At 38.5% G+C, this 57671-nt stretch carries 45 protein-coding genes (2 of these 45 cut by a window edge); 7 read left to right on the top strand and 38 right to left on the bottom strand.

Annotated elements, in window-relative coordinates; all coding sequences use genetic code 11:
- On the bottom strand, nucleotides 1–1209 hold the 5' portion of the coding sequence (locus tag CWR45_RS05795; protein WP_245975346.1) for a Mur ligase family protein. It extends 204 nt beyond the left edge of the window; the window shows 1209 of its 1413 coding nt (coding positions 1–1209); the start codon lies at nucleotides 1207–1209; the stop codon falls past the left edge of the window.
- An 18-nt stretch (nucleotides 1210–1227) separates the two neighbouring features.
- The gene (locus CWR45_RS05790) at nucleotides 1228–3837 is read right to left on the bottom strand and encodes a putative amidoligase domain-containing protein (RefSeq protein WP_245975357.1); all 2610 of its coding nucleotides are present in this window, start codon (nucleotides 3835–3837) and stop codon (nucleotides 1228–1230) included.
- Between the two features lie 629 nt (nucleotides 3838–4466).
- Here CWR45_RS05790 and CWR45_RS05785 point away from each other — a divergent pair.
- Nucleotides 4467–5150 (top strand): hypothetical protein, encoded by a 684-nt coding sequence (locus CWR45_RS05785; RefSeq protein WP_115748878.1) that lies wholly within the window; start codon nucleotides 4467–4469, stop codon nucleotides 5148–5150.
- Between the two features lie 362 nt (nucleotides 5151–5512).
- Here the strand turns inward: CWR45_RS05785 and speE are convergent, their stop codons facing one another.
- The 6 genes from speE to CWR45_RS05755 all read right to left on the bottom strand — a co-directional run bounded on the left by speE (nucleotide 5513) and on the right by CWR45_RS05755 (nucleotide 12409).
- Complete coding sequence (speE, locus tag CWR45_RS05780; RefSeq protein ID WP_245975345.1) at nucleotides 5513–6385, bottom strand: polyamine aminopropyltransferase; 873 nt, start codon at nucleotides 6383–6385, stop codon at nucleotides 5513–5515.
- 173 nt (nucleotides 6386–6558) lie between these two features.
- Nucleotides 6559–7575, bottom strand: a complete 1017-nt coding sequence (locus tag CWR45_RS05775; protein WP_115748875.1) for a Gfo/Idh/MocA family protein — start codon at nucleotides 7573–7575, stop codon at nucleotides 6559–6561.
- Nucleotides 7576–7724: 149 nt separating this feature from the next.
- The gene (locus CWR45_RS05770) at nucleotides 7725–8546 is read right to left on the bottom strand and encodes a carbohydrate ABC transporter permease (RefSeq protein ID WP_115748873.1); all 822 of its coding nucleotides are present in this window, start codon (nucleotides 8544–8546) and stop codon (nucleotides 7725–7727) included.
- Nucleotides 8547–8559: 13 nt separating this feature from the next.
- Complete coding sequence (locus CWR45_RS05765) at nucleotides 8560–9888, bottom strand: carbohydrate ABC transporter permease (RefSeq protein ID WP_115748871.1); 1329 nt, start codon at nucleotides 9886–9888, stop codon at nucleotides 8560–8562.
- 101 nt (nucleotides 9889–9989) lie between these two features.
- The gene (locus CWR45_RS05760) at nucleotides 9990–11345 is read right to left on the bottom strand and encodes an ABC transporter substrate-binding protein (RefSeq protein ID WP_115748869.1); all 1356 of its coding nucleotides are present in this window, start codon (nucleotides 11343–11345) and stop codon (nucleotides 9990–9992) included.
- Between the two features lie 308 nt (nucleotides 11346–11653).
- The gene (locus tag CWR45_RS05755; RefSeq protein ID WP_115748986.1) at nucleotides 11654–12409 is read right to left on the bottom strand and encodes an SDR family oxidoreductase; all 756 of its coding nucleotides are present in this window, start codon (nucleotides 12407–12409) and stop codon (nucleotides 11654–11656) included.
- Nucleotides 12410–12723: 314 nt separating this feature from the next.
- Here CWR45_RS05755 and manA point away from each other — a divergent pair, with 314 nt between their 5' ends.
- Entirely contained in the window at nucleotides 12724–13680 is a 957-nt protein-coding gene (manA, locus tag CWR45_RS05750) for a mannose-6-phosphate isomerase, class I (RefSeq protein WP_115748867.1), read from the top strand.
- 74 nt (nucleotides 13681–13754) lie between these two features.
- On the opposite strand, the gene CWR45_RS05745 is transcribed toward manA, so the two are convergent.
- The 7 genes from CWR45_RS05745 to CWR45_RS05715 form a co-directional block, all read right to left on the bottom strand.
- Nucleotides 13755–14609 carry an ROK family protein gene (locus CWR45_RS05745; RefSeq protein WP_115748865.1) on the bottom strand — a complete coding sequence of 285 codons (855 nt, stop codon included), beginning with the start codon at nucleotides 14607–14609 and terminating at the stop codon, nucleotides 13755–13757.
- A gap of 137 nt (nucleotides 14610–14746) precedes the next feature.
- Nucleotides 14747–15499, bottom strand: coding sequence for a carbohydrate ABC transporter permease (locus CWR45_RS05740; RefSeq protein WP_425453598.1), 753 nt, complete (start codon nucleotides 15497–15499; stop codon nucleotides 14747–14749).
- Nucleotides 15500–15567: 68 nt separating this feature from the next.
- A complete protein-coding gene (locus CWR45_RS05735; RefSeq protein ID WP_115748861.1) occupies nucleotides 15568–16506 on the bottom strand; it encodes a carbohydrate ABC transporter permease in 939 nt (312 codons plus the stop codon).
- A gap of 75 nt (nucleotides 16507–16581) precedes the next feature.
- Nucleotides 16582–17937 (bottom strand): ABC transporter substrate-binding protein, encoded by a 1356-nt coding sequence (locus CWR45_RS05730; RefSeq protein WP_211315936.1) that lies wholly within the window; start codon nucleotides 17935–17937, stop codon nucleotides 16582–16584.
- Between the two features lie 59 nt (nucleotides 17938–17996).
- Entirely contained in the window at nucleotides 17997–19427 is a 1431-nt protein-coding gene (locus CWR45_RS05725; protein ID WP_170138800.1) for a response regulator transcription factor, read from the bottom strand.
- On the bottom strand, nucleotides 19408–20850 hold the full coding sequence (locus CWR45_RS05720) for a sensor histidine kinase (RefSeq protein ID WP_115748857.1): 1443 nt from the start codon (nucleotides 20848–20850) through the stop codon (nucleotides 19408–19410). The genes CWR45_RS05725 and CWR45_RS05720 overlap by 20 nt, the downstream gene beginning before the upstream one ends.
- Nucleotides 20847–21833, bottom strand: a complete 987-nt coding sequence (locus tag CWR45_RS05715) for a sugar-binding protein (RefSeq protein ID WP_115748855.1) — start codon at nucleotides 21831–21833, stop codon at nucleotides 20847–20849. Before CWR45_RS05715 ends, CWR45_RS05720 begins: the two co-directional genes overlap by 4 nt.
- A gap of 227 nt (nucleotides 21834–22060) precedes the next feature.
- On the opposite strand from CWR45_RS05715, the gene yidA reads away from it, so the two are divergent.
- Nucleotides 22061–22885, top strand: coding sequence for a sugar-phosphatase (yidA, locus tag CWR45_RS05710; RefSeq protein WP_115748854.1), 825 nt, complete (start codon nucleotides 22061–22063; stop codon nucleotides 22883–22885).
- A gap of 287 nt (nucleotides 22886–23172) precedes the next feature.
- Here the strand turns inward: yidA and melA are convergent, their stop codons facing one another.
- From melA to lacZ, 5 genes are all read right to left on the bottom strand, one after another.
- Nucleotides 23173–24474, bottom strand: a complete 1302-nt coding sequence (melA, locus tag CWR45_RS05705; protein ID WP_115748852.1) for an alpha-glucosidase/alpha-galactosidase — start codon at nucleotides 24472–24474, stop codon at nucleotides 23173–23175.
- A gap of 14 nt (nucleotides 24475–24488) precedes the next feature.
- On the bottom strand, nucleotides 24489–25313 hold the full coding sequence (locus CWR45_RS05700) for a carbohydrate ABC transporter permease (protein WP_115748850.1): 825 nt from the start codon (nucleotides 25311–25313) through the stop codon (nucleotides 24489–24491).
- A complete protein-coding gene (locus CWR45_RS05695) occupies nucleotides 25310–26230 on the bottom strand; it encodes a carbohydrate ABC transporter permease (protein ID WP_425453596.1) in 921 nt (306 codons plus the stop codon). Before CWR45_RS05695 ends, CWR45_RS05700 begins: the two co-directional genes overlap by 4 nt.
- Before the next feature lie 180 nt (nucleotides 26231–26410).
- Nucleotides 26411–27709, bottom strand: coding sequence for an ABC transporter substrate-binding protein (locus CWR45_RS05690; RefSeq protein WP_115748848.1), 1299 nt, complete (start codon nucleotides 27707–27709; stop codon nucleotides 26411–26413).
- A 148-nt stretch (nucleotides 27710–27857) separates the two neighbouring features.
- Nucleotides 27858–31013, bottom strand: a complete 3156-nt coding sequence (lacZ, locus tag CWR45_RS05685) for a beta-galactosidase, LacZ type (RefSeq protein ID WP_115748846.1) — start codon at nucleotides 31011–31013, stop codon at nucleotides 27858–27860.
- Between the two features lie 213 nt (nucleotides 31014–31226).
- Between lacZ and CWR45_RS05680 the strand changes: the two genes are divergently transcribed.
- Genes CWR45_RS05680 through CWR45_RS05665 form a run of 4 tightly spaced genes read left to right on the top strand, consistent with a single transcriptional unit; the run spans nucleotide 31227 to nucleotide 35938 of the window.
- On the top strand, nucleotides 31227–32411 hold the full coding sequence (locus CWR45_RS05680; protein ID WP_115748844.1) for a galactokinase: 1185 nt from the start codon (nucleotides 31227–31229) through the stop codon (nucleotides 32409–32411).
- Entirely contained in the window at nucleotides 32408–33409 is a 1002-nt protein-coding gene (gene galE, locus CWR45_RS05675) for a UDP-glucose 4-epimerase GalE (protein ID WP_115748843.1), read from the top strand. The genes CWR45_RS05680 and galE overlap by 4 nt, the downstream gene beginning before the upstream one ends.
- A complete protein-coding gene (gene galT / locus CWR45_RS05670) occupies nucleotides 33406–34890 on the top strand; it encodes a UDP-glucose--hexose-1-phosphate uridylyltransferase (protein ID WP_115748841.1) in 1485 nt (494 codons plus the stop codon). The genes galE and galT overlap by 4 nt, the downstream gene beginning before the upstream one ends.
- Before the next feature lie 13 nt (nucleotides 34891–34903).
- Nucleotides 34904–35938: an aldose epimerase family protein gene (locus tag CWR45_RS05665; protein WP_115748840.1), complete on the top strand. Its 1035-nt coding sequence runs from the start codon at nucleotides 34904–34906 to the stop codon at nucleotides 35936–35938.
- Between the two features lie 44 nt (nucleotides 35939–35982).
- Here the strand turns inward: CWR45_RS05665 and CWR45_RS05660 are convergent, their stop codons facing one another.
- The 18 genes from CWR45_RS05660 to CWR45_RS05575 all read right to left on the bottom strand — a co-directional run.
- The gene (locus CWR45_RS05660) at nucleotides 35983–37152 is read right to left on the bottom strand and encodes an ROK family transcriptional regulator (RefSeq protein ID WP_115748838.1); all 1170 of its coding nucleotides are present in this window, start codon (nucleotides 37150–37152) and stop codon (nucleotides 35983–35985) included.
- A gap of 156 nt (nucleotides 37153–37308) precedes the next feature.
- A complete protein-coding gene (gene chbG / locus CWR45_RS05655) occupies nucleotides 37309–38043 on the bottom strand; it encodes a chitin disaccharide deacetylase (protein WP_115748836.1) in 735 nt (244 codons plus the stop codon).
- Nucleotides 38044–38090: 47 nt separating this feature from the next.
- Entirely contained in the window at nucleotides 38091–39416 is a 1326-nt protein-coding gene (locus CWR45_RS05650) for a 6-phospho-beta-glucosidase (RefSeq protein ID WP_115748834.1), read from the bottom strand.
- A 15-nt stretch (nucleotides 39417–39431) separates the two neighbouring features.
- On the bottom strand, nucleotides 39432–39761 hold the full coding sequence (locus CWR45_RS05645; RefSeq protein ID WP_115748832.1) for a PTS sugar transporter subunit IIA: 330 nt from the start codon (nucleotides 39759–39761) through the stop codon (nucleotides 39432–39434).
- A 67-nt stretch (nucleotides 39762–39828) separates the two neighbouring features.
- Complete coding sequence (gene celB / locus CWR45_RS05640) at nucleotides 39829–41157, bottom strand: PTS cellobiose transporter subunit IIC (protein ID WP_115748830.1); 1329 nt, start codon at nucleotides 41155–41157, stop codon at nucleotides 39829–39831.
- A 19-nt stretch (nucleotides 41158–41176) separates the two neighbouring features.
- Nucleotides 41177–41482: a PTS sugar transporter subunit IIB gene (locus tag CWR45_RS05635; protein WP_115748828.1), complete on the bottom strand. Its 306-nt coding sequence runs from the start codon at nucleotides 41480–41482 to the stop codon at nucleotides 41177–41179.
- A gap of 273 nt (nucleotides 41483–41755) precedes the next feature.
- A complete protein-coding gene (locus CWR45_RS05630; protein WP_115748826.1) occupies nucleotides 41756–42712 on the bottom strand; it encodes an ATP-dependent 6-phosphofructokinase in 957 nt (318 codons plus the stop codon).
- Between the two features lie 378 nt (nucleotides 42713–43090).
- Nucleotides 43091–44200 (bottom strand): GntR family transcriptional regulator, encoded by a 1110-nt coding sequence (locus tag CWR45_RS05625; RefSeq protein ID WP_115748824.1) that lies wholly within the window; start codon nucleotides 44198–44200, stop codon nucleotides 43091–43093.
- Between the two features lie 271 nt (nucleotides 44201–44471).
- Nucleotides 44472–45629, bottom strand: a complete 1158-nt coding sequence (gene mmsB / locus CWR45_RS05620; protein WP_115748823.1) for a multiple monosaccharide ABC transporter permease — start codon at nucleotides 45627–45629, stop codon at nucleotides 44472–44474.
- A gap of 3 nt (nucleotides 45630–45632) precedes the next feature.
- Complete coding sequence (gene mmsA, locus CWR45_RS05615; protein WP_115748821.1) at nucleotides 45633–47159, bottom strand: multiple monosaccharide ABC transporter ATP-binding protein; 1527 nt, start codon at nucleotides 47157–47159, stop codon at nucleotides 45633–45635.
- Between the two features lie 79 nt (nucleotides 47160–47238).
- Nucleotides 47239–48315 carry a multiple monosaccharide ABC transporter substrate-binding protein gene (gene chvE / locus CWR45_RS05610; protein ID WP_115748820.1) on the bottom strand — a complete coding sequence of 359 codons (1077 nt, stop codon included), beginning with the start codon at nucleotides 48313–48315 and terminating at the stop codon, nucleotides 47239–47241.
- A gap of 416 nt (nucleotides 48316–48731) precedes the next feature.
- Entirely contained in the window at nucleotides 48732–50216 is a 1485-nt protein-coding gene (gene araA / locus CWR45_RS05605) for an L-arabinose isomerase (protein WP_115748818.1), read from the bottom strand.
- Nucleotides 50203–51912: a ribulokinase gene (locus CWR45_RS05600; RefSeq protein ID WP_115748816.1), complete on the bottom strand. Its 1710-nt coding sequence runs from the start codon at nucleotides 51910–51912 to the stop codon at nucleotides 50203–50205. The genes araA and CWR45_RS05600 overlap by 14 nt, the downstream gene beginning before the upstream one ends.
- A 12-nt stretch (nucleotides 51913–51924) precedes the next feature.
- The gene (gene araD, locus CWR45_RS05595) at nucleotides 51925–52617 is read right to left on the bottom strand and encodes an L-ribulose-5-phosphate 4-epimerase (RefSeq protein ID WP_115748814.1); all 693 of its coding nucleotides are present in this window, start codon (nucleotides 52615–52617) and stop codon (nucleotides 51925–51927) included.
- Nucleotides 52618–53004: 387 nt separating this feature from the next.
- Complete coding sequence (gene lpdA, locus CWR45_RS05590) at nucleotides 53005–54384, bottom strand: dihydrolipoyl dehydrogenase (protein ID WP_115748812.1); 1380 nt, start codon at nucleotides 54382–54384, stop codon at nucleotides 53005–53007.
- Nucleotides 54385–54396: 12 nt separating this feature from the next.
- On the bottom strand, nucleotides 54397–55725 hold the full coding sequence (locus tag CWR45_RS05585; protein ID WP_115748810.1) for a dihydrolipoamide acetyltransferase family protein: 1329 nt from the start codon (nucleotides 55723–55725) through the stop codon (nucleotides 54397–54399).
- 13 nt (nucleotides 55726–55738) lie between these two features.
- Complete coding sequence (locus tag CWR45_RS05580; protein WP_115748808.1) at nucleotides 55739–56719, bottom strand: alpha-ketoacid dehydrogenase subunit beta; 981 nt, start codon at nucleotides 56717–56719, stop codon at nucleotides 55739–55741.
- Nucleotides 56720–56734: 15 nt separating this feature from the next.
- Nucleotides 56735–57671, bottom strand: the 3' portion of a protein-coding gene (locus tag CWR45_RS05575) for a thiamine pyrophosphate-dependent dehydrogenase E1 component subunit alpha (RefSeq protein ID WP_115748806.1). 56 nt of this gene lie beyond the right edge of the window; only the last 937 of its 993 coding nucleotides appear in the window; its start codon lies off the right edge, out of view — the gene reads right to left on this strand; it ends in the stop codon at nucleotides 56735–56737.

Below are 57671 nucleotides of genomic sequence, written 5' to 3'. Positions count from 1 at the left end.
CGCCTTTTCTCCAACGATAACGAGCATATCTAGATTTGCCTTTGCCGCTTTCTTTCCCATTTTTTCATATTGTTCGGATGCATACTTTCCTTTCCCAAGTTGTGGCATATATCCGAGCAAGGCAATCGACTTCTTATTCTTAGAGAGCGCTGTTAACACTTTCAACCCGGTTTCCATTGAAAGTGGCGCAGCGTTCCACGTATCATCCAAAACAGTACATCCATCGACACCTTTTTTAATTTCTAAATGTTCTTTTACCTGTTTAAAGGATGAAAGCACATCAATGGCCCGACCTATATCCACTCCGACAAAGGATACCGATGCTATTGCTGCAAGTGCATTGTATACATTGTGTTCGCCAAACCCCGGTACGAAAGCTTCATATGTTTTTCCTTCATGTACCAGATCGAACTTCATCCCAGCCTCTGTGTAATGAATATTCGTTGCTCTAAAATGGCAATGTTCACTTTTTCCAACGTAAATTACCCGTTTTAAATGACGGATGTCTACTACTTTTCTAATGTTTTCGTCATCGGCATTTAGGATTAGCACGTCTTTGTCTGGATCCATTCCAGAGATAATTTCTGCTTTAGCTAGCATATAATCTTCTGGTGAATTAAATCCTGTAAGGTGATGGACATCAATATTTAGCAGGACTCGTATTTGCGGCTTGAAGTAATCACAAGCAACTTTTAGATACCCTGGATATGCAACAGGCATTTCATAAACAGCTACCTCTGTTTCCTTTTCTAGTTTCATTAAATATCTTAAATTTACTGACATGGAGTTCATACTCATCCATGTTCCTTTTACATGAAAATCTTTCTTTAGTATTTGCCGTATCATTTCTTTTGTTGTGGTTTTCCCACATGTACCAGTTACACCGATTACGGGGATATCAAAGAGTCCCCGGTAATAGGAGATAAACTTCCAGTAAACATCTTCCAAATGATTGCACGTAATAAGCGTGATAGAGTCGCCAAGATTCTTACACCGATCAGGGCGATTTGTAATGAGGATAATTGCCTTATTTTTCCTCCAGTACTTTCCATTAATTTTCTCACCGTCCATATGAAACACTAACGTATTATTATCAATGGATCGCTTCGATACATTCATTACGTAGTGAATCATCGGATCGTTACTCTCTTGCAGAAGTTCATCCTCACCGATTGCTTTTAGAATCGTACTCAATCGTATTGGTATCACATTTGTTCACTTCCCTTTTCATCTTTCTTCGTTACGATATTCCGTTAGCGATGCAGCATAATCAAGCAAACGATTAGCCGCTATTGTTCGCAACTTATATGCTTTGATTTGGGAAAATAGATTATCAGGTTTCGCATTTACTTCTAATAGTTTGATAGACTCATATTGATCAATACAAAGATCGACAGCTATCTCACCAAATTCTCCAATTTCTTGTTCAACTGTCAGCACGATTGCTTTTGCCGCTTTAGCCAACTCATTTGTCCGATAACGACGCTTATTTGCATTAGGATACAAGACTTCCATTACCTTACTCAATCGAACATTCTCTTCAAACTCTTCGTTCATCACTTCTTCTTTAGTCAAACGAGTAACCATCCCTGTTCTGAGCCAGTTTTTCTTTTGGCTTTTTTGCATATAGACACGAATCTCAATGTTTTTACCGTCGATTCTTTTTCTTCTAATCCCTTCTTGGACGAGATATGGTGTCTTTTGGATGAGAGAGGAGGTGAATAAAATCAAATCATCCATCTGTTTAAACTCCTGCACTGTACTGGAATTAAATTCATAAAGACTAATCCCGGAAGGCTTCCGAATAACTCGAATTAACCCTTTACTTAATGAGCCGTCCAATGGTTTTAAATACACTTCGCCATAGAGATTCAGCATTTCTATTAAGTTATTCGCCCCCGTTAGAAGTCGTGTCTCCGGTAAATATGCTTCATGTTCTTTTGATAGTAATTGGAATGTTGACCATTTATTACCTGTTAATTGGAATAATGCCGGTGGATTGATAAAAGGAATGTGGTGGATGGTTTGCAGCTTTACTCTTATTTCGTCAATACTATAACCAAGTTTCTTTTTACCACGAAATAAAAAACGATCATATATGACAGCTGGAAATGGAAACGTCCCTTCGCCATCTAGTGTTGTACCCCGAATGACTTGTTTATCCCAGTCAATATCCAAGGGCTCAAAAACATAGACGAACATTTGCTTTTCCTTTGCAAGTTTAAATAAATGTTGAAAATAAGTTGTTTGCCTGTCGAACGGTTTTTTCGCCAATATCCCGATAATCGGCCCTAATGTAATTACACTACCTCGTGCTGTTAGTTTTGGAATCCAATTATTCGGAAGGTTTAATTCTGACCGTAACGATTTAGACAGCTGAATCGTATCCGCATTTCGAAATGCGAATGGATATGCATGAATCGTTGCAGGAGAGATATTCTTACCCGCACTGACAAACGTCTGCTCCCCTTCTTTTAAGTGAAACTTCTCCCTCATTTTCTTTGGAATGTTAATAATAAGACCTGTATCATAGGAAGCATTTGGAACGGTGATGTCCCAATTTTTACGAATATCACTGGACTCTTCAATTTCCCTTCCATGTTCAATCATCTCAATTAAATAATCGATTTCCTCCTTAAACTTCAAGTAACTGGAGGTCGCTAGAAGTTTTGATTTTATTTCTTGCCATAGCTTTTTTAATACAGGGATATTCGCATGATAATATGCGCGTTGAATATTTGGATGAAACAAGAAATCGGCTTGCAATTCATGATGATGCCGAGCTACCAAATAGGCTAAACAAAGAATTGACTTGGTAAGCTTTGACTCCAGAATCATCGAACTAAGGGAAATATATTCAAATCCATATGACTTCACACGAAAACGTCCGATTCCCCCGTGGGTTGTTCGTCTTCTCTTCTTTGCCGTTCTTGGTTCCTCAATCATCGCAATCGGAATTGCAAGATAGTGATCTAATGCTCGTAACAAAGATAACGATGGGGCTAATCCAAAATGAAGATGCCCACCACATTGGTAACCATTAAATGGCATACTTCCTGAACGAAATTCAATATTTTGATATGGGACCATTGTTGATGCCTTTTCAATTAGCTGTTTTATATGATGATGAAGTTCATCAGGTGAATCCGCCTTTTCCGGTCTTATTTCCACTAAAGCATATTCTCCACTATCCTTTTCAATCTGCCGATCATCACAGCCTATATCTCCTTCGATCGGAAAAAATGTGGAGGCAGGAAGCAGTTCTTGATCGCAGCTCAGCATAAACTCAATATCCGCACCAATCGTAAATGGGATCTTTGGCTCCTCTGTATCATCAACATTTTCCATGCTTACAGGATTTATATCTACAACGATCGCACGTTCATTTGCCAGAATGCCTAATTTTACATACCCTTTTGTATACCCTGTAACATAAAGGGCACGAATTGCTACCATATGCCATTCTAATGGTACTTGGTCACCATCAACCTCTTCCCACTCCCATCCATAGGCTGCTGTTCGAATTGAAATTTCTTCAAATATTGCCTGCTGAGCAACAGCTCGTTCTATTTTTTTTATTGACAGGCCATCTACATATAGTCTGTATTCCTTGTCAATGGAATACAGTTTTGTATAAAAGTCATGCTCACTTTCAAGCGTTTGTTCCATTAGATGGATGACAGAAATATCTTTTCCATTATGGTTACCGAACCTACGCCCTACTATTGGATATACACATGTTCTCGGATCCATTACTTCAATAACGGGAACATTATTTAATTTTAGGATTTGTAACATTAACTCTTTATCAGATTCAATCCAGAATCTCTCCTTCATCAAATCCACAAAAAAACCTCCAATACAAAAGATCCATCTCACTTCTTTATTTAATAATATTCCTGCACTCCCTAAGGCTTTAAGAAGAAAGTGCATATTTAATGCAGGAGTAATCATAACTTTTATATAATATGCCTATCTACAAAACTTTCTACCTTGTTTATTCCATATTTCCCGCCCATTTTCTAAAATGTAAATTTAGCCTAGAATATGCAGGGTTAAAATCTAATTTCGTAATGTAAAAATTGACTTCTAGACACAGGAGGTTTGATGAGTAGTTTATCTTATGCTGTAATTCAAATAGAGACACAAATGTTGTTAGGTTATTGTTTTCGAAGATCAGTGTTCGAGTGAACAAGCTTCTGTGATATACATTAGACATAGGAAAAGTGTTAATGTTCCAGGATGTTAGCTGAACGAATTGGATATTTCATTTGGTACTCAACAATCTTCCTAGGATTGATACGGTGGAATTTTAAAGTGAATCTGGAATGGGAGCAGTTCGTTAGGTGATTGACGATTTTTATGAAACAAAGATGAATAAATCAAGCAACATTTCATTATTCTGCATTAGTTAATATAGAGTAATAGATGGACCAGCATATGTAACACAAGGAGCTGATGCGGCAATGAAATATATTCAAAGAGACTATATAAAATATAATCTAGGCAATGGATATATGTGCTCCCTTGTCGAAGCCTTACATGCCACACCACCAGCAGCAGATATATTTACAAAGCAAATTGTAGAGGAGATCATGGAATCTACCGGTTGCGCAGGTATTATTAGTACTGTGTCAAGAAAGCTTGTTGATCTAAACCGGATTCCGAATGAAGATAATGCCAAAGCGATTATGGAGCATCGAAATGTACTAAAGGAAACATTGGAGTTTCTAAATATTTTAAAGCCTATTCAAAATCAACTCAACCATCCATTTTTACACCTGTCATTCCATGGAATGAAGGATGAACATTATGGTCCATTTGCGATAGAAATCGGAACGGTTAAAGGCGAATCCTGTTCACCAGAAATTAGTGATTGGGTCGAGGATACATTAACAAGGAAGACAAAAGAAGTTTTACCAAACATTAGCTTTATTTTTAATCGAAAATTTATTGGTAATCCATCCATTTCCTTTCATCGAGTAGGAGATAAAAAGGATTATCAAGGATATGGTTCTAATTTTAATACAATCCAAATTGAAATATCTAAAACCATCCGTAAAGAATATCGCTTTCAAATAATAAAAATATTTACAGAAACAATCAAAGAATTTCAAGAAAAATTTGTAAACCCATCGAGAAGCAATTGAAAAGCTGATTGTTCGTTTGGTGACGGCATGGAGAGAACTGAAGCATCTGGACATAAGGCTAGGTCCAATAGGATGTTAGTGCTTAGTGGACCTAGCTGTATAATTCGGATGGAGTTGCAAAAATTTCAATACAAAATGCTGAGACAAAATAAAACATTAAACTATGGAAGCGAAGAATATACTAATTTAGCGTAGGGAAGATACTCCTACGGGAGAAAAGGCCTGGATGAGACTACGTAGTGCGATAGCACGGAGGAGGCTCAACAGCCGCCCGTGGAAAGCGAAGTATATCCCCGGAGCGGCTTAGCTTCCTAACAATCAAATTAAACTTTTGTTAAACCACTTATGCCCCAGCCACTTGGTTATGATTCTAAAATTTCCTTTACATAATTCGGCAAAGCAAAGGATGAAAGAAATAATTCTTTATTAATATATTTTGTATCTTCATCCTGAAGTCTTGATAAATCAGCATCGAGAGGGTCATATTTCTTAGAAGCAATTATTAAACTCCAAATACCTGAAGGGAAGAGTGGAATGGTAATTAAATACGTACGAACAATTGGAAATAATTCTTTTAAAGACCGATATGTTTTCCGCAATGTTGAAGTATTATAAAATGGAGATCCCGACTGAAAGACCACTATACCATCATCGGTAAGTCCATCATAAACGTCTTTGTAAAATTCAGATTTAAATAGATTTTTAGCTTGGCCAACAGGATCTGGACGATCGATAATTAATACATCGTACTCCCGATTTTCTTTAATCCACTCAATACCATCTTGATGTACGACACGAAATCGACTATCCTTATCGTAATATGAGTCTGGTGTTAACCATGTTCTGCAGACGCTTGTAACTTGAGGATCAAGTTCAACTACAGTAATTTCTTCAATAGAGGCATATTTCATCGCCTCCCTTGCCTGACCACTGTCGCCCCCACCTATTGCTGCCACTTTTTTAGGATTCGGATGTGTAATAATTGGAATATGACTAATCATTTCATTATAGATAAATCCTTCACCAGTAGAAATCTGTGGTACACCGTCAAGTACTAGCAATCTTCCAAAACCCTTCGTCTCAACAACACTAATCTCTTGGATAGGAGATACTTCGTAATGAAGTAAGGATTTTACTTTATATTCGGTTTTCATTCTTGCATTTACAACATAATTTGAAATCCACAATTGATCATGGATTTTTTTATAATGCTTTAACTCCCTTTCTTCAACCACTTTCATCACCTCGTGAATATGCTATGCTAGGACAGGGGGACAGGTTCCTTGTCCTAGTGGTTGATGGTGTGGTTAGTGACTGGAGTTGGATGATTTATATGAAAAAGAGATGAGATCCTTTTTCCAATTTTCCCATCTCATTTTCTATTTATCCAGTGGTAGTTTGCCAGATTTTAACTTAACTCTCCAACAATCTCTTTCACTTCAATCCGACGACCCTCTTCATGCGACAAAGCTGCCACTTCATTAATCAATGTTAAATTCACTATATCTTCTTTCGTAATAAAAGACTTGACTCCTGTGTTAATTGCATTAGCCCATTGTTCCATCGGCATGGGTACAGTCGGCAGCTGTTCTTCTAGAGTCACCCACTGATTATCTGCTACATGAATACTTTTTAGCTGAATTTGATCTTTGTTAATTAGCAGCGTTCCTTCCGTCCCATATAACTCTAGCTGAAACTGGCTTCCGTGTGATAAGAAACTTGTTTCAATAATGCCGAGCGCTCCTGATTCGTACTCGACCATAACTGCACTACTATCATCCACATCTACACTTGTTTGGGATTGCAGACGTGCATAGATTGCCTGTACAGGTCCTGCTAAACGATTTGTAAGATAGATTGGGTGTGCCCCGAGATCAATTAATGCCCCGCCACCCGATTGTTGTTTATTAAAAAATCTCTCAGGCAACCAGCCACTGGGATTTTCTTTGCTTACTACTGCTCCATTATGTGCCGTTCGACAGCGAATCATTGTTAAATCGCCAAGCCAGCCATCTTTTATCGACTTTTCCGCGTATAAATAATTATTATCGGTTAATCGTGGCAAGGACACCATTAACTCAACTTTATATGCTTCGACAGTGCTAATAATCTCTTTACAATCTTCGAGAGAAAAAGCCAAGACCTTTTCAGTAAAGATATGCTTTTTCTGTTTTGCAGCTTCAATGATAATTTCTTTATGCAAGTTAGTAGGTGTTGCTACAATAACGGCATCGATATTTGGATTCGATAAAACCGATTGTAAGTTTGCTTCAAATGGAACACCTAATTCATCTGCCCATTTTTCGCCGCGTTCATGATCTTCATCCCACACAAGTTGAATGGAGATTTGCTCATTATTTTTAGCTTCTCGAGCATAATCATCAGCATGTACATGCCACCTACTTAATAGCGCAACCTGAATCATTACTTATCGCTCCTAATTATTCCATTAGAAAACTTTGCATTTCCTTTACTGCAAATATAACATTTTCCACGTTTTGGCACAGTCATAGGCTTCCTCAAATTTCCATTTTTTCCTAATCGATATTACTCCGCTTCTTGACCACGATGACACTACTCCTTCACAGATCCAGACGTCAACCCAGACACAATCCTCCTCTGGAACAGCAATACAAGCACGACAATTGGAATCGTCACAATCACAGTCGCAGCAGATATATCTCCCCATGGAACGGAGAATTCACTTTGGAACATCGATATTCCAACTGGGACTGTTCGCCACACATCATCACTATTAATCGTAAGGGCGAATAAATATTCATTCCAAGCTGCAATAAATACTAGAATTCCAGTTGTAAATACACCTGGTGCTGCAAGCGGGAAGATGATTTTTCGAAACGTTTGAAACGGTGTTGCCCCATCGAGTTTTGCCGACTCTTCCAATTCAAATGGAATTTTTTGAAAGAATGTCGATAAAATCCAGATTGATAATGGCAGACTGATTGTGATATATGGGATGACCAGTCCTAGATAGCTGTTGCGCAGGCCAAGATCAGTTACTAAATTAAACATCGGCGAAATAATTGCGATTTGCGGAAACATCGATGATGCCAGGACGATACCAAGGATGAGTCCTTTTCCTTTAATCGGCAATCTTGTGACCGCATAGGCTGTGAGCGATGCAAATGCTAAAGAAAGAATCGTTGTTATACCAGAAACGACGAAGCTATTTAGCATATAGCGCAATAACGGGCGATTGGTTAGTGCAGCTTCGTACGAGTCAAGCGATGGATTAGTAGTAAACCATCTAAAAGTCGAGAATATTTCACTCTGCGGCTTAATTGATGTTAGGAACACCCAGATAAACGGGAACATCACTAAAAATACGAATAAGACTAAAAATAGGTAGAAACCGATACCTGCTCGTTTATTCATTTCGTAATCCTCCTCATTTTGTCCGACCTGCGAATAAATCCGAACCAATGAATTTTACATAAATAAAACTAATGATTGCGACACATAGGAATACGATTACAGACAGAACGGAACCTTCGCCGAAATTTTGCTGTGCGAACAATGTTTTATATGCGTACACAGAAATCGATTCTGTCGCATTTGCCGGTCCCCCGCCTGTCAATACATAGATAAGGTCGAACACACGGAATGCATCTAACGTTCTAAATAATAAAGCAACCAAAATCGATGATTTCAGAAGTGGCAGTGTAATGCTCCAAAACTGCTGAAATTTATTCGCACCGTCTACATCTGATGCTTCATATAAGGATTGCGGGATTGTTTGTAATCCAGCTAACAATAAGAGTGCCATGTATGGCGTTGTCTTCCAAACGTCCGCTAAAATAATCGAGAACATCGAGCCTTCTGATGTTGACAATAACCATGATGCATTCGGTATGATATTCCATGCTTCTAAGTAATGACCGACAATTCCTGACTGCCCATCATAAAGGAATCCCCACATCATCGCGGCAACTGCTGTAGGTATTGCCCAAGGAATAAGTACCGATGCTCGGATAATTCCCCTGCCTTTAAACGCACGGTTAATCAATAAGGCAATTGCCAAACCGATTACTAATTCAAGTGCGACAGATATTACGGTAAAAAATGCAGTATTGCCGATTGATTGCCACATACGCTGATCCTTAAAGTACTTCCCGTAATTGGCAAAACCGATGAAGTTAGATTTTAAGATCGTTTTCCCTGTTGCGCCGAGCAAGTCTGCAGTTTGCATGAATTTCATACTGTTTGCTTCATCATCAATAGATTCAGAGATTGTCGACAAGCTCTGCTGATACGATTCGAGCGCCCCGCGATAATCGGCTGCGAAGTCATTATCAACTTCTGAATACTTCAATTCGGAATCAGTAATCGGGGTAAAATTCATCAGAAGCTCATCAATTTTTTCTACCTTGCCTTTAATCTCCTCGTCGCTAATCAAGGTTGCATGATAGGATTCAACCCCATGCTTTATCTCCGCAATTGTCTCCTTTGCTTCCTCACTGTCAGTTATCGTCGCCAAATCATCGAGCTGTCTATCGATATAAAAATGATTATCAACATAGCGTTCGAGGTCAATGTTTGCATTCATCATTAACTGCGAACGAGCTGGATCATTTAACCGATAATCAAACATACTATTCCAGAAAGATTGGGCAACCGGCCACAGAACAACAATAAATACGAGAATAAGAGATGGCAGCACCATTGCATATCCGAGCTGTTTTTCGCTTAATTGAAATCCCCGCTTCTTCTTTTTCATCTTTACACCCCTCTTGCGTTTATGTACTGGGAAATATTTTTAAGGAAAAACAAGATGGGAGTTCTCACCCATCTTGTCCTCACAAACTATGTTTCAACCAATTATTCATTCATTGCTGCTTCAATTTTCGTTTGCATATTAGTTGCTGCTTCTTGCGCTGATTGGTCACCAGTCAGTACTTTTGAAATTTCAATTTGCATAATATCAGAAACTTCCGGATAAATTGGTGATACTGGTCGTGATACTGCACTGTCCAATACAGCAATAAAATCTGGGTTTGCGAATAACTCACTCGCATCTTTTACTTCTTGATCATCATAAAGTGCCTTCAATGTTGGCGCACGTCCACCGTTTACCGCAGTGATTTTTTGCCCTTCTTCGCCAGAAATAAATTTAACAAATTCCCAAGCTTCTTCTGGATGCTCAGAATAACGATTAATCATCGTCATCCAGCCACCAAGTGCAGCTGCATTCCCTGCATCCCCAGCTGGAAGTGTTGTCATAGCAACTTTTCCTGCAATTTTTGATTTTTCCTCATCATTGGAAGAAGACTGCATATATGGCCAGTTACGTGCAAACACAGATTTACCTTCTATAAATGCATTTTCCGTATCAATCTCTTGGAAATTAAGGATATTTCCTGGAACGAAGTCCGATCCAACAACTTCCTTCATTTTTTCAATTGCCTTCACCGTCTCAGGACTGTCAACAACGACATTATTCTCTTCGTCGATTACTTGTCCACCATATGAAGCGATGAATTCAATCGCATTCGTAATTAGCCCTTCATACTGTGCGGCCTGCATAATATACCCAAACTCTGTGCCCTCTTGCCCTTTCAAGGCGTTCGCCTGTTCAATTAATTCGTCCCATGTCGTTGGCGGCTCTTCTATAATATCTGTCCGATAATAGAACACACCTGCGTCTGTATATTGCGGCATTGCCCACTGCTTCCCATTAAAATTAGCAGCAGCAACTGTGCCCGGGAAATATGCATCCATATCAATCCCGTCTCGTTCAATGAGACGATCTAGCTCTAATGCATAGTTTGCTTGTGCAAACTCCGCCGGCCAAATAACATCTGCGTTAAACACATCAATTTCCGTACTTTGTGAACTAAAGGCAGTTACATATTGATCATGAGATTGCCCTGTATCTGCTGGCATTTCACGAGATTCTATTTTAATATGTGGAAATTTCTTCTCAAATGCTTCAATCACCATGTCCGTCCCGGGAGTAGTATCCACACCACGTGCATAGACGATTGTAACCTGCTCCTTCTCTTCCCCTTCATCTGTCGCTTCATCTGAAGTGCTACCTTGCTCTTCTGCTGCCGTGTCTGTATCATCCTTCTTATCTTCCTCTGTTGATGATGGACTATCACTCGAACATGCAACTAAAAATAGTGCCAAAGCAATTAAAAATAAACTACACAGTGCATTTCTCCACAACTTCATTTCATTGCCCCCTTTGTCATATCGTGTTCATTTTCCTGTTCTATGAAAATATGAAAACGATTACATTTTCTATTTTATTATACGATAAATATAATTGTTGTCAATACAATTAAAATATTCAGTTTTATAAATCTCTGTTACTTCCTGTTTTTTATCGAATGATGTCGTTGTGCGAATGGTCTTGGAGTGGAGCGCTTAGTGCCTTGAGTGGAGCTCTCACCCTAGATATGGAGCTCTCAATGCCTCGGATGGAGCTCTCTTCCTAAAAATAGAGCTGCCAGAGACATTCTCGGAGCACTCCCTGCACCTTATCTTCTCAGAAACCCACCTTCTGAATTTATCACTTGTCCAGTAATCCATTGAGCCTCACTACTTGCTAAAAATGCAACGAGTCGTGCGGCATCATCTGGAACACCGATTCGTCCCATTAAAAATCTCGGCAATAACGCTTGCTTGATTTCCTCAGACATCCATCCCGAATCAGTCGGTCCCGGATTCACTGCATTAACCGTAATCCCGAGCGGTGCGAGCTCTGCAGATAATGATAGTGTGAATGCAGAAATAGCACCCTTTGTAGCAACATAGGCTAATTCTCCAATCATCGGGCCTTGCGCCTGTCCAGATGTCAAATTAATAATTCTGCCCGAAACCTTATCTGATTTCTTGAATCGTTTTGCAAATTCAACGCTAAGTAGAATCGTTGCCCTCATATTTACTGCATAATGATCGTCTAGCAGCTTAGCATCTAGATTCATATAGCCATCACTTAGCGAATGTGCGGCATTATTTATTAATATTGTCGGCTGTCCTAATTGAGATTCTGCAGCATCTAGTATTTTCATAGGGGAGTCTGGATCAGATAAGTCAATTTCCAAATACTTGGATTGAACCCCTAACGCAACTAATTCTTTCTGAAATTGTACCGGCCAATTTGGGTCAGCCTGCCAATATGTGAAAAAGATATTCACACCCTCTGATGCTAGTTTTCGGCAAATTGCAGCGCCAATGCCTTTATGATGGCTTACTCCAGTGACTATTGCTGCTTGATTTAATAGTTGGCTAATTTTGAACACCTTCCTTTGATTGTAAACGATTACAATTATAGTATTGGTTTGTGGAGCCGTTGTCAAGAGAATGGCGGCTGAAGGGCCTGCCGCTCGATTTTGGACGGGCGTCGCTCGATTTCGATGATTGACGCTCGTTTTTGGACGTGCGTCGCTCGATTCCAAGCGTATGCCGCTCGATTAGGACGTTTAGAGAGTGCCTGTCACTCCCCGTGTTTTGTCGAATGATAGCATTTAGGCTCTTTTCCCTTTATGTAAGAAGTGATAGAATAGTATTATACATAACTTAATGTCAAAAGGAATGGAGGAGTAAAATGTACAGTGAACCTATCTTTTTACAACCTGTCTTCCAAGAACGAATTTGGGGTGGACAAAAGTTAAAGAAGGAATATAACTACGATATCCCATTTGAAAAGACTGGGGAAGCTTGGGTAATTTCAGCACATCCACATGGACCAAGCGTCATTATGAATGGACCTTTAAAGGGGAAAACCTTGGCTGATGTTTGGCAGAATTATGGAGAACTTTTTAATAAAGAAGCAGGTAACAAGGAGGAATATCCATTATTAATAAAAATAATAGATGCTGTGGATGATTTGTCCGTTCAAGTCCATCCAGATGACGAATTTGCTCGAAAAATGGAAGCGATCCCATTCGGTAAGACGGAATGCTGGTACATCTTAAGCGCGGAGCCTGATGCAGAAATTATCTTAGGTCACCATGCCAATTCCCGCGCGGAGCTGGAACAATTGATCGACAATGGCGAATGGGGGACTCTATTAAATCGAGTCAAAGTCAGTGCTGGAGATTTTTTCTATGTTCCAAGTGGGACGATTCATGCGATTGGCAAAGGAATTGTAATTCTGGAAACGCAGCAAAATTCCGACATAACCTACCGTGTTTACGATTATGACCGGACCGATGCTAATGGTGTTAATCGAGAATTACATTTAGAGCGCGCGAAAATGGTGACAACGGTCCCATACCAAGCTGTTGCATTCAATCAAAGCAGGGGAACAGTCGGAGATTTAAAGTTCAAGAGATTGGTAGAGGAAAAGTACTTCACCGTTGACCATTGGCATTTGAATGGAAACGTTTCACTAGAGTTAGATAAAGATTTCTTGCAAGTAAGTGTAATTGCGGGAAATGCGGTCATCACGGTTAACGAAAAATCTTTTGCTATTAAAAAGGGAAGTAATTTCATCTTGCCTCATACTATAGATAAATATGAGCTTTCTGGTGAAGCTGAATTTGTAGTTTCTACCGTTTGATAATATAGGCGGAGTCGGATCCTTTTAAACAGATATTTAATAGGATCCTTTCCGCAGTTTGGGTAAATAAATTGCTAATCATTCACCGCCAATAAAATAGCACCCTTCACGCCCTGTTCGTCATCGAGCTCAGGGGCGACAATTAAATCATCTACATTGTCAATCTTCAAATAGCCATTCATTTGCTTTGTAAATTCCTCGCGGATCATCGGATACAGCTTCTCCTGCTTCATCACTCCGCCACCGAGGATAATTTTCTCCGGTGATAGAATCACATAGTAATTCACAATTGCTTGTGCTAGATAATAGGCTGCCAGTTCCCATACCGCTTTATTATCTATAAGCTCTATCCCCTTTTTCCCGTAGCGCTGTTCGATTGCCGGACCGGAAACGAGACCCTCAATACAAGCACCGTGACTTGGACAACTTCCTGCAAAAGAATCATCCACATGCTTCTGAACAAAAATATGTCCCATTTCTGAATGGTTTTTACCTTGGAATAGCTTTCCATTTTGTACGAGCCCTGCCCCAATTCCTGTGCCCACCGTAATATAAAGGCAGCTATTCACATTGCGACCTGCGCCATATTTGTACTCACCAAGACAAGCTGCATTGACATCCGTATCCAAATAAACTGGAATCGAATATTCATTCTGAAGCCTTGATAGTAAAGGAAAATTCCGCCACTTCACCTTAGGAGTATGTAATACCTGGCCATAGGTACCGCTCTGTTTATCCAAATCAACAGGTCCAAACGAACCTACCCCAAGCGCCTCAATCGAATATTTATCAAAAAACTGCTTTGCTTCCGAAAGTGTATCATCTGGATCCTTATTCGGGAAAATTACCTTATCGAATATTTCCCCTGATTCATCGCCTACAGCACATACAAACTTCGTGCCGCCAGCTTCAATTCCACCAATTAACATATGCGTGCCCCCTTATGTTTATATTCTTTAGAAAGGAAAGCTTGTAAACATTTGCAAGTTTCCCTTCCTAGTAAACTATTATCAATTTTGGACTTTAAATGACTAGATTTACTGGAGAGCACACACACCACAGAATCCTAGCCCTTCACAGACCCAGCCAACAATCCCCTCACAAAATACTTCCCTAAGAAAATATAAACAAGCATCGTTGGCAAGGCTGCGAGCATGGCTCCTGCCATTTGCACATTCCATTGGACAATCTGGCTTCCGGATAGATTTTGTAATGCTACCATAATTGGTTGGTTATCGGACGTTGTGATCGTCACGGCGAATAGAAACTCATTCCATATGTTCGTAAACTGCCAGATAGCGACGACAACAAAACCAGTAATCGATAATGGAACAATCAGATGCCTAAATATCGCGAGAAAATTCGCACCATCTATTTTAGCTGCTTCAATCATTTCATCGGGGATATTTGCATAAAAATTCCGGAACATCAACGTTGTGATTGGCAACCCGTAAACGACATGAACGAGAATTAAGCCTGGAATCGTATTGTACATTTCAATATTACGTAAAAACTGAATCAATGGGATTAGAATACTTTGATACGGAATAAACATACCAAATAAGATAAAGAGAAACAGCGTGTTAGCCCCTCTGAAACGCCATTTCGACAAGACATAGCCATTCATCGCCCCTAATAATGCAGATAAAATTGTTGCTGGGACGACCAAATAAATGCTATTAAGAAAATTCGGTGCGAGTTTCGCAAATGCCTCTGAGTACGAGCTAAAATCGATTGTCGATGGTAATGCCCACATATTTTCCAGCGACACCTCGTCAAGCGGCTTAATACTTGTGACAATAATGACGTAAATCGGCATGATGAAGAGGACCGCAAATAAGATTAAAATAAAGTATTTGATGAACTTCCCAATTGGAAATGACGCCATTATTGATCACCCTTTCGACTGCTCCATAAATATGGAACAATAAATACTGCAACAAGGAGCAGCATAATAATCGCGATTGCAGCACCGTTTGCGTAATAGTTTCCTCTAAACGTCGTTTCAAACATATACACGCCGGGAACGTCGGTAACAAAGTTTGCCCCGGAACCTGTCATCGCATAGATTAAATCAAATATTTTAAGTGAAATATGTGCCATAATAATGATGACACTTATCGTAATCGGCGCGAGCATAGGAAGTACGACCTTCCAGTACACCTGAAATTCAGTTGCTCCATCCATTCGAGCCGCTTCCCTTAATTCATCGGGAATTCCTCTGAGTCCAGCTAAATACATCGCTAACGAGAAGCCAGTCATCTGCCAAACCGCTGCGATAACTACGGAAATAATTGCAACTGGCAAGCCGAATTCGATGCTTCCCCATTCAAAGCCTGCAAGGATGTTTGTGTCGGTATACCATTTCGGCTGAATGCCAAAAACACTTAAGAACTGATTAAATCCTGTTGACGGATTTAACAGCCACTGCCAGACGACCCCTGTTACAACAAACGATAGTGCCATCGGGAATAAGAAAATATTTCGGAAAATGCTTTCGCCTTTGAGCTTTTGATCAATTAAAATCGCTAGGCCCATGCCGATCACAATGACAGCGCCAATGAATAATATTGTGAAAAATAGTGTGTTTCGTAAATCCGCTTGGAAACGGAAATCCTGAAATAGGTAAAGATAGTTTTTCAATCCTGCAAAAGAAAAGTCTGGAATAAGGGAATTATAATTACTTAAGGAAACATATCCTGTCCAGCCAATAAATCCATATACAAATACGATAATTAAGATAATCGATGGAATCAGGAATGCAATTGCTGTCCACTGATCCTTGGAAATTTTTCGTTTTGTTTTTAACTGTACGTCACTCGCCATCGTAATCCCTCCATCTGAGGTACATCCATAATATGAATAGGCTGCCTGACATGAGGCAGCCTATTTCCTAAAGCCCTACATTTCTGGTGCTGCACTTACCAATGCTTGAATGAAATTATCTACGTCTCGTTGCGTCACGAAAATATTGACTGCCTGATTCGCTTTCGTTAAAAATCCTTCCGATGCTGCAGAACCGTGTGCAAGGCTCGGCACTAATCTCGAATTCTTGAAATCTTCCATTGTATCCTTCCCGTACTGATCATATTTTTCCGGGTCTGCATCGATTCGTGCAGGGATAGAACCTTTCAATGGATTAAATGCATCCTGGCCCTCTACAGAAGCAAGCACTTTTAGGAACTCCTTCACATCATCCGGATTATCGACTCCTTTTGGTAAGCCAAATGTATCGGTAATAACTTGGAATTCACCATCTGTATCTGGGAATGCAAAGTAACCGAAGTCTACATTCGTTTCCAAATCTAAGTCATTAGCAAAATATCCTTTTGCCCAGTCTCCCATGTTCAGCATCGCTGCTTCGCCATTTGCAACAAGCTGTGCTGAATCCTGCCAGTTACGAGAAGCATGGTCCTCATTTACATAGTCGAGGATTTTGCCGAATTGCTCTGCCGCTTCTGCAACTCGTGGATCATCAAAGCCAATTTCGCCAGCAAATAGCTTCTTATAATCATCCGGACCTAATTTTCCTAATAACACATTTTCAAAAATTTGTGTCGCTGTCCATGACTCTTTATCCCCAAGAGCAACTGGAATAGTTCCCGCTTCCTGTAACTTATCAGCAGCAGCGAAGAATTCATCCATCGTCGTTGGTACCTCGATTCCATTATCCTCAAACACTTGAATATTATAGAAGAAAACATTTCCTCGGTGAATATTTACTGGTATCGAATAAATATTGCCGTCACTGCTTACAAGATCAATTAACTCCTCTGGGAACTTATCCATCCATTCATTTTCTTCATAAAAATCGTTCAAAGGCTCCATCTTATCCGCGGCAACCCAGCTCTTATTCAGCTCTTCACCACCATGAACCTGGAATGTTGACGGTGGATCATTCCCTTGCATTCTTGTCGCTAGAACTGCTTTCGCGTTTGTTCCAGCACCACCTGATACTGCTGCATTATCAATTGCAATATCTGGATTCTTCTCCTCGAATAATTCAATCAATGCGAGTAGGCCATCCTCTTCCCCAGCACCTGTCCACCAGCTGAAGATTTCCACTTCCCCTTTTGAATCTGAACCGCCTTCGCTATTATCCTTCCCTGCATCATCCGTTTTCCCATCTGCATCTCCAGATGACTCCGAACTACAAGCTGCGATAAATAGCGCTAGTACAACGAATATAAAAAGTCCAAATATTTTCTTCTTCACTACATCTTCCCCCTTTTGTTTGATACCGCTTTCATAATCCATTATAAAGGACTTAACACCTACTTATCCGCAGTATCTCCTGTAATTTTTTACGTTTTCCTTCACTTTCTTAAGATTGCTTGCTGAAACTGCTTCGGCGATTCCTTATAATATTTTTTAAATACACGACTAAAATAATTCGGGTCCTTATAGCCAACCATGAAACTGATTTCTTTTAATGAATAAACATTTTCCTCAATCAATCCCTTTGCCTTCTGCATTCGAATCATTGTCAAATACTCGATAAAATTCATCCCAAACTCTTGCTTAAACACATTAGAAAAATAACTCGCACTTAAATTCACAGATGCCGCAGCATTTTCCAATGTAATCGCCTCTTGAGAATGTGTATGAATAAATTTCTTCGCTTGCTCCATAAACGACTTCGACTGATAATATTCCCTCATTTTGCTAGAGCATAAATGGAGGTATGTGTACCAATCTTGATTCGCTTTAATCGAAGAAAAGGAAATAGCTGGAGGGGCAATATTACGTGATATAAGTCCATTTTTTAACCGTATATACAAATCCTCTTTATCGGCTGATGTGAGCTTGTCCTGATACTTTTGAAACAATCGGCTTGTCTCTTCCTGCTGTCCTTTTTCAACAATTGCTTCGATTCTGGTGATGACATCTTCGTCACTTTGCTGGAATTTCCCCTTAGTCAAAAATCCGTACTGGCGCTTGCCATCTGCCGCAAGCTGCATACATGCTTCATATGCTTCCTCATAGGATTTCGGCATCTCCACAAAAAGTGCCGTTGGTGAGCCAATGCCAACATAGACAGCATCCCCTAATTTTTGCTGTAATCTTCTTGCAACCTGCGATATATCTGAGCGCTGAAGTATTGTAGATGCTAGAAAACAGACTACAATAATATCTTCAACTTGATGAGTAATAAATTGGGAGTCTGTTTCTTTTTCAAAGCTTTGCAGGCTATTTTCTACTGCCAATTTTGCCCCATGCTTCACGACAAAAAAACAGCCGCTTTGTATTTTAGGGAATAAATCTTTTTGCATCATTAAAGTCGACTCCTGAAGTGGCGCATGCATAAGCTCGGTAATAAATCGTTCATTCCTTAAGCCGAGTGCTTGGATTCTTTCTTGCTGCTGCATTTTCTCTGCTTCGATTTCTTTTTGCACACGCAATATAGCCTTAACGATTTCCTCCTTCCTCCCTGGTTTTAAAATATAATCCTTGATACCAAAACGCATCGCTTCTTTTGCATAATCGAAGGAATCATAAGCGGATACTAGGATAAACTTGATTGCAGGATTTTCCGTGTTAATTTTTTCAATTGCCTCCAATCCATTGATTCCTGGCATCCTGATATCCATGAACATAACGTCTGGGCTTTTTTTCGCAGCTAATTCAATTGCTTTCCTGCCATTTTCTGCTTCTGCAACCACCTCGATGTCCGGAAAATTTTCCTCGATAAATTTTCGCATTGCTTTTCGCTCAATTAATTCATCTTCAGCTAACAGGATTCGCATCGGTATCCCTCCTTTTCGGTATTCGTAAGCGGATAGTCGTTCCTTCATTGGGTGCAGACTCAATTTCGACTATTTCCTGCAGATGATAGTGGAGCTGGAGCCGGCGGATGACATTCGTAAGTCCAATTCCGGTTGAATGGCCGACATGTGCTTCCTCTTTAGTAGATAGAGATAATAAGCTTGCGACCCTTTCCTGCTCCATTCCAACGCCATCATCCTGCACTTCGATAATGACCTCTTGTTCTGTTTGATAGATTTCTAATATAATCGTCCCACCGTCTTCCTTTTCTTCGATTCCATGGATAAAGGCATTTTCAACTAGTGGCTGCAAGGTTAAACGTGGAATTTCGATATCCAAACAGGATGCATCAATCTTAAGATTAAATTGAATCCTCTCAGAAAAACGCACTTTTTGAATATGAAAATAATCCTTCACAATTGAGACCTCTTCTTTTAGTGGTACAAGCTTATCAATCTGTCCCAAGCTGTGACGAAGCAGCATCGCAACCGAATCAATTAATCCTGATGTCGTCTTCGCATCCTCTAAGTACGCCATTTTCGAGATAGTGTTTAGCGTATTAAATAGGAAATGCGGGTTGATTTGATTTTGCAAATGCTTCAATTCCATATCCTTCAATAGTTGGTCAAGCTCCGACTGGTCCTTGATTTCACTCACCAGCTCATGAATGCTTGTCCGCATATTATTAAACGTATCTCCAAGCAATTTCAATTCATCATTTGACTTAATTTCAATCTGCTTTCCAAGCAGGTCACCATTCGAAACCTCCTGTGCCGCATGGGATAACTTAGCAATTGGCTTCGTAATCCCTTTCGAAAACCATAATGCAAAGAAAATCGCCAACAGGATTGTCGAAATGAAAAGGAAAATAATGAACAGGAAGAAGCTCTCATTCCGCTCTTGCAAATCATGATAAAACGACTGATAATCGGTTAACTCCATATCTAGTATTTCTAGGGCAGACTCCTGGATATAGGTAGACGCAATTCTTGTTTCCTCAAGATGTGATGTATAATTTTCAATGTCATCCCTCAAAACAAATCCAACTGTAAGCTCTGTTTCATATATGAATGTTTCGATAATATTGAGGTAATTTTTAATTTCGATTTCATTCGCATTTGTAAAGGTATTGGCCAGCCGCTCCTTTTCTGCTTGTAATGCTTTTCTCGTAACGTAATATTCATCCTCATTTTCCGCATCCCGGTCTGTTACAATTTTCATCGTGTGCTCATAGAGCTCAGACGATTTTTGTGAAATGGCATTCAATAATAAAAATCTTCCAAAGCTATCATTATAAGATTTCATTAACTGATTAGAACTAATAAAAATCGATACTGCCGTAATTTGAAATAGAAATACAAAAACAAAGAAGTAGACAACTAGTTTCCCACGAATCGTTCTCATCTCGTAACACCGCTCGACTGCTGTACATCGTCTTTTTCCAGTATTCTCGTTTCTGTAAAAACTTCCTTATTTAACAGCACCTGCTCCTGCAGTTCAATCATTACCTCAACCGATTTACTGCCCATTTCTATCGGATACTGTGCAATTGTCGCATCGATTTTATTGCTGCGAATCAGGTCAAGCGTCCTTGGCAGCACATCAAAAGCAGTAATATACACCTCTTTATTTGGAGCAATTTCTTCAAGCCCCTTTACCATACCAATCCCATCTAGGGAACTCGTGCCAACTAACGCATTAATCTCCGGATGCTTCTTCAAGAGCTCATATGTAGCCTGGGTCGCACCAATCCGGGTAATATTCGATTCCATTAACGCAACGATCTCGATACGAGGATGGGACGCGATTTCCTGCTTCAACCCTTCGATCCGCTGTTGCTGATTAATCGCATCCAGCCTTCCAGTCACAATCCCCACATACTGCTCCCCCGTCGTATTCTCAATAATTGTCCGTCCTGCAAGCTGCCCCGCATAGAAGTTGTCTGTCCCAACATATGCATTCCGTTCACTGCTTTTCACGTCAGTATCAATCGTTATTACCGGTATCCCTCGCTCTACCGCCTTATGTACTAGGTCAACAAAACGCTCACCTTCTACCCCTTGTGTAATAATCCCATCCACCTTCGCAGCAATAAGTCTGTCCATCAGCCGAAGCAACTGCTCATTATCCGCCCGTTTTGGTGCTACATATTCTAGGAAAATAGCATTCTCTTCAGCAGCCTGCCTCGCCCCCTGCTCGATTAAACGCCAATACTCATTCTCCGATTCCTCAGCAATTAATGCGAAATGATAGGTGTAGTTATTTGACTTAGCAAATTCGCTTTGGATATAGAATGTTTTGTAGCCATAATAGAGCATAGCTGTGAAGCTCGTTAGGAAAACAGCGATGGATATTGTGTAGAGAACCCGCTTTTGAATGGCAGACATTTGGATCACCTTCTTTCATGGTAGCGCTTTCCGTATATTTTATCATGAAGTGGGAGTGTGGGGGTAGTGCTTTTGGACTGTCGCTCGATTGCGCATGAGAAACGTTCGTTTCGCTCACTACATTTATTCTTTCCGAACGTTATAGACTAGCAATCTCAAACTATAGCATGATAAATTACCGTTGATATCGTATAATGGAGCTATCAGATGGAGAATGGAGAATAAATATGTATAAATTAATTGCAATCGATATGGATGGGACCCTTTTAAATGACAACCACGAGGTACCTGAAGATGTAAAATCGACTTTAGACGAAGCAAAAAGACAAGGAATCAAAATTGTACTCTGCTCAGGTCGCCCGATTGGCGGCATGCGAAACTATATTGAAGCTCTTAACCTTGACGAAGAAGGCGATTTCGCTATTGCATATAATGGTGCGTTCGTGCAAGATACGCACACCAACGACGTTGTAGCTCAATTATCGCTAGGACATGATGATTTGGTAAAGCTGCACGATATAAGTGTTGAATTGAATTCACCAATGCATTTCTTTGACGTAAATGGCCTGTATACGCCAAACGCGAATATTAGTGAATATACGGTTCTAGAATCGTATTTAAATAAAATCCCTTTAGCTTATCGTCAGGTGAGCGATGTACCGACTGATTTATCTATTCCGAAAATCATGTTTATTGATAAGCCTGTTAACTTAAATCAGACGATAGAAGCACTTCCTGAGCACCTAAATGAACAGTATACGATTGTTCAAAGTTCCCCATATTTCCTTGAATTCGTTCATCCAGAAGCAAGCAAAGGAAACGCAGTAAAAAGATTAGCGGAACAGCTTGGGATTAAGCAAGAGGAAGTAATGAGCATCGGTGATAATGGAAATGATTTATCGATGATCAAGTACGCAGGATGTGGTGTAGCAATGGGTAATGCTATTCCGGAAGTTAAAGAAGCAGCTGATTTTGTAACTCTTACCAATAATGAGAGTGGAGTTGCTTATGTGATTGAGAAGTTGGCGTTGGAGCCTTTGAAGGTTCTGTAGTAGCGCCTGACACTTCCCGAGATATTTTGAAATTTGTAGGATTGTTTGGATGGATGGAGTGCTTGTGACTGGAGTTGAAGCATCTAAAAATCAAGTGGAGCTCTTATAGCCAAGGCCGGAGCATCCAACAATCATAGTGGAGCGTATATGTCAGAGTCGGAGCGTTCACAAGTAAATTTGGAGCTATTATCCATTATTTGGAGCTCTCCTGACCCCAAATAGAGCTCTAACATTTCAAAGGCAGGATTTTATCACCCTGCCTTTTTATAATGCCTATTAATATTCAATCATTTATATTTAGGTAACCAATCTCCATGCGCTTCGATTAAATCATCACATAATGCAACAATATCATCGATTGAAAGTTCTGCTGATGTGTGCGGATCCAACATTGCTGCATGATATATATGTTCTTTCTTCTTAGTCATTGCAGCCTCAATCGTAAGCAGCTGTGTGTTAATATTTGTTCGGTTTAAAGCTGCTAATTGTTCCGGTAATTCTCCAACGTATGTAGGAGTTACTCCACTTGCATCAACTAAACATGGAACCTCTACAACTGCTTTTTCAGGAAGATTACTAATTAACCCGCCAGTATTTAATACGTTACCACCAATTTTGAACGGGACATTCGTCTCCATTGCTTCCATGATATAGGAACCATACTCATGTGATCGGCTATGCGTTAAATTCTGGTCATTTAATAGATCATCACGCATCTTTTTCCAGTCCTCTATTTGATTAATGCATCGACGCGGATACTCATCAAGAGGAATATTGAATCGTTCTATTAATTCTGGGTATCTGTTTTTTATGAAATATGGATGGTATTCGGCATTATGTTCGGAAGACTCTGTCACATAGTAACCAAATCGTTGCATAAGCTCGTAACGAATCATATCATCATGTGTACGCTTCTGTTTCTCCAACGCTCTTCTTTTGATTTCTGGATACAGATCTTCTCCATTTCTAGTAATCTCCAATAACCATGCCATATGATTTATTCCGGCAATTTTCCACTGTAAATTATCTGTCGACATATCCAAATCTCTTAATAAGTGATCTGCGCAAACCTGTACACTATGACATAATCCTACTGTCTTTATCCCGCTGTATCTTTGCATCGCTCCAGACAAGGCAGCCATTGGATTTGTATAATTTAAGAACCATGCGTCTGGACAAACTTCTTGCATGTCTTTTGCAAAATCCAACATGACAGGGATTGTTCGTAAGCTCCTAAAAATTCCACCTATACCTACTGTATCTGCAATTGTTTGGCGCAGACCATACTTCTTAGGGATTTCAAAGTCAATAATTGTACTTGGATCATAACCGCCGACCTGAATAGCATTAATAACATATTTTGCATTTCGTAGCGACTCTTTACGATCTGTATATGAGACGATATTGACTGTAGACCCCAGATTCTTCTTGATATTTTTCAGCATAGTCTCTGATTCTTTTAATCTCTCATGATCAATATCAAATAAAGCAAATTCAAAATCCTGTAATGCGGGAACTGTCATCGCATCTCCTAAAACATTTTTTGCAAAAATAGTACTTCCTGCACCTAGAAATGTAATTTTTGTCATGTGTTTGCCTCCGTTTATTTAATAGAGCCCATCATACCTGCAACAAAATACTTTTGTAAGAAGAAAAAGATTAATGCTGTAGGCAATGTAGCAATTACTATCGCAAGCATAATCACACCATAGTCTGGTGAATAACTTGATCCTAAGCTTGATATTAACAATGGTATTGTTTGGTTTTTAGGCGATTGTAAAACAACTAATGGCCAAAGGTAATTATTCCAGCTGCTCATAAAAGTAATGATTGCCGCTGCGGCATAAGTCGTCTTCATCGTAGGGATGTAAATACGAAAGAATAGTCCCAATTCAGATACTCCATCCATTCTTCCTGCTTCTAATAATTCTTTTGGAAACATTTTAGTGTTTTGTCTAAAGAAAAAAATAAGAAAAGCAGTTGTAATTGTTGGTATAACAACAGAAGCTAACGTATCAATCCCTATTACAGGAGCTATTTCGGAAATAGTCCCAAACATTCGAAATAAGGGAACCATTAAAGCAGCAAAAGGAATCATCATAGAAAGAAGCAGTATATTAAATACGATATCCTTTGCTCTGCTTCGATATATTTCAAATCCATAACCGGCTAAGGAAGCAACTAATAATGCAAGAACCGTAGTAGTAACCGCGATGATTGCAGAATTCAGTAACGCTTGACCGATTTCAACAGTTGCCAAGAGATTTTTAATATTAGTAAATAAATTTGTTCCAGGGAGAAGTTTCCCACTACTGACATCCACTGATTTGTTAGTCGCACTCACTATCATAAAGAAAAATGGAAAGATAGAAATAATTGATGAAACTATTAATATGCCATATACGGATATCTGTTTAAGCTTATTCATTTTTTATCACCTGCTAACTTAAACTGGATGATTGAGAAGAAAACGATCATAACAACAATTGCAAACGAAACTGCTGAAGCATATCCGAAATCTGGTGTATATTCAAATGATAGATCATAAATATACTGGGATATAGTTAACGTTGCATTTCCTGGGCCACCGCCAGTAATATTCATCGGCTCATCAAATAATTGAAGTGTACCAATTGTAGATGTTATGGAAGTAAATAATATTATTGGCTTAAGCATTGGAATTGTAATCTTGAAAAACTGTTGAAATGCAGATGCACCATCCATCCTAGCTGCTTCATAAATAGACTCATCTACATTTTGAAGTGCAGAAAGATAAAATATCATATTGTAGCCTACCCAGCGCCATGTTATCGCTAGAATAATAACTATCTTTGCCCAAAACGGATCTGACATCCATAGAATAGGTTCTGATATGATTGATAAATTCATTAGAATGGTGTTAATAATTCCGTTATTGCTAAACAGGTACTTAAAGATTACAGAGTATGCAACAAGAGATGTTACAGCTGGTAAAAATATTGCTGTTCTAAATAGCCCTTTAAATTTTAACTTTTTATTATTCAACATAACAGAAAACATTAGGGCCAGAATAATCATGAATGGTACCTGAATTAGGAAAAAGATGACTGTGTTAAATAAAGCTGCCAGGAATGTAGGGTCTGAAAACAATCGAGTATAATTCTCAAGTCCAACAAATTGTAAATTCACACCTGCTCCTGATTGAAATGACAACAATAATGCTTGAAGCATCGGGTAAAAGTAAAATAAACAAATCAAAATCACAGATATCAATATAAATATCCAACCAATTAATCCCTTTTTAGGTTTAAATTTATATTTTTCACTTTTTTGTTTTATGCTTTTATTTAAATTAGTGGTTTCCACAAAGCTCTCTCCTTACTTTTTAGAAAAAACTATGGTTTAGCCAAGCAGTTAGTTGACAACAATATTTGCAGTTATCTACAAATAAAAGGACTCTGAAAATCTAGCTTGTATACTAACTAATAGATAATATTAAAGGTTTTCAGAGTCCTTACTTCAAAATAAAAGCCAGCAATAATAAGGCTATTTTATTTGTGTTTCTGCCTGTTTTTGAGCATTCTCTAATACTTTATCTAAATCCCCACCATTTAAATATTCCTGCATGGATACAATTAATATGTCATCAATTGCATATGTGTGAAGACCATAATTTACTTCTGGAATTTCCCCTGACCATTTTGTGAAGTCGTTATAGATTTCCTGACCACCAAAATATTCATCACTTATTTCATAGGCTCCAGCTTCCATTGCAGGGATGTAAGTACCAATCGCACCCATTTCCTTTACAAGTTCTTGATAAAACTCTACATTTGAACCAAATGTACTTGTGAGAAAGTCAACGGCTTCTTCTTTACCATCGATGTTTAACACATACCATGAAGAACCGCCCAAGTTTGATGCATGTGTAGCACCTTCTACACCTGGAAGGCTTGGGATCGGAACCACTGCCCAATTACCAGATTGTGATTCTTCCGCTTTAATAGACGGCGTAAACCAATTTCCTGTTGGTAATGAGGCTACACTCCCGCTGTTAACCGCCTCCAATAATTGGTTCCAATCAGAATGAACGGCCATTAGATCTGCTTCTACCAGATTCTTGTATACTTCAAATGCCGCCTTTAAAGCCTCATTATCGGCTATATTTATAGTTACACCATCGTCCTCCGTATACCATGAACCAGCAGATTGAATCAATACTCGGATTATCCCGAAATCATTATGGTCATTAGTTATCAAATGCTTACCAGTTACCTCTTTAACCTTTTTACCAATTTCAATATATTCATTCCAATCGATATCCTGTAAGTCCTCTGTCGTGTACCCTGCCTCTTCTAAATAATCTGTTCTCACATATAATCCTGTTGCACCCGTATCAAAAGGAACACCATAGTTCTTATCGTCGATACTAGTAGCCGCAACTTTATAAGGAGTAAAATCATTTACGTCGATTGAACCTGTTACCTCGTGAAATGAATCAGGATAAGCCTCTAAAAAACTTTTCACTCGATAGTCTTCTATCAGTACTATATTTGGCAATCCTTTTGTAGTACCCGAACTTAAACTAGTATTAAGTTTTTGAACGATGTCATCCTGCGCATTTTCAATCACATTTAGTTCGAAATCAGGGTTTTCTGCTTTATAGGATTCCTCAGCTATCTCCAATGCTTTAATATTAAATTTAGGATCCCAAGCCCAAACTGTGATTCCATCTTCATCATTTCCATTTGAGGTGCCATTTGCTTCATCAGAATCACCAGAAGAACAAGCCGCTATAAATAATATGGTTATTAAGCTTGCTAGTAACAAAAGTCTTTTCTTCATCTTTCCACTCCTCCTTAATTAGGTAAGCCTTAGTATCTTGATATTTAATGCGCTTTCATAAATGCTGTAAATAATAGAATTTAAATGTATAGTTCCTGAGATTCCATCTGCTGCTAAAGGGCAACAGATGGATTTAATTTAAATCATTCTACAGTGACTTGAATAATTCATTAGGTGAAGATTCATTTTTGGAGTAAGCTTTCAGCTTAGCTGTAAAATGAAAATCGTCATTTACAAGCTTGTACTTGTCAAGTACTCCTGGACCACAGCTCGCCGAACCTAGCCCTTGCTGCTGATGATCTACATTCAGTACAATAAAATCTTGCTCAATCAGATCAAAAGTATGGCGGGCGATTTGAATATTTTCTGTTGTATAATGATGTGCACTAAAATTAAAGTCATCACCTGCTATAAATAATCCAACACCCGATTCATTCGTTAGCGATGCCCACTTAACATCTGTACGATTTCCATTTTCTTGTGGTACCACATATGGTGTATACATGTCTTTTACTGATTTAGACCATATGCCAAATCGATTAGCCTGTTTACTATCACTATATGACTCGCCCGGGCCACGGCCGTACCAATCAGCCTGATTATATTCCTTAACTAATTCCATCTGTAAACCAATTCTCGGTAATGTAGCTGATGCCTGTCCTATTTTCTTACCTGCTACATCAATATTTAATACGCCATCATTCGATATTTGATAAATGTAAGTTGTATTGAATCCCCAATTAAATCCAGGCGGAGACACTTTGGCATGAACAGTAATCGTAAGCAGTTCTTTCATCGAAGTTAGTTCATAGTTAGTATCTATAATTCGTTGCTGCATCATATGAATACCTTGATTTTTCCAGTTTCTTTCTTCTACCGGTGAACCGAATTCATCTGATCCCAATTGGTCATTATCCGTTGTAGCTCGCCAAAAATTCAGTGAAGGTCCCTTTTTCAAGATTTCCTTTCCATTAACTTCCCATGAATCTATTATTCCATGGGCTTTATTAAAGGAAATTCGGAAAGTATCACCGGTGACTATTAAATTACTATCATTTTCAGAATCTCTTACAAATAATGGGCCCGTAGTATTTAATCTTTTGATTGATTTAGCGTCTTCTTTTGCAACCGGCAACAGAAACTGTTCCCAAGCCACTTCATGACCAGCCTTAGCCCATATTGTGTCCAATTTTTGGTTTAGTTGAATCGTTAACCAGTAATCTGTCTTATATTGAATTTCTTTTGGCAGCGTAAATGGTACGCTTATAATTTTATCTTTTCCTGGTAAAATATCTGCTAACTCTAGTGATCCAGAATCAATTATTTTACCGTCAGCAATCAGTGTCCATGAACTTGATAAATGTTGTAAGTCTTGGAAATCATAATGATTGTATATACGAACGGTGCCATTTTCTAAATCTACAGCTTCCATTTTAACTGGCTCAATTATCTTTTTATATTCAATTAATGCTGGTGACGGCGTTCGATCTGGCATAACCATTCCATCAATAACAAAGTTTGAATCATGAGGGATTTCCCCAAAATCTCCACCATATGCGAAGTATTCCTCACCATCTTCTGTAAATTGCCGAATTCCATGGTCTAACCATTCCCATACGAAACCACCCTGCAGCCGTTCATGCTTATAAAATGTTTCAAAGTATTCTTTAAATCCACCTGGTCCATTCCCCATTGCATGTGCAAATTCACATAAAATATGTGGCTGCTTCAAATCCGTTCTACTGCCCAGCTCGTCCATCAGCTCAACAGATGAGTACATTGTCGAGAACATATCAGCTGCAACGTTTAGCTCTTCTGGCTTATTATTGGTTTTCTCCATAATGAAGCGTGTTTCTCCCTCATAGTGAATTAATCTTGTCGGATCTTTCTGTTTTGCCCACTTTGACATTTCTAAATGGTTCTGTCCAAATCCCGACTCATTTCCTAAAGACCAGATTATAATGGAGGGATGATTTTTGTCCCGTTCTACCATTCGCTTCATACGATTAACATATGCTTCTTGCCAATCTGAATCATCACTCAATTGATGTGCATTACCCGTCAACACAAATCCATGACATTCAATATCTGTTTCATCAATTACATATAACCCATACTCATCACAAAAATCATAAAACCTAGGATTATCTGGATAGTGTGCCGTCCGGACTGCATTAATGTTATTCTGTTTCATTAATTTGATATCCTTTTCCATCCAATCTATTGGAACAGCTCTTCCTAAATCTGGATGATGTTCATGACGATTTACTCCTTTAAACATAATTGGCATGCCATTTACTTTAATTAAACCATCTTTAAGCTCAACCTGCCTAAAGCCTACCTTTGTAGGAATTACTTCAATTACTTCGCCATTTTCATCCATTAGTGTAATAAGCAGATGATAGAGATAAGGCGTTTCTGCTGTCCACTTATTCGGATTTGAAACTGGTATGTTAATCGTTTTTTCTATTTCTCTCATATCACTTAATTGTAATTCCTGATATGCTTTGTCCACTTCTTGATGCAGAGTATCTAATAATCGAAATTCTAAATTGTATTTTTCTAGATTATCTAATTGTGAATGAATTACTGTATTTATTTCTAAGACAGCGTTCTCATAATTTTCATCAAGTGTTGTCATTACAAAGAAATCATTTATGTGTACTTTAGGTTTTGTAATTAAATATACATCACGGAATATGCCACTTAGCCACCACATGTCCTGATCCTCAATATAACTTCCAACAGACCATTGATATACTCGTACAGCAATTGTATTATATCCTTCTGTTAATAATGAAGTAATATCAAACTCAGAAGCAAGTCTGCTTCCCGTTCCGTAACCCGCAAGTTCACCATTTATCCATACGTGAAAAGCACTATCCACTCCTTCAAATCGGAGTATTACTGATTCCTCAAGCATATCCTTTGTAACATGAAAGTTCCGCAGATAAGATCCTGTCGGGTTATCCGATGGTATAAATGGCGGCTCAACTGGAAATGGATATTGCACATTTGTATAATGTGGCTTCCCATATCCGTTCATCTGCCAATTTGAGGGAACCTGGAGAATATCCCATTCATCAGCACTATAATTTCTCTTGTAAAAATCGCTCGGAGCTAGTTCAGGTGTTTCTGCATAATGGAATTTCCATTGGCCATTTAGTAATATGAATCCATTTGATTTCCCACGCTCATAGCTTAAAGCATCATCGGGATTCCTATATGACATAAAATAAGCACGTTCTTTAAGACGATTTTTTTCTAAGACTGCTAACGTTTGGTAATCCTTTTTATTCGACATTGTAACCTCCCAAAAAATTTGATAAAGTTTCTAACACACTATCCTTTAAACGCTTACAAAATTTTTGAATCGCCTATGATTCTACTTATCTACCCATTGCGAATAATATAGAATCATAGTACACTAAACTTAATAAATTAACTTAATTAATATTCATATTATCAGTTTTATTTCTATTTAGCAATAGAGAAAACAGAATAGGGAGGCATATTTTTGAATATTTTAGATTTGACTAAATACTACCAGCAAGCATTCACCAACACCCAAACACCTAGAGCCTTTTTCGCCCCAGGCAGAATCAACCTGATCGGCGAACATACGGATTACAATGGCGGAAATGTGTTACCCGCCTCGATATCTTTTGGAACCTATGCACTTGCCCTAGGGCGCCAGGATAGAAAGTTACGTTTTTACTCAGTGAACTTCCCTGATGCAGGGGTAATTGAATGCGATTTAGACGATTTATCTTATCAGACAGCACATGATTGGGCGAACTATCCAAAGGGTATGCTCCTATATCTGCAAGAAGCAGGCTATCAATTTGACCACGGTATAGATGTTTTATTTTACGGAAATATCCCGAATGGTGCAGGTCTTTCTTCCTCTGCATCAATTGAAATGGTAATGGGTGTTTTATTAGAAGAATTGTTTGAACTGAATATCGACCGGATTGATTTGATCCGTATTGGACAAAAGGTAGAAAATAATTATATCGGAGTTAATAGTGGAATTATGGATCAGTTCGCGATTGGCATGGGAAAGCAGAATCATGCGATTCTCTTAAACTGTCAAACATTGAACTATCAATATGCTCCGCTAGTTCTGAAAGATCATCTCATTATCATCATGAACACGAATAAACAGCGGACACTGGCAGGCTCTAAATATAATGAACGCCGTGCACAGTGTGAAGCAGCACTCTCTGATTTACAGACTTTATTGCCTGTTCAAACACTTGGGGATGTAACAATCGATGTATTTGAGAGCAACCAATTGTTAATTAAGAATGAAACAAATCGAAAACGCGCGAGGCATATCGTTTACGAGAATGCTAGAACAGTAGCAGCTCTTGAAAAATTAAATCAAAATGATCTTACTGCGTTTGGAACATTAATGAATGAATCACACCTCTCCCTCCAGCATGATTACGAGGTTTCAGGAATTGAACTCGATACAATTGTCGAAGCTGCATGGGAGCAGCCAGGCGTACTTGGTGCCCGTATGACTGGTGCAGGGTTTGGCGGCTGCGCAATTGCCATTGTTGAGAGCGAGAGTGTGGATGATTTCAAAGAAAATGTAAGCGTAATCTACAAACAAAGAATTGGCTATGAACCAACCTTTTATACAGCGGAGATTGGTGATGGAGCAAGAGAAATCTCAGAGGGAGTGTTGAAATGAGCGTATTAGTTTTAGGTGGCGCAGGTTATATTGGATCACATGCTGTGTATCAATTGATTGATCGAGGCGAAGAAGTGGTTGTACTTGATAATTTGCAAACTGGACATAAAGAGGCACTACATCCAAAAGCTACATTTTATCATGGCGACATCCGTGATGCTGATTTCCTTCATGATGTCTTTACAAAGGAAGCTATCGATGCTGTCATCCATTTTGCTGCAAACTCACTAGTTGGTGAGTCAATGGATAAACCGCTCGACTACTTCGATAATAATGTTTACGGAACACAGGTACTCCTTCAAACGATGGTGGAGCATCAGGTGAAGCATGTCGTCTTCTCCTCGACTGCTGCAACGTATGGTGAGCCTAAATCGGTACCAATTACGGAAATGATGCGAACCGAGCCGACAAGCACATACGGGGAGACAAAGCTAACGATGGAGAAACTGATGAAGTGGACAGCGCGTGCTAATGGGATATCCTATGTTTCGCTCCGTTATTTTAATGTTGCTGGGGCAAGGGAAAATGCGGAAATTGGTGAGGACCATCAGCCGGAAACCCATCTTGTACCGATTATTTTGCAAGCAGCACTCGGACAACGTGACCAAGTCACAATCTTTGGTGATGATTATGATACACCAGATGGCACTTGTATTCGCGATTATGTACACATCGAAGATTTAATCGAGGCACATCTTTTAGCTTTAAATTATTTACGTACTGGTGGATCAAGCGACATTTTTAATCTTGGTAGTAATCAAGGATTTTCTGTTAAAGAAATGATTGAAACGGCAAGAACTGTAACAGGTAAAGAAATTCCTGCTGTAATTGGCGAACGTCGTGCGGGTGACCCAAGTACTCTAATCGCTAGCTCGGATAAAGCAAAACAAGTACTGGGCTGGAATCCGAAACGTACATCGATAAACCGAATTATTACCGATGCGTGGAACTGGCACAGCAAGAAACCGAATGGCTACAGGAAGGTAGTGAAAAAATGATTTTTTCTCATATTGCAGGGCTTATCGAAAAGGCTATTGAAGCTGGATTAATCGAGAAAGCAGATGTAATTTATGCTCGGAATCAAGTAATGAATCTTTTGCAGCTTGAGGATTTTCCAGAAGAAATCACACAACCGACAGATGATTCTATCCCGAATATATTAGAAAAGTTGGTTGCATACGCAGTTGAGCAAAAGGTTATTGAAGATGTTTTCGATGACAAGGAAATTCTCGCAGCGAATATAATGAATTGCTTCGTTGCTCGTCCTTCCGTCATTAACTCTATTTTCAAACAAAAATATGCGGAATCACCCATAGCGGCGACAGATTACTTTTATCAACTTAGCAAAAACAGCAATTATATTCAGATGAACCGAATAGAGAAAAACATTGAATTCAAGGCAGAAACGGAATACGGTCAAATGGATATTACCATCAATCTATCGAAGCCAGAGAAGGACCCAGAGCAAATAAAGCGCGAACGGGAGAGAAAACATGCATTAGTAAACTATCCGAAGTGCCTGTTATGCGTCGAAAATGAGGGATACACAGGCAGGATTGGATATCCTGCCAGGGCAAATCATCGGGTTATTCGAGTTCCTCTTCAAGGTGAAAACTGGTATTTCCAGTATTCTCCCTATGTTTACTATAATGAGCATAGTATTCTGCTTGCGGAAGAACATCGAGATATGAAGATTGATCGCCAGGCATTCGAACGATTGCTTACGTTTACGGAGAAATTTCCGCATTATTTTATTGGTTCAAATGCTGATCTGCCAATCGTTGGCGGATCGATTTTAAGCCATGATCATTATCAAGCGGGACGCTATGAATTTGCGATGACTCGGGCGGAGGCTGTATTTTCATTTGTTCTCCCTGACTTTGCTGGAATTGATGCTGCCGTATTAAATTGGCCGTTGTCTGTCATCCGCTTGAGAAGTGAGCAGATTGAAGACCTTGTTGAAGCAGGCGACTATATTTTGCAGAAATGGAAAAATTATTCTGACCCTGCAGCCAATGTGCTTGCCTTTACTGACGAAACACCGCATAACACGATTACACCAATTGCGAGAAATCGTGGTGGAGTCTATGAGATTGATCTCGTTCTGAGAAATAATCGGACGTCAGCTGAACATCCGCTTGGAATTTTCCATCCCCATGCAGACGTTCACCATATCAAGAAGGAAAATATTGGTTTAATTGAAGTAATGGGGCTCGCCGTTTTGCCACCGAGATTGAAGCAAGAAATGGCTGAGATAAAGCAGTTCTTAATTGGTGAAACAGATCATGTTGAAGAATATCATCGTGACTGGGCATTACAGTTGCGAGAAAAATATGGCAGGCTAAATAATGCTGAGCATGTTGAAAAAATATTACAAAATGAGGTTGGCAAGAAGTTTGTCAGGGTTCTCGAAGATGCCGGGGTATTCAAAGAGCCTACAGCATTTAAGCGTTTTATTGATCTTTTAATTCATGGATGAGGAGAATTGGGCGATGATAGAGACAAATGAGATTTTAGGGAAATGGCAGGAATTTACGTTAAAGAATAAGAATGGAATGAAGGTTAGTGTACTCGATTATGGTGGAATTATTTCGCAAATTCTAGTTCCTGATCGAGATGGTTTGCTGGAAGATGTTGTCCTCGGCTATCAGGATTATGAGGACTACACAGAAAATCCGAATTTTTTCGGTGCACTTATCGGTAGGGTTGCTGGTAGAATACAAGATGCTGCGTTTGAATTGGATGGCAAAACCTATGAACTTGAGGCCAACGAAGGGAAAAATCAGCTGCATGGTGGTTCGGGTGGATTTCACCAAATCATTTGGGATGTGGAACCGTTTGAAACAGATGGCGCTGTTAGTTTGAAGCTCGGTCATCAAAGCGCTGATGGCGATGGTGGGTACCCGGGAAATGTTGCAATTGAAGTAACCTATACGTTGACCGATTCGAATCAGCTTATACTAGATTATGTGGCAAAGAGCGACAAGACAACGCCTATTACCTTAACAAATCATTCCTATTTCAATTTAAGTGGAAACTTAAAAAACACCGTTCATCAACACGAAGTAAGAATGAATAGTAATCATTTCGTCGAGCTTGATTCGAAGTTAATCCCAACTGGCAGATTGCTAGATTCTGCGGGAACAGTATTTGATTTTCGGGACGGTCGCTTGCTGCAGGATGGCTTTGTGGATGATTCCTTGCAAAATCGTCTTGCTAGCAGTGGCTACGATCATTACTTTGTTTTTGACTCGGAACAAGAAAATACGATAGTTGTTCATGATAAAGACTCTGGAAGAAGAATGGATATTGTCACCACTCAACCAGGTGTCGTCATGTATACATCCAACAGTTTAGTTGCAGGAGAGAAGCTTCGGAACGGGTTGTCACGGAAATATTTAGGGGTTTGTTTTGAAACACAAGGATCTCCAGCATCCTTACAGCATGAAGGGTTTCCAGATGTAGTATTGAATGCAGGCGAATCGTATAAGAAACAGACAACATTTTCCTTTTCAGTAGAAGAATAGAATATTAAAAAGCTGAATCTATGTGCTAGATTCAGCTTTCCTCTTTACACTTCTGCAAATAACTCGACAAGGAATAGTGATACTGCTCCTAATAATGTTGCATCATCCCCTAGACTTGTCATCACAACGACTGTCCCCTTCGCTTCAGGTGTGAGTGCTCGCTTCTCGATTGTTTGTTCAATCGCTGGCAATATGAATTTCTCACTCTTCATTACTCCGCCACCGAGGACAATTTTACTTGGATTAATCAGATGGATTAAATTCGTTAGGCCAATCCCAATAATTTCTCCTGTTTCCTGGAGAATTTTGATTGCAGCAAGCTCGCCATTTTCTGCAAGCTCAAGCACTTCTTTTCCAGTCAATTCTCCAGAACTGTTATCCGAGAGTTGTTCACTTGCCCTTCTTGCAATCGCTGCTCCACTCGTAAAGGTTTGTAAGCAGCCACGATTGCCGCATTCACAGGTTTCGCCATGGATATCAATTGCCATATGACCAATTTCACCGGCAATATCCTGTGCCCCATGGTAGAGCTTTCCATCAATTACAAATCCTGCACCAACACCCCTACCGATATTAACTGCAACCATACTGTTTAATTCACCATGACCACCAAACCAAGATTCACCTAGTGCCATCGCCCGAGCATCATTTTCAACCTTGATTGGCAGGTTGAATTCCTGTTCAAGTGCTGCTTTTATTGGGATGTTTTTCAGATTTAAGTTTGGAGCAATCCGTGATGTTCCTGTTTCAACATCTACTACGCCATGCATTGCCACCCCAATACCGATAATCTTCTCGAGTCCAATCGTAGATAACTGTAGGATTTTTCCAATATTCTCTTTTAAGACTGCAATGAATTGGTCATTGGTAATCGGCAGAGTCAGTTTGCTCTCAATTCGATTATATACTTCCCCCGCAAGATCCGTCAGCACACATTCCACCGTCTCCGGCCCAGCATCGACACCTATCACATAAAAAGCACTGCTATTTATATGCAGCATCGTCGGTTTCCGCCCGCCATTCGACTCCCCAAGCTTGCTCTCTGTAACTAGATTTTCCTCAATCAGTTCTTTTACAATACTGCTGACAGTTGGGGGCGTAAGGTTCGTCTCCTTCGCAATTTGCGCACGGGAAATCGGCTCAGATGTGCGAATTTTATTTAATATATTTGTTTTATTAACAGATTTCATTAGTTGAAATGAGCCATGTCGCATGAGATGTTCCCCTTTTTAGTTGTTATGGCTCTATTGTATCATAGTTAGTTAAGTTAATTAATCTTTATATTAATGTAATCGAGCAGGGCCAAATCTCTTTTTTTCCCCTATGAATGGATTGGTATTCTTTATGCTCATAATCTAGTAAAACGTCAGTTAGTCTAAATTATTATCACAGTGGAAGTTAAATAATTCAACAGTGGCGGGAAGTTTTATGCTTGTCAAAATATCCAGTTCTTTTACACGATCTGTATTATAAGAAGAACCATTTAATATTGCATTATCTAAATAGCCAGGATGTGTCATGACTTCGACGGTAATGCCATCTTGCACACGATTCGGCAAATCTTCAAAGTAATCATAGGTGGCAGTTTTCCCATAAAAATCATGCAAAAATTGATTTGAAAATGCGGGTACACCTTCGATTGCATCATTGTCTGCGCGTCGTACTGCAAGGTTGTATTTTCTAGATAATTTCTGAACGATTGGAAGCAGTTCTGCAATGGCATGAACGTGATGATGGCTGTCAAAATGTGTCAGCCGAATGCCACTATCAAGGAATTTCTCAATTTGTGCTGTCCATTCTTTTTCAACGTCATCAAGATTGAGATTATTACCTTTTAATAGTACTTTCAAGCTTTTAAAATTTCCAGATTCGTCGACCAGCGAAGGAACATCATCTAATATAGGACGTCCACAAGTGAGCACAAGATGAATTCCTACATGAAGATCTGGGTTATTCCTAGCTAGTATAAAGGCATGTTCCGCACCAGGCATATTTGTCATGAGCGTTGCAGAATTTACAATACCATGCGTAAAAGCGTCAATTATACCAAAATTAACTGCTCTTGAATAACCAAAATCATCTGCGTTTACAATGAGCTTAATCACAAACTTACCTCCAATAATAACTACTTCGTTTTATTTTTTTGTAAATCTTATCTATTAAAAAACTTCGGCAGATAATCTTTGTGCGCTTCTAACATTTCATCCACAATTTGTTTTGCAAGGACATCTGATGAAACAAGCGGATTTATTGTCAGCGCAAGAACAGCTTTATCATAGCTACCTTCAACCGCTGCTTCACTTGCAATCCGTTCAAATGATTTTATTTGCTGGACAAGTCCGCGGGCTGCGATAGGGATATCACCTACAGTAATTGGTTTTGGACCATCTTTTGTAATTATACTACTAACTTCTACTGCTGAGTCATTGGGTATACTAGCAATTGCACCGTTATTCATTGTGTTAACAGGCTGAATATCACCTTTGTCATTATAAATCGAAGTAATTAAGCGAACAGCTGCATCGCTGTAATAAGCCCCACCGCGTTCTTGCAGTTGAGGTGGTCTAATGTTTAAGTTTTCATCCTTATAGAGCTCAAATAAATCTTTTTCTAAACGCTGAACAACTTCAGCACGAGTTCCTTCCTTTTCTGCAGATTCCATTGTTTTCTTAAGCGTTTCAGGTCTTTTGTAGTAATAGTTATGATATGGACACGGCAGGGCATTTAAAGAACGGATAAATGCAGGCTCCCACTCCTGTCCTTCAATATTCTTCACGAAATTCGTATTATCAGGATCCGTCATTAATTCTATGACCTCATCCTTCACACTTTCACCATCAACATATATATCCAGTCCGTAGATCATATGATTAAGCCCAGCAAAATCGATGCGTACTCGAGAATGTTCTACATCAAGCAACTTGGCAATGCCCATTTCCATACCAATTGGTACGTTGCAGAGTCCAACGACTTTTCTAAAATCACTATGACGAAGGACTGCTTCCGTTACCATTCCCGCTGGATTGGTAAAATTAACAAGCCATGCATCTGGGCAGAGCTCCTGCATTTCGCTAACGATTTCTAAAATAACTGGAATCGTACGAAGGCCTTTAAATAAACCTCCAGGACCATTTGTCTCTTGGCCAAGCACTCCATATTTTAGCGGTATTCGCTCATCCTTTGCCCGCGCATCCAGTAACCCTACCCGAAACTGCGTTGTGACAAAATCAGCGTCTTTTAAAGCTTTCCTTCGATCAAATGTTAAATGGACTTCTACTGGAAGATTTGCCTTTTTGAACATACGCTTCGCTAGATTACCAACAGTTTCAAGTTTTTCTTTACCTTCTTCAATATCGACAAGCCATAACTCCTTGATTGGCAATTCATCATATCGGTTGATAAACCCTTCTACAAGTTCAGGAGTGTAACTTGAACCTCCACCGATTGTTGCAATCTTCATTGGCTTTTTCTTTGCCATTGTAGATATTACCTCCTAATTGTTAATTAAATGAATCATCTCTTGTCTAAGATCAATGATTTCGTTTGCTAATTCTTTAAGTGTCAATGCTGTCATAAAATGGTCTTGTGCATGGACCAGAATTATTGGAATATCAAAATTCTCTCCTTGAGCCTCTTCCTGAATTAATTTAATTTGGAATGTATGTGCTTGATTTAGTTCCTTATCAGACTCTGTAATTTTCTGCCTTGCTGCTTCAAAGTTTTTCTTCTTTGCTTCGTAGATCGCTTCTATTGCGGAACTTCTTGCATTCCCGCTGTGCAGTATTAATTGGAAGCTAATATTATATAATTCATCCTTCGTCAAAAGAAACCACGCCCTTATATTCAGTTATTAAAGATTAGGAGCCTAATGCTGGATGATTGTTTTTCTATTAATTCTCTTTATCGCTTTCCGTTCCTATTTCTAATTGTAAGTTTTGTTTATCCCATACTTTAAAGAATGGATAATAGATAGCGAACGCGATGACTAAATTAATAGCCTGCATCATTCCACCCCGCCAATTCCCACCGGCCGCTAAAATTCCACCAATAATTGGCGGTGTTGTCCATGGAACAGCGACACCTGTTGTTTTCGGTGCAAACCCTATATGCATCAGAACGAATGTTGATATAACCATTACAACTGGAGCTAAAATAAAAGGAATCATTAATATTGGGTTCATTACTATTGGAGCCCCAAAGACAATCGGTTCATTTATATTAAATATTCCTGGTCCTATGGCCAATTTACCTAATTGCTTTGATTGCTGACTTTTTGCAAATATGAGCATCATAATAGCAAACATTAAGGTTGCACCAGATCCGCCCATAAAAATGAAAATGTCAAAGAACTGCGCATTTACAATATTGGGAATCTCCGTTCCAGCCTGAAGAGCTAAACGGTTCTCATCTGTTGCAGCTAACATGATTGGCCCCATAATACCGCCAATAATTGCTGCACCGTGGAGACCACAAACCCAAAGCAGGTGGACAAGCAGCACATAAACAATGGCACCAATTAATGTTGTACCGAAAACACTGAGTGGCTCCTGCAGCAGTTGGCCAACAATATTATGCAAACTCTCAAATGGTGTCACTTCAATAATCAGACGAAGCAGCCAAACAACGATAATCACTATTGCAGCAGGAAAAAGCGCGACAAATGATTTGCTTACACTTGGCGGAACTCCAGCAGGCATTCTAATTACCAAGCCCTTTTGTATAATGTACCGGAATATTTCAGTAGATAGAATAGCGATTAATATTCCTACAAATAGTCCTTTACTTCCAAGTAAAGCAATCGGAAGAACACCAGTTACCTCAATCGCTGCTTCCGCACCCGCTGGGGTAAACATCGTAAAATAAGGTGTTGCTAAAATAAAAGCAGATAACGAGATAGCGCCAGCACTCAGCGGATCGACCTTATAGTGTTCTGCTAGACGGTATGCAATCCCAAATGTCGCAACAAGTGCCATAATATCAAACGTTGCGGTTACTGGATACGTTAATTTTGTCAGCCAAAGTTCACCGAATATGCTTGCCATCCACTCGTTATAGCCGGGAATTGGCAGAAAACCTAGAATGAGGAAAAGAGATCCAATAATAATGAGCGGCATTGCTAAAATAATACCATCCCGCAGTGCTTGTAAATGTCTTTGCGCAGCTATTTTACCAGCAACAGGCATCATTTTTTCTTCTAGAAAAACATTAATTTTGCTCATCGGTAAGCCCCCCTGATAATTATGAAACAATTAAGCTCTTAGCGAACTTTACAACCTCGTCACCTTTAATCAAGCCGTAATGGACAGAGTTAATCAGATCAACTGGAATTCCTTTTTCCTCGCCAATTTTCTTCATTTTAGGAAGTAAATATCTCACTTGCGGTCCTAAAAGAAGAACGTCTGCATCGTCGACATGATCATTGACTTCGTTTGCAGACACCGCCCAAATCCTGCATTCCAATCCCTGTTCCTTTGCATAATCTTCCATTTTCGTTACTAGTAAGCTCGTACTCATTCCTGCTGCACAGCATAATAAAATATTCATATAATCTCCCCCTTTATTTAGGTAAGCGCTTCCATTTTTTATGGCCGCCAAATTACCTATATAAAGTATATTGTGGAAGTTTAGTATTATTCATGCAATTTTGGGTGCCTGTCGCTTCCCAAAGTTTGTCGAAAGCGGTAAGTCCATTTGACTTTTCTTAAATAGAAAAAAAGATAACCAATTATTCTAGGTTATCTTATCTATCTTACAAATATTTATATCTATAAAAATTATCTCATTTAGAATAATTAGAAGCTACTAGAATAAAGTAATTTAACGTGAAAGAATTTCTGCCAATCGATAATTCTCTTGCTTATCCTTCACTTTAGTATGCACATCACTAAAATCAACATTGATTATCTTATTATCCCTAATTCCAACAGCCTTGCCTGAATGACCATCCTTTAATAGCTCTACCGCAGCCACACCCATTCTGCTTGCTATTCTTCTATCAAATGCCGATGGATGTCCCCCTCTTTGCAAAAGACCTAATACGGATGTTCGTACACTAATGTCTAGCGTTTCTTCAATCCCTTTTTGCAGCTCGTCAATATCATGCAGATTTTCACTTACAATAATGAGATTATCCCTTCTCCCATTACTGATTCTTGTACTTAATTTAGCGCATATCGCATCTAGATCCAATTTATTTTCCGGAGTAGAAATGATTTCTCCGCCACCAGCTAGAGCTGAGTACAAAGCTAAATCTCCACAATTTTGTCCCATTACTTCAACAATTGATGTCTTATCGTGTGATAAATTCGTATCTTTAATCCTTGCTATACTTTCCAAAATTGTATTTACAGTCGTATCGAATCCTATTGCATATTCTGTGTATGCAAAATTATTTTCAATCGTTGCAGGGATTCCAATTACTTTTACACCTTGTTGATGCAATGTATTAGCCGCTTTAAATGATCCCTCGCCACCAATAATTACTAAAGTACTGATATCATATTTATTTAGCGCATTTAACGCTTTCTTTTCTTCTATCGCTTCGTTAAAATGTCGGCTGTTTGATGTTTTTAATATGGTGCCACCTTTATCAGTAATGTTTTCAAATTCATTAGAATCTAGTGGATAAATCTCTCCATCTATTAAACCCTGGAATCCGTACTGAATTGCCATTACTTCTAGCTCGTAGTAATTGGCAGCCTTTACAACAGCATTAATTGCAGCATTCATCCCAGGCGCATCTCCGCCACTTGTCATAATTCCTAATTTACTCATTCATAAACACCTCAAAATAAATTTTATGTAATTATTATATATTTACTGCTAAAATCTTTGAAAACGCCTTTTTATTATACACTGTTTTTGTGAAAATTTCAGAGAACCATTTATGATTTATTGGTAGCTCGCAGTAATATCCTATTAACTAGATTGTAGAATCACATTTTGGGAATGATATTAGTTAACGATTGTTGAAACATAGAATTGACAGCTAAATAATTCATTCTTGAGGGTCCCACTGAATAAAGTTTCACTATATCATATACAACAAATGGTTTTCTTTATCTGACACTTTTTTCGTGCTAAAACTGACTACAGTCATAAAAAGAGGGTTACCAATATCCAATAAATTCATATGGGTAACCCTCTTTTTCATTAATTTATTTTTCTTGTAGAACTACGTATTATAACTTCTGGCTCATAGACTACTGATTGTGCCTTATCTTTCTCTTTGTTCAGACCCTTTTTTTCATTAATAAGGTCTAAAATTAATTTAGCCGCAACTTTTCCCATCTCACTCTTTGGATGTTCAATAGTTGTTAGCTTAACTTCTGTGACCTCTGCTAAAAAGGAATTATCAAAACCGACTATCGAAATATCCTCAGGTACAGTTAATTTTTGTTCGCGAATAACATCTAATAACTTAACAGCTAGTTCATCATTATAACAAACAATTCCAGTAGGGCGTTCACTGGTAGAAGAAAGAATTCTACTGAATTCCTCAACAGGCTTTTTATTTTTCTCATCTGATCTATAGGTTACAATATTTGCTGGATTTATTGATTTACCAAGATCTCGATGCGCTTTTAAATAGCCCTTCATTCTTTTTGATCCTTGATTATCATCTGTTTTAAAAAAGCCAACAATATTGTTATGTCCTAAATTAATTAAATGCTCCGTTAGAAGATAACTTCCTTTTTCATCATTCATAGTAACACTAAGTGGCTCCAACTCATCATAGTAAGCATTGATCATAATATACGGGATTTTTTGATTTTCTAAATTCAAATAATAATTAATATTAGGGTTTGATATTGCACTCTTCGTTGGCTCAATGATTACGCCATCAAAATTTTGAGTAAGAATTTTTTCTAATACCCTTTTTTCGTTTTCATGATCGTTGTTTGTGCTGAATATACTTACTTGGTATCCATTTTTACTAAGATATTCTTCCGCACCTCTAATAATAGAAGGGAAAATATAATCCGAAATATAAGTAGCAATAATTGCAATCTCTTTATTCCTTGCATGACTTATTTGCGAGCCATTTTTTTCACGGTCAGCGCAGAAAGTTCCTGACCCCTGCTCCCTATACAGCCATCCTTCTGTCACCAAGTCACCAATTGCAAGTCTTACAGTATGTCTACTAACTCCAAATATTTCCATTAATTCACTTTCAGATTTTATTTTTTGGTTTGGTTTATATGTCCCATCTAATATTTTTGATTTTATAGACTGTTTTACAATACTATATTTTGTTTTCATCCATACACCTCTATGATACATAAGATAGCAAGCCACTATAATATGAACGTATAAGTTCTACTAATATTTTAACATGTTATAAATAATCTTACTAACAATGTGGGCACTAGCAAATAAAACCTGTTATATGTAATCTCTATTATTTAAAGCTATTTTCCTCATAGAAAGAGAGTATACTAATTGTTTATTCTTGTACGTAAGTTTTGCATTATTAGCTCCCAACAATTTTAAGCAAGTTAATGAACAATTAATTAACTTGCTTAAATCAAAATCATTTATTCCTATTTAGTACATCGAATGCAACAGCTCCAAGTAAGACAAGCCCTTTGATTGCCTGTTGCCAATCAATTCCTATACCCATTAATGACATTCCGTTATTTAACACACCCATAACTAGAGCTCCTATCACGGCACCTAATACTGTACCTATCCCTCCAGTCATTGATGCTCCACCAATAACGGCTGCTGCAATAGCATCCAGTTCAAATAAATTACCCGCCTGAGGTGTTGCAGCATTTAATCTACCAGCAAATATTAGTCCCGCTAAAGCTGCCATTGCCCCCATATTAACAAAAACCAAAAACTTCATTTTCTTCGTCTTTACTCCTGATAATTTTGCAGCATTCTCATTACCGCCCACAGCATATATATGACGTCCTAGGATCGTCTTGTTCATGATAAATGTATATCCAACAATTAGAACAAACAAGATAATCAAAACATAAGGAATTCCTTCATATAATGCGAGCGTATAAGTAAAAACATTTATTACTATTATTAACGTTGCTATTTTTGCAATAAAAAGTGGCAATGAGGTTGTATTGAAATTATTCTTTAAATCTATTCTTCTTAGTCTTAATTCATTAAACAAATACAAAAATGATAATACTATCCCTATTACTATTGTAAATAACTGAAGTTCTCCTCCGTTAAATATTTGCGGTAAAAAAGAAGAGCTTATACTTCGAAAACCATTTGGAAATGGAGCCAGTGTCTGCCCTTGAAGGACCACTAACGTTAACCCTCTAAATATTAGCATTCCAGCTAAAGTTACAATAAATGCAGGTATGTTAATATATGCTACCCAAAATCCCTGCCATGCACCTATGATAGCTCCAAGTAATAAACATAATATTATTGCTAAAACTACTGGAATATCAAAAGTTACAAGCATTATTCCAGCAATTGCTCCGATAAATGCTGCTACGGAACCAACGGATAGGTCAATTTCACCTGTAATTATTATAAGCATCATACCAATTGCCAATATGATGATATAACTATTCTGCATAATAATGTTCGTTACATTTAATGGAGTCAATAAAACTCCATCTGTTAGTATTTGAAATAATACTGTTATACTAAATAATGCAATAATCATTCCAAAGCGGCTCAAATTATTACTAATTAATTGCTTCATACCATTCATATCCTACTCCCTCCCCTGTGTCATATACGTCATTAATGTCTCTTGATTTGCATCAATCTTATCAATATTCCCAGTGACTTTCCCCTCACTTATCGTATATATCCGATCACACATGCCGATTAATTCTGGTAATTCAGATGAAATCAAAATAACGCTTTTTCCTTTTTCCACTAGTTCATTGATTACCTTATATAATTCAAATTTTGCACCAACATCTATTCCTCGTGTTGGTTCATCTAGTATGAGAACATCTGGATCAGTAAATATCCATTTTCCCAAAACTACTTTTTGTTGATTTCCTCCACTAAGTTTCCCTACTTTTTGTTGAATTGTTGGCGATTTTATTTTTATTCTTGATTTCAATAATTCTGATTCAGCAGCTTCTCTGTTCTTATCAATTACGTTCTTGTTTGCTACTTTTTTTAAGTTTGCAAGTGATAAATTATTCTTAATGCTATCATTTAATATTAGCCCGTATTCCTTACGATCTTCAGATACATATGCAACACCATTTTTAATTGCTTGATCGACACTTTTAAAGGATACTTCCTGTCCCTCTTTAATAAGTTGTCCAGTGATCCTTTTACCATAGGATTTTCCAAAAACACTCATAGCAAGTTCTGTTCTTCCAGCACCCATTAACCCTGCTAATCCGACAATTTCCCCTCGTTTTACATTCACATTAACATCATGTAATATCTTTTTCTCTGAATCTCGCGGATCATAAACTGACCAATTCTTAATTTCAAAGACTACTTCATCGGTAATATTATGCTCACGTTCTGGATATAAATTGGATAAGTCACGACCAACCATATCCTTAATTATCTTGTTTTCTGTAATTTCACTTATAGAATAGGACTTGATTGTTTGGCCATCACGTAGAACCGTAATACTATCAGCCACCTTAAATAGCTCTTTTAATTTATGAGAAATAAGTATTGAAGTCATTCCCTGCTTTTTAAACTCCAATAATAACTGCAGCAGATTCTCACTATCTTCTTCGTTTAGAGCGGCTGTCGGTTCGTCAAGAATCAAGAGCTTTACTTTCTTAGAGAGAGCTTTTGCAATCTCAACTAATTGCTGCTTACCTATTCCTATATTTTTAATCTGCTCTTCGGGATCTATGTTTAATCTAACTTTTTTAAGTAACTGTCGTGTTTCAATAATTGTTTTTTTCCAATCGATAATACCTCTATTTGTCTGTTCATTCCCTAAAAATATGTTTTCTGCAATTGACAGGTGTGGGATTAATGCAAGTTCCTGATGAACAATTACAATTCCAAGATTTTCACTGTCATTCGTATTTTTGAATTCGCAAGTATCATCTTTAAAAATAACATTTCCAGAATACGTCCCATGAGGATAAACTCCGCTTAATACCTTCATTAAAGTAGATTTACCAGCACCATTTTCACCAATAAGGGCATGTATCTCTCCCTCTTGGACTTTTAAATTAACATTATCTAAAGCTTTAACACCTGGAAACTCTTTTGTAATTTGTTTCATTTCCAAGATTGTTCCACCCATACCTATTCACACCTTTATCAAAGATTTGCAGGATGATTCAGCAGGTTCAGCACTAAACCATCCTAGAAATACTAAAATCCTATTGCAACTGATCTTCCGAATAATATTCAGTATCCACAAGTTCTTTGACATAGTTTTCAATATCAATAGAAATCGGTCCTAACAAATTAGAAGGGACAACTTTTTCTCCATTATCATATGTTTCTGTATCATTCAATTCAGGCTCTTCACCATCAAGAATGGATACGACCATATCTACTGCACTTTCCGCTAATAAACGGGTATCTTTAAAAATTGTTTGTGTTTGTTCTCCGGCAATAATCGATTTGATAGATGCCAACTCTGCATCTTGTCCAGTAACAATTGGCATTGGTTTATCGCCTGAACCATAACCTACAGCTTTTAATGAGGAAATAACTCCACGACTTATCCCATCAAATGGAGAATAAATCACATCTATCTGCTCATTAGCATAATGAGCACTTAATAGGTTATCCATCCTTTCTTGTGCCTTTGCTCCATCCCAGCGCAAGGTTGCCCCCTGTTCAAAACTCATTTGACCACTTTGTACTTCTAGTTGCCCCTTCTCGATATAAGGTTCTAAGATAGACATTGCTCCATCCCAAAAGAAATATGCGTTGTTATCGTCTGGCGACCCAGCAAACAACTCAATATTGAAGGGTCCTTCCCCATCAGCTAGTCCTAATTTCTCTTCAATGTATTCACCTTGTAATACTCCAACTTGGAAGTTATCGAATGTAGCGTAATAACTAACATGATCACTATTCATAATAAGTCGGTCATAAGCAATTACGGGTATATCTTGATTTTTTGCTTTATCTAGTACATCTGTTAAGGCCTCACCATCAATGGAGGCGATTACTAGAATATCAACACCCTTTGTAATCATGTTCTCAATTTGAGAAACTTGGTTCTCTACAACATCCTCTGCGTATTGTAAATCCGTTTTGTAACCCAGTTCTTCAAATTGATCCACCATGTTCTCTCCATCTTTAACCCATCTTTCAGATGATTTAGTAGGCATGGCTATTCCAACAGTTTGACCATCTCCATCTCCACCACTTGCGGTACTGTTACATCCAGCCAGAATAACAGTGAGTACTATGATTGATAGAAAAATACCGACTTTTTTCATTATAATTCCTCCTTGTTATATTGCTTAGGCTTATTTCGTATAGTTTATTGCTTTCTTATATACCGCGATGGCATGAAAACTTATTGACCGTTGCGGAAATCAGCATTGCGTTCATCATCTTCCATCACTGAAAAAGCAACAATCCTTTAGAAAAGAACCATTTTTTATTACAGTTATTATTTGGCATCGCTTTCAAAAAGTTTATAAAAAACTTCTTATTACGGTGATTATGCGCTTACTCTTTACTTAAACGAAACACTACATCAATCATATATTTTAACTATTAAAATGGCTTAAAGTTACTGCGTCAAATTGAATGTTGTTGGTTATTTGTTCTTACTACAAGTATTTCTATCATTTAGGCATGCTGGAGGTTAGAAAAAAAACTCTGTTAAGATAATAATAGTTTCAATAATTTATCCCCAAATTCCCTGACCTATCTTCAACTCACTTCTTAGTTTCCTTGGATTAGTATCCTTATCAATCACGATACACTCGATACCTGTCATTTCAGCAAAGTCTTCCAATTGGTCTGACGTTACCTCAAAGGAGAATACAGTATGATGGGCACCACCTGCATATATCCATGCTTCCGTTGCTTTTGTTAAAGATGGCATAGGTTTCCATAATACCTTTGCAACTGGAAGATTTGGGGTTTCATTTCTAGACTTCTCTCCGATTACTTCATTAATGACAAGACGATATCTTCCGCCTAATTCAATTAGTGAGGCCACCACTGCCTCTCCTTCTCCGCCATCAAATACCAACCGAGCCGGGTCTGCTTTACCTCCCATCGATAACGGATTAACTACAATTCTAGGTTTGGTTGTAGCGATTGTAGGACATATTTCCAGCATATGTGATCCAAGAATCAGTTCATTATTAGGTTCCAAGTGGTACGTATAATCTTCCATGAACGATGTACCTTTATTATTAGCCATAATTTTCATCATACGTAGTAATGCAGCTGTTCTCCAATCACCTTCACCCGCAAATCCATATCCTTCCGCCATTAACCGTTGTGCAGCGAGCCCTGGTAGTTGCTTCATACCATGGAGGTCCTCAAAATTAGTTGTAAATGCATTATAGTTTCTCTCTGATAGAAATGCTTTCAAACCAAGTTCGATTCTTGCTTGTTCCATAATAGAGTCCTTAATTTCACCTGCATTACTACTTGTCTCGGGCAGTTCGTATATCTCTTTGTACTCTTGATAAATTTCTTCAACCTCAATTGAAGATACTTTTTCTATTTCTTCTACTAAATCTCCGATTCCGTAGTAATCTACAGTCCAACCAAACTTAATCTGGGCTTCTATTTTATCTCCATCTGTCACAGCAACGTTTCGCATATTATCTCCGAATCGTGCAACTCTGATATTTTTACCTTCTGTAACGGCAGCAGCTGTTTTCATCCATTCCGCTATTTTAGTGGTGGTTGCTTCATTTTGATAATGTCCAACAATTACCTTTCTTGGTACATTTAATCGGGTACCAATAAACCCATATTCACGGTCACCATGTGCAGATTGATTTAAATTCATAAAGTCCATATCAATTGTTTCCCAAGGAATATCACGGTTATACTGTGTATGCAGATGCAATAATGGCTTTTGTAACGCCTTTAAACCTGAAATCCACATTTTTGCAGGCGAGAAAGTATGCATCCAAGTAATAATTCCTGCGCAATTTTCATCACTATTTACTTTTAAAATCAAATTATGAATATCACTTGCATTTGTTAATACGCCTTTAAAAGTAACTTTAAATGGTAGGTTACTAGATTCATTTAGATGCCTAGTAATCTCTGAAGAGTGCTTTTCTACTTCTTGCAGTGCTTCATTTCCGTACAAATGCTGACTTCCTGTAACAAACCAAAATTCATAAGGTCTAATTGTTAGCATATATGATTCCTCTACTTTCAATGTTAGTTTCATTAATTGATCTAATTTTTTTTAAACGCTTCATAACATTATTGTCTCCACGACCAAAATAATCATGTAAAATTGAATATTCTTGATATATTTTTTCATAAATCGCTACATTATCTGGAATGGGTTTAATTACTTCTTCTTTTACTCTAGACATTTTTCTCGATGCTTCCACTATGTTGTCATATCCACCCATAGTTTTACCAGCTGCTACCGCTCCAAACATTGCTGCTCCTAATGCAGGTGTTTGCAAGGAATCAGCTACCTTAATCACACGATTGGTTACATCAGCATAGATTTGAAGCAGCAACTTATTTTTATATGGTAATCCGCCACAAACATAAAGCTCCTTTACTTCCAAACCATTATTATGAAATGCATCTACAATTTTGCGTGTACCAAACGCTGTTGATTCAAGAAGTGCTCGATATATTTCTTCAGGTTTTGTTTGTAAAGTCATTCCAATTAGCAATCCAGTAAGATCCGTATCTACAAGTACGGAGCGATTACCATTCCACCAATCCAATGCTAAAAGTCCACTTTCACCTGGTTTATAGGTTGTTGCCTTCCTTTCTAACAATTGGTGAACATCTATACCAGCTTCTTCGGATTCTTTTTTAATGTATTCTGGAGCTGCTTGATCAACATACCATGCAAATATATCCCCCACAGCTGACTGCCCAGCCTCATAACCGTACATTCCAGGAATAATCCCGTCTTCAACAACCCCACACATTCCTTCAACTTCAACTTCTATTTCTCCTAAAAGCAATGAGCAAATTGAGGTTCCCATTGTCATTACTAATTTTCCAGGCTCGGTTACCCCCATAGCAGGTACAGATACATGTGCATCCACATTACCTACCGCTACAGCTATTCCAGCATTTAATCCAGTAAGTTCTGCCATTTCTAATGAAAGTTCTCCAGCTTTTGTTCCTAATGGTACAATCTCACCACGAAGTTTTGTTTCGGTTAGATTTTCTAATCGTGGATCTAGAGTCTTAAAGAAATCCTTATCCGGGTAACCATCTTTTTTATGCCAAATCGCTTTATAACCAGCTGTACAACTGTTACGTACAAAACTATCCGTTAGCTTTGAGATAACCCAATCAGTTGCTTCTACAAATCGATCCGTTTTATCGTAAATATCAGGGGCTTCATTTAAGATTTGCCATATCTTTGCTATCATCCACTCTGAAGATATTCTCCCCCCGTATCTTGCTAAGAACTTCTCTCCTCTTTGTTCTGCAATTGCATTTAATTTATTTGCTTCCTCCTGTGCTGCATGGTGTTTCCATAGCTTCACCCAACTATGTGGATTATTACTTAACTCTGGATTATCTGAGAGTGGTGCACCGTTTTCATCAATTGGCAACATTGTGCATGCAGTAAAATCAATTCCTATTCCTATAACATCATTTGGATTAACTCCTGAATCTTTTAATATTGCTGGTATTGAGTTTCCCAATACCTCTAGATAATCTTGAGGATGCTGTAATGCCCAATCGTGACCTAACTCAAGGTTAGAACCGGGTAATTTTTTGTCAATGACTCCATGTCTGTATGGTGTTACATGGTCAGAAATCTGCGCTCCATCCTCTAATGATATTAGAACTGCCCTACCTGATTCTGTTCCGTAATCAATTCCTATCGTGTATTTATTAGTCATTGGATGCACTCCTTAATTTTTTTGACCATAATAAGCCTTCGAACCATGTTTCCTTAAATAGTGTTTGTCTAAAAGTAATGGATCCATCGAGGGAACATTTGGATCTAGCTGATATGTTTGTAAAGCAATTTTTGCTACTTCCTCTAGGACAACTGCATTTTGTACGGCTTCGCTTGGGTCCTTCCCCCAAGTAAATGGTGCATGGCTATAAACTAAAACACCCGGCATCTGATTTGGATTAATGTCTTTAAACGTTTCTACAATTACATTTCCAGTTTCAATCTCATACGCACCATTTATTTCATCTTCCGTCATCTCTCTTGTACAAGGTACTGTTCCGTAAAAATAATCTGCATGTGTTGTACCAAGTGCCGGCAAGTTTCTTCCAGCTTGCGCAAAACTTGTTGAGTAGGGTGCATGTGTATGTACTATGCTACCAACATTATCGAAGTGTTTATATAAAACCAGATGTGTTGGTGTATCTGAAGATGGATTTAACTCCCCCTCTACTACTTTTCCATCAAAATCAACTACAACCATATCCTCTTTTTTTAATTCATCGTACGGTACACCACTAGGTTTGATAACAATTAACTCATCCTCTCTACTGATACCGCTTACATTCCCCCACGTAAAAGTAACTAAATTATGCTTTGGTAATGCTAAATTTGCTTCTAAAACTTTAAGTTTTAAGTCATCTAACATGTTCTTTACACCACCCTTATTATAAATATGTACGTATAAGTTGTAATATGAATCAATAATAATATATTTTGTACGTATATTCAAGTGGAAATAATAGAATTTATTAATATTTTAGTTAATTCCATAATTATTATCCATTTCATGGTAAGAGATTTAAAACAAGAAAAAGAAGCACCTCCCAGAAGTCTTCAATAATGGTAATTGACCAAAATACCAAAAAGACAGTAGGAGTGCTTCTATGATTAACAGAGAATAGAAATCTTAACCTTGTACATCGCGATATTGTATCATTTTACTTATCAAAATTACTTTCACTATAATAGAAATTCTACCATTCGTTCTATTAGTCTTCTTTTATTATTCCTCAAACTAATCCAATTACAAACCTCAGCTATAATGAATTCCCTTCCCCATCCAAGCCGCTGCAGCCTCTGTCAATGCTTCGGATACAGTGGGATGCGGGAATACCATATTTTCTAGTTCTTCGACAGTACCTTCTAAATGCATGAACGCTGTTCCTGAGCTAATCATTTCTGTTACATGTGGACCGACCATGACAACACCAAGGATTTCACCATATTTTTCCTCGGCGATTATTTTCACGAAGCCACTGTTTTCATTAGAAGCAATAGCTTTTCCATTAGCCGCTAAATCAACTTTTTTCACTTTTACCTTATAACCGGCTTTCTTTGCTTCGACTTCGGTAATACCTACGCTTGCGATTTCCGGGAAGGTGTAGACACAGCGTGGAATTAGCATATCAGATTTGTCTTCCTTTCCAACAATGTGCTTCACGGCTTTTATTCCTTCTTCACTTGCTGCATGTGCTAGCTGATATCCACCGATTAAATCACCAATTGCGTAGATCCCTGAGAGGCTGGACTCCAAATCTTTGTTTACCTTAACAAATTTCCCATCAAATTTGACAGGGAGATCTTCTATTCCAGTAAGATTCGGTGTTCTTCCGACAGCTACTAAAATACTATCCGTTTCTAAAGAAATCTTTTCATTATTCATTTCCATTTCAACGATAGCTTTTCCATTTTCATTTTTAAAGCCCGTAATTTTCGTTCCAGTGCGAATGCTGATTCCCTTTTTTGTTAATTGCTTTGTCAGGAATTTTGTAGCGTCCACATCTTCATTCGGTATAATACGATCTGCCATCTCGACGATTTCCACTGTTGTTCCAAAACTATTAAAAATACAAGCAATCTCTAGACCAATAACACCACCGCCGACAATCACCATATGGGATGGGACTTCCTCGATATCAAATATAGTATCGCTCGTATGATAGGAACCCTCTTCCAATCCGGGAAACGGAGGTACGAATGGTTTGGATCCATTTGCCAGGATAATGTTTTCAGCTTGGATTTTTTCTTCTTCATTGCCTGTTGTAACTGTTACCGTTTTATCTTTCGAAACAATACCATATCCTTCTATCATTGTAATTTTACTTTGTTTAATTAATCCTTTAATACCGCTCTTCAATGTATTTATAACTTTATTTTTTCGCTTTATCATATTCTCTATGGAGTAAGAAAAATCATTTACAGTAATACCAAATGTTTTGGCATCCTTAATCTGTTCAATAACTTCAGCATGCTTAAGCAATGTTTTGGAAGGAACACATCCTCGATTTAAACATGTTCCACCCAAATCTCTGCCTTCTATTAAAGCAACCGACAGTCCTTCTTTCGCTGCACGAATCGCGGCAACATATCCTCCTGGACCGCCACCTATGATTGCTAAATCAAACGTCTTCATCTTAATAACCTCCTACACCAATAGTGCCCATGGATTTTCTAGACATTCTTTTAATTCTGTTAAAAATGCTGCGGCTGGTGCACCATCAATTGCACGGTGGTCAAAGGATAGACTTAGAACCATGATTGGACGTACGACAACAGAACCATCAACAACTACTGCCTTTTCTACAATACGGCCAACACCTAAAATCGCTGTCTCTGGTGCATTGATAATTGGAGTAAATCCATCGATTGCATACATCCCTAGATTACTGATAGTGAATGTACTACCCTTCATTTCATCTGGTGTTAATTTGTTATGTCTAGCTTTGGCACCAAGTTCCTTACTCACCGTCGTTAAATCCGCTAATCCTAATTTATCAACATTCGCAACAGAAGGTACGATTAATCCATCCTCGACTGCAACAGCTAGACCAAGATTGATTGATTTATTTATTATAATTTCATTTCCAATAAGCGATGCATTGACCCGAGGGTGTTGCTTTAATGTGCTTGCTGTTGCCTTCATAATAATTTCTGTATATGACACTCTGTAGCTTGTTTGTGATTCGATAACTGGAAGTAAGGCTTTACGCAGCTCTATTGCCCTAGTCATATCCACATCTGTCGTTAATGTGACATGTGGAATTGATTGTGCATTTTGCAGCATCTTATCTGCAACTGCTTTACGTAGACCTTTCAACTTAATCCGTTCGACTTCTTCGGTGACTTCAGTTTGTGGTTGTTGGTTATTAAGGATATCCTGCTTCACTACTTTCCCTCTTGAACCTGTTCCATGAACCTCAGCAATATCTATGCCTTGATCTGCCGCGATTTTAGCTGCTAAAGGTGTTACGAGTTTATTAGATTTATTGTTAATTGCATCTAGGATGTCTTGTTCGTGGATTCTACCTTTAGGACCTGAACCTTGAACCCCATTAAAGGTCGTGTTATTTTCACGCGCCACTCTTCTAGCTGCAGGTGTTGCACGAACCTTTTCATTCGTGTCCAGGCTTTCCTCATTAATCGCGTTTTCAGCGATCTCTGCCTCTGGAGCGTCCGCCGTTGCAGCTGTTTCATCCTCAGCTTCAATTGCAGTCGGAGTTTCTGGAGCTACATCATTTTTATCGCCTATATATGCAACAACTGCATTTACTGGAATTTCATCGTCAACTTCATAATATTTTTTTAATAAAATCCCTTCTTCATAAGATTCTACTTCGATATTGATTTTATCGGTCATAATCTCGAATATTGGTTCACCTACGTCAACGGTATCTCCCTCTGCTTTAAACCATTCAAGTAGGGTACCAACCTCCATGGTACTGCTCAATTTCGGCATAAATACTTCCTTCAACATGTCAGTTTCCCCCTTACTTGTTTAACGTTTCTTTGACTGCATTAATAATATCTGGAACTTGTGGAACTGCAGCTTTTTCCAATTCTGGATTGTATGGAATCGGCGCGGAAATTCCACCTAAACGTTTAATTGGCGCATCTAAGTAATCAAATGCTTCACTTTCAGCTATCATACTAGCAATCTCTCCACCAAAGCCCCCACGCTTCACTGCTTCATGCACTACTACTAAGCGCCCTGTTTTTGTTACCGATTGAATGATAGTTTCTGTGTCCAGTGGTACAAGTGTACGTGGATCAACAATCTCTACACTGATACCTTCCTTCTCAAGTTCTGCTGCTGCCTCTAATGCTTTATGCACCATAATTGCTGATGCAACAATCGTCACATCCGTACCTTCACGTTTAATATCTGCTTTACCTAAAGGAATGCTGTACTCTTCTTCCGGTACTTCTGAACTCGTTTTATAAAGCAATTTATGTTCGTAAAAAATAACTGGATTATCATCATCCATTGCAGCTTTTAAAAGTCCCTTTACATCGTATGCTGTTGATGGCTGGACTACTTTTAACCCTGGAATATGTGCTACCCAAGCTTCTAGGCTTTGTGAGTGCTGTGCAGCTGCACCGGTACCTGAACCACTTGGAGTTCTTACTACCATCGGCACTTTTCCTTTTCCACCGTACATGTAGCGCAATTTAGCAGCTTGGTTTACGATCTGGTCTAGTGCAATTGTAATAAAATCCGAGAATTGTAATTCCATGATTGGTCGCATTCCAGTAAGTGCTGAACCTACTGCTGCCCCAGCGATTCCTGCTTCACTAATTGGCGTATTTCGAATGCGTTCAGGTCCAAATTCTTCAATCATTCCCCGAGTTACCCCGAAAGCGCCACCATATACACCAATATCTTCACCCATCAAAAATACATCATCGTTTTTACGCATTTCCAGACTCATTGCTTCTCTAACCGCTTCTAAATATGTTAACTCTCTCATTATTTATCCCTCCCCTTAGGCATATACATCCGTTAATAAATCATCAAGTGTTGGCATTGGACTATCCTGTGCAAATTGAACGGCATCATCTAAATCTTGCTTCGCTTCTTGCTTAATCTTCTCGGCCTCTTCTTCTGTCACAATTCCTGCTTCTATTAGTTCTTCCTTAAATTTCTTGATTGGATCTCTATTTTCACGCCAATCTTTTTCTTCTTCACGTGTACGATATTTCTTCGCATCACTCTTAGAATGACCTTTCCAGCGATAGGTTTTTGCTTCAATCAATGTTGGTCCTTCACCACGTCTTGCTCTTTCTGTTGCTTCGTAAGTTGCATTGATTACTTCAATGATGTTATTTCCATCAATCACAACTCCTGGAATCCCATATGCTGCGGCACGTTCCGCAATATTTTCAATATTCGTCATTTCTTTTACATTCCCTGACATTCCGTACTGATTGTTTTCACAGAAAAACACGACCGGTAAATCCCAAATAGACGCCATATTTACCGCTTCATGGAAGCTCCCTTCATTCGAAGCACCATCACCGAAAAAGCAAACGGTTACATATTCAAGCTTTTTCATATGTGCAGTAAGTGCAGATCCAACGGCTAAAGGAATACCACCACCAACAATTCCCATCGCACCAAGATTTCCTTTATCTAAATCAGCGATATGCATTGAACCGCCTTTTCCTTTACAGTAACCCGTTGTTCTACCGAATAATTCAGCCATCATTTTATCTACACGGCCACCTTTAGCAATACTATGACCATGTCCTCGGTGTGTACTCGTAATCTTATCTTCATCTGAAAGTAATGCACATGCACCAACCGCTGTCGCTTCCTGACCTACAGCTAGATGTGTTGTCCCATGAATCATCCCTTTAGCGAAAAATTGGTCCACCTGTTCGTCAAAGTAACGGATTAGCCACATTTGTTTGTATAAATCC

The sequence above is a fragment of the Oceanobacillus chungangensis genome (genome assembly GCF_003369565.1).
Lineage (GTDB): Bacteria > Bacillota > Bacilli > Bacillales > Amphibacillaceae > Oceanobacillus > Oceanobacillus chungangensis.
The sequence above is the reverse complement of the archived record's forward strand: the minus strand, read 5'-3'. Positions and strand labels throughout refer to the sequence as shown.

Bases quoted from the DNA above. Each gene is read 5' to 3' on its own strand.
- CWR45_RS05650 (WP_115748834.1), bottom strand. From the start codon at position 39,416: ATGGCAAAGAAAAAGCCAATGAAGATTGCAACAATCGGTGGAGGTTCA.
- CWR45_RS05770 (WP_115748873.1), bottom strand. From the start codon at position 8,546: ATGAATAAACGAGCAGGTATCGGTTTCTACCTATTTTTAGTCTTATTC.
- yidA (WP_115748854.1), top strand. From the start codon at position 22,061: ATGTATAAATTAATTGCAATCGATATGGATGGGACCCTTTTAAATGAC.
- CWR45_RS05760 (WP_115748869.1), bottom strand. From the start codon at position 11,345: ATGAAGTTGTGGAGAAATGCACTGTGTAGTTTATTTTTAATTGCTTTG.
- lacZ (WP_115748846.1), bottom strand. From the start codon at position 31,013: ATGTCGAATAAAAAGGATTACCAAACGTTAGCAGTCTTAGAAAAAAAT.
- araA (WP_115748818.1), bottom strand. From the start codon at position 50,216: ATGCTAACAATTAGACCTTATGAATTTTGGTTTGTTACAGGAAGTCAG.
- mmsA (WP_115748821.1), bottom strand. From the start codon at position 47,159: ATGGGTGGAACAATCTTGGAAATGAAACAAATTACAAAAGAGTTTCCA.
- CWR45_RS05700 (WP_115748850.1), bottom strand. From the start codon at position 25,313: ATGAATAAGCTTAAACAGATATCCGTATATGGCATATTAATAGTTTCA.
- CWR45_RS05730 (WP_211315936.1), bottom strand. From the start codon at position 17,937: ATGGATTATGAAAGCGGTATCAAACAAAAGGGGGAAGATGTAGTGAAG.
- CWR45_RS05765 (WP_115748871.1), bottom strand. From the start codon at position 9,888: ATGAAAAAGAAGAAGCGGGGATTTCAATTAAGCGAAAAACAGCTCGGA.
- araD (WP_115748814.1), bottom strand. From the start codon at position 52,617: ATGTTAGATGACTTAAAACTTAAAGTTTTAGAAGCAAATTTAGCATTA.
- CWR45_RS05785 (WP_115748878.1), top strand. From the start codon at position 4,467: ATGAAATATATTCAAAGAGACTATATAAAATATAATCTAGGCAATGGA.
- CWR45_RS05660 (WP_115748838.1), bottom strand. From the start codon at position 37,152: ATGCGACATGGCTCATTTCAACTAATGAAATCTGTTAATAAAACAAAT.
- CWR45_RS05740 (WP_425453598.1), bottom strand. From the start codon at position 15,499: ATGCCGATTTACGTCATTATTGTCACAAGTATTAAGCCGCTTGACGAG.
- CWR45_RS05630 (WP_115748826.1), bottom strand. From the start codon at position 42,712: ATGAGTAAATTAGGAATTATGACAAGTGGCGGAGATGCGCCTGGGATG.
- CWR45_RS05775 (WP_115748875.1), bottom strand. From the start codon at position 7,575: ATGATTCAGGTTGCGCTATTAAGTAGGTGGCATGTACATGCTGATGAT.
- CWR45_RS05745 (WP_115748865.1), bottom strand. From the start codon at position 14,609: ATGTTAATTGGTGGAATTGAAGCTGGCGGCACGAAGTTTGTATGTGCT.
- CWR45_RS05665 (WP_115748840.1), top strand. From the start codon at position 34,904: ATGATAGAGACAAATGAGATTTTAGGGAAATGGCAGGAATTTACGTTA.
- chvE (WP_115748820.1), bottom strand. From the start codon at position 48,315: ATGAAAAAAGTCGGTATTTTTCTATCAATCATAGTACTCACTGTTATT.
- CWR45_RS05720 (WP_115748857.1), bottom strand. From the start codon at position 20,850: ATGAGAACGATTCGTGGGAAACTAGTTGTCTACTTCTTTGTTTTTGTA.
- CWR45_RS05580 (WP_115748808.1), bottom strand. From the start codon at position 56,719: ATGAGAGAGTTAACATATTTAGAAGCGGTTAGAGAAGCAATGAGTCTG.
- melA (WP_115748852.1), bottom strand. From the start codon at position 24,474: ATGACAAAAATTACATTTCTAGGTGCAGGAAGTACTATTTTTGCAAAA.
- CWR45_RS05715 (WP_115748855.1), bottom strand. From the start codon at position 21,833: ATGTCTGCCATTCAAAAGCGGGTTCTCTACACAATATCCATCGCTGTT.
- CWR45_RS05600 (WP_115748816.1), bottom strand. From the start codon at position 51,912: ATGACTAATAAATACACGATAGGAATTGATTACGGAACAGAATCAGGT.
- galT (WP_115748841.1), top strand. From the start codon at position 33,406: ATGATTTTTTCTCATATTGCAGGGCTTATCGAAAAGGCTATTGAAGCT.
- CWR45_RS05735 (WP_115748861.1), bottom strand. From the start codon at position 16,506: ATGGCGAGTGACGTACAGTTAAAAACAAAACGAAAAATTTCCAAGGAT.
- celB (WP_115748830.1), bottom strand. From the start codon at position 41,157: ATGAGCAAAATTAATGTTTTTCTAGAAGAAAAAATGATGCCTGTTGCT.
- CWR45_RS05725 (WP_170138800.1), bottom strand. From the start codon at position 19,427: ATGCGAATCCTGTTAGCTGAAGATGAATTAATTGAGCGAAAAGCAATG.
- mmsB (WP_115748823.1), bottom strand. From the start codon at position 45,629: ATGAATGGTATGAAGCAATTAATTAGTAATAATTTGAGCCGCTTTGGA.
- CWR45_RS05585 (WP_115748810.1), bottom strand. From the start codon at position 55,725: ATGTTGAAGGAAGTATTTATGCCGAAATTGAGCAGTACCATGGAGGTT.
- CWR45_RS05635 (WP_115748828.1), bottom strand. From the start codon at position 41,482: ATGAATATTTTATTATGCTGTGCAGCAGGAATGAGTACGAGCTTACTA.
- CWR45_RS05690 (WP_115748848.1), bottom strand. From the start codon at position 27,709: ATGAAGAAAAGACTTTTGTTACTAGCAAGCTTAATAACCATATTATTT.
- lpdA (WP_115748812.1), bottom strand. From the start codon at position 54,384: ATGAAGACGTTTGATTTAGCAATCATAGGTGGCGGTCCAGGAGGATAT.
- CWR45_RS05790 (WP_245975357.1), bottom strand. From the start codon at position 3,837: ATGAAGGAGAGATTCTGGATTGAATCTGATAAAGAGTTAATGTTACAA.
- galE (WP_115748843.1), top strand. From the start codon at position 32,408: ATGAGCGTATTAGTTTTAGGTGGCGCAGGTTATATTGGATCACATGCT.
- CWR45_RS05625 (WP_115748824.1), bottom strand. From the start codon at position 44,200: ATGAAAACAAAATATAGTATTGTAAAACAGTCTATAAAATCAAAAATA.
- manA (WP_115748867.1), top strand. From the start codon at position 12,724: ATGTACAGTGAACCTATCTTTTTACAACCTGTCTTCCAAGAACGAATT.